The organism is Roseovarius sp. MBR-154 (genome assembly GCF_053628595.1).
Genome location: NZ_JBRJGR010000003.1, coordinates 283,053 through 328,768, shown reverse-complemented (window position 1 = coordinate 328,768; position 45,716 = coordinate 283,053). Strand labels below are relative to the sequence as shown.

Sequence of the window (45,716 nt, the reverse complement as noted above, 5' to 3'; positions counted from 1 at the left end):
TTTTCTTCCGCTTCCCCTCCCAAGACATCCGCCCCAGTCCGTTCCGCGCCCCAACCGCGCCTCAGCGCCGCCGGTGAAGGGGCTTTTACGGTTAGAGGCTCAGACCCGCAACCCCTTTTTTTGGCTTTTGTCATCTTTTTTACATGAACCCTGATTTTTACGGAATATTAAAGGGTTACGGGAAAGTTCGACAAGATTTCGACGCGCGGGCGCAAGAATATTGCCACGCCCCATTATGCCGATTTCCTACATCTGGGGTTATCCACAGACTTACCCCCAAGACCCGGCAAAACCGACCGTCAGACGCCACTTCAAACGCGGCTCCGCTGCCCGGTCGGGCGCCATCTCAGCCCCAGCAGCCCCAGAATCACCGCAAGGTAGATCAATGGCTCGATCTGAAAGCCTTTGCTGAGCCAGATGAAATGCACCGCGCCCAGCACCGCCACCGCGTAAGTCAGCCTGTGCAAGCGCCGCCACCGTGGCCCGAGGCGGCGCAGCGACAGGTCGTTGGAGGTCACCGCCAGCGGAATCATCAGCAGGAACGCGGTGAATCCCACCGTCACATAGGGCCGCTTGACGATATCGGCCCAGATCTGCGCCGGGATCTGCACGTCCAGCACCAGCCAGACCAGCAGATGCAGCCCCACATAGGTAAATGCCAGCAGGCCAAACGCCCGACGAAACCGGATCAGGTTTAGCCCGAGGAACCGGCGCAGCGGGCTGATGCAGAGGCCGAGAATCACCAGCTGCAACGCGACCTCGCCCAGTTCTCGCTCCAGCGCCTTGATCGGTTCGGCCCCAAGGCCGCCGGTCAGGCCAAGCCATAACGTCCAGACCGCCGGTATCAGCGCCGCCAGCCAGACCGACCAGACCGGCACCCGCCGCGCCACCACATTGACCTGATCGACCGCCGCACTCATCCGCAACAGGCATCGCCCGCCTGAATCGGGGGGCATGGCGTGTCACCATAGGAACAATAGACGCAGCAATCCCCGGCACGGGGCCGCAAGACCCTGTGACAGGCCGCGCATTCCAGAAAGAACTGGCAGGCATCGGTCGGCATGGTCAGGGACTCGGCATGCCCACATTCGGGGCAGGTCAGCGTCGATGTCAGCGTGATGTCTTTTTCAGCCATAGGTCCGCTCCGGTAGTGATGAAAGACCGCACCGGCACAGCGCGGTCATGGCCGTGGAATTGCCGCCACCCCATGCCGTGGTCCGTGCCGACATCAGAAATTCGCCTTCAGGTCCATCCCGTCGTAAAGCGCGGCCACCTCTTCGCCGTAGCCATTGAACATCTGCGTCGGGATGCGCGGCGAGAAGAGCCCCCCGCCGATGCGCCGCTCGGTGGCCTGTGACCAGCGCGGGTGATCGACCTCGGGGTTCACGTTGGAATAGAACCCGTATTCGCGCGGGTTGGACTTGTTCCAGCTGGTCGGCGGCTCCGCGTCTGTCAGCGTGATCCGCACCACCGACTTGATCGACTTGAACCCGTATTTCCATGGCACGATCAGCCGCAGCGGCGCGCCATTCTGGTTGGGAATGTCGCGGCCGTAGATGCCCGTGGCCATGATCGTCAGCGGGTGCATCGCCTCATCCAGCCGCAGCCCCTCGACATAGGGCCAGTCCAGAACGGGGTAGGCCACGCCACGCATCTCCTCGGGGCGCAGCACGGTCTCGAAACCCACGTATTTCGCGCCCGGTTTCACACCGGCGAGGTTCAACAGATCCGCCAACTCGAACCCGTTCCACGGCACCACCATCGACCACGCCTCGACACAGCGGAACCGGTAGAGCCGCTCCTCGACCGTCATCTTCGCCATGATCTCGTCAAAGGCGTAATCGCCGGGCTTGTCGACCAGCCCGTCGATGCGCACGCTCCACGGCTCGATGGTCAGCGCATCGGCATAGCGCGCCGGGTCGCCCTTGTCGGTGCCGAACTCGTAATAGTTGTTGTAGCTGGTGATATCCTCCCAGCTATTGGGCTCCAGCGCATCGCCTTGCGCCTGCGCGCCCCCGGCCCCGCCGATGAGGCCAAGCCCCGCCGCGCCTGCGATCATCTGGCGGCGGTTGAGATAGACGCTCTCGGGTGTCACGTCACGCTCATTGAGCGTATTTGTCCAGCGGTTGGCCATGTCGTCCTCCTGATCTGTCCTGCACCATATAGAGACGGACAGGCATCCTGCCAGCCGCAGGTTTCAGATCAGCCGATCACAAACCCGCGCCCGGATTGTAACTCGGCCGGATCTTGTTGAACGGGATCGAGGTGCCATCGGCCTGCACCAGCCGCACATGTCGCCGCCGCATCTGGCGCGGTTCGGCCACGCCCACGGAATGGGCGATCATCTCGACCTCCTTGATCACCGATTGCGCGTAATTCGCGACCTTGAGGTACTTGTCCTCGACCACAAGGCCGCGTTGCAGATACGGGTCATGGGTGGTGATGCCGGTGGGGCAGGTGTTGCGATTGCATTTCAGCGCCTGGATACAGCCCAACGAGAACATGAAGCCGCGCGCGGACGTCACGAAATCCGCCCCCGCACAGAGCGCCCATGCCACGTCACCGGGGTTGATCAGCTTGCCGCTCGCGATCATGCGGATTCGCTCCTTGAGCCCGTAGCGGTCACGCAAATCCACCATCCGCGGCAGCGCATCGCGGATCGGCATGCCGACCAGATCCATCAGCGGCATGGGCGCGGCCCCGGTGCCGCCCTCGCCTCCGTCGATAGCGATGAAATCGGGCGCGCAATCGGTGCCGCGTGTGACGATCAGTTCAAACATCTCCTCCCACGCCTCGGACGATCCGATGACGGTCTTGAAGCCGACAGGCCGCCCCGTCACCTCGCGAATATGGGCGATCATGTCGAGCAACTCTGCAAAATCGTTGATCTCGGCATGCCGGTTGGGCGAGATGCTGTCCTTGCCTAATTCGATACCGCGAATCTCGGCAATCTCGGCGCTGACCTTCTCGCCGGGCAGGATGCCGCCCTTGCCCGGCTTGGCCCCCTGCGCCAGCTTCAACTCGAACATCTTGATGCAGGGATTGTCCGACACCTCGCGCAGCCGGTCATCGCTGAGGCGGCCTTGCGCATCGCGCACGCCATACTTGGCCGTGCCGATCTGATAGACCAGATCACAGCTCCCCTTGAAGTGGAACGGGCTCACCCCGCCCTCGCCGGTATTGAGCCAGATGCCCGCCTTGGCCGCGCCCCGGCTCAGCGCCTCGACCGCCGGGCGCGAAATCGCGCCATAGCTCATGCCGGAAATGTTGAAGATCGACTTGGCCTTGTAGGGAATGGCCGCTGTCGGCCCGATCTCCATCGGCGCTGTCACCGCGAACTGATCGTCAAGCGGCGGAAAGGCGGCAGGCACAAAGATCGGCGTGCCGGGCACCCCGAGATTTCGGGTCGAGCCGAACGCAATCGTGTTGCCCTTGCCCTTGGTGGCGTGGCTCACCCAATCCCGCTGCGCGCGGTTGAACGGCATCTCCTCGCGGTCCATGGCAAAGAAATACTGCCGAAAGAATTCGCCCAGCTTGGTGAACAGCCCGCGAAACCGCCCGATCACCGGATAGTTGCGCCGGATCGCGTCGCCGGGCTGCGTCTTGTCGAGGATGTAGAACAGCACCGCGACCAGAACGACCGCCCCCAGAAGCAATACGAACAAAAGCGCCAGAACCTCGAGGATCTGCGTCACATACCCCATCTTGAAATCTCCAATGATCCAATATCCCGCCTGCGGGATGCCGTGTTGCAAACTGCGCCTTTCACAGGGGTCAGGCAAGCGGTGAAATCATCCGCCACGAGGCTGTGACAAGGCGTTATCACGCCTTTCGGGCCATTCGCCCGAACGGTGCGGAATGGCGGGAAAACCCGTTTGAAACGCCCGTGAAACGCAGGCGATATTCCGCTGTATCACAAAATCGTGATTGGATGTTACAGCACGTCGCAGCTTAGCGGGCCGCCCGGTTTCGTCAAACCGCATCGGCGGGAATCCCCTGTGAACCAATCGCGAATTCGGCCCGTAAGCCCTCGCATGATGCCGCACTGGCATCGTCTGAAACCGATGCTCTAAAAGGAGACCAACTTGATGTTTCGCAGAACCTATCTCGCCCTGACCGCAGCCACGCTGATGGCAGGCCCCGCCTTCGCCGACGACCATTCCAAGGACATCGTCGACATCGCCGCAGGCAATGACAGCTTCTCCACACTCGTCGCGGCTGTACAGGCCGCAGGCCTTGTCGAGACGCTCAAGGGCGAAGGCCCGTTCACCGTCTTTGCACCGACAAACGAGGCCTTTGACGCCTTGCCCGCAGGCACGGTCGAAGACCTGCTCAAGCCCGAGAACAAGGACAAGCTGACCGCGATCCTCACCTATCACGTGGTGCCGGGCAAGGTCATGTCGGGCGACCTCAGCGACGGGATGACTGCCGCGACCGTTGAGGGCAGCGAGGTCACCATCGGCACCGAGGGCGGTGTCACGGTCGATGGCGCCAACGTGGTGCAGGCCGATATCGAGGCCAGCAACGGTGTCATTCACGTCATCGACGGGGTGATCATGCCCAAGTAAGCCTGCGATGCACTCACACCGGGGGGCGGCTCACAGGGGCCGCCCCTTTTGGTTTCGGCAAATCCACCGCATCGCGCACCATCAGCCGCGACAGGATCACGTCCAACTCGCGCGCGACCTGCGCGGGCGCCGACAGATTTCGCAGGTGGCGCATCCGGTCGCGCGCCTCATGCCAATCGGCCGTCGCATAGAGGCCCTGCGCCCGCGCGAAGGCCTCGGCAATCGTGGCAGGCTGATGATCCGCGACCAGAAACGGATAATCCCGGCCCAGGTAGAACTCCGCATCATCGGTGTCGCACGTCACCATCACATTGGCCCCGAAGGCGGCGGCGGTGAACCCCTTGGTAAAGGGTTTCGCAAGATCGCGCGCCAGCGTCTGCGCATGATCCGGCGGGCGAATCGCGTAATGCAGGTTGAACCCGCACAGCCGGTCGAACCCGGCCTCGATCCCGCCCTCACCGCCCGGGTCGATCCGCGTGACATGCGCCGCGATGACATCGGGAAGGTAGACGTTGCGCGGATGGCCCAGATAGGCGGCCCGCAGGTCACCCGGGTCCACCATCTGCCGCCCGACAAGGCGCGGATCATAATGATGCGTCAGATGCGCGACACCCGCGCGCCCGTCCCCTGCATCCCGGCGCACCAGAACCCGGTTCAATATCGCCTCGCCCTTGCGCGAGGCCGCGATATGCAGATCGGCGTGGGGCGAAAAACAATCCCGCGCCCGCGCATCCACATAGTCGATGGCAAGACCCCGCGTCCGGCCGCGCAGCATTTCCATCCCCGCCTCGCCCAGAATCGCCCCCGTGCCCTTGAGCAGGATCACGATCCGTCCCGACAGGCTCTCGGCAAAGGCATGGGCCCCGGCCTCGGTCTCCAGGTCGGGCAGCGCCCGCACCGCAAATGTGTACCGGTCCCCCAGATGCCGCCGCCCGATATCGGCCAGCTGATCGCAGCGCATGATCTTGGAGCCGGCACGCCACAGACGCCTGCGACAGATGAAGACGACCTCTTGCGTCACATGCCTGCCCGCCCCGCTCTGCCCGGTGCCCTAGACGCCGACGTCGATCATCGCGCGGGCGAGGATCGGCACGGTATCGGAATTGAGCCCGGCAATGTTGATCCGGCTGTCACCGATCATGTAGATCGCATGATCCTCGCGCAGCCGCTCGACCTGCTCGGGCGTCGCCCCCAGCCGCGAGAACATGCCGCGATGCTGCGCGATGAACCCGAACCGGTCAGACCCCGACAGCCGCTGCAACTCGCCTGCCAGCTGCTCGCGCAGTTTCAGCATGCCCAGCCGCACATCCTCAAGCTCCGCCTGCCAGTCGGCGCGCAGGTCCGGGTCGGTCAGGACCATGCTGACGAGGCGTGCGCCATGATCGGGCGGAAAGGAATAGTTCTGCCGGTTGAGATAGGCGAGGTTGCCCTGAGTGATCTTGCCAAGCGCCGCGTCCTGCGCCACCGCCATCAGGATACCGGTGCGCTCGCGGTAGATGCCGAAATTCTTCGAACAGCTTGCCGCGATCAGCGTCTCGGGACAGTTTGCCGCAACGAACCGCACCGCTGCCGCGTCCGCCTCCAGCCCGTCGCCAAAGCCCTGATAGGCGATGTCGATCATCGGCAGCGCGCCCTTGGCGTTCAAGAGTTCCACCACCGCCGCCCATTCGGTCATGTTGAGATTGGCGCCCGTCGGGTTGTGGCAGCAGCCATGCAGCAGCACCACATCACCTTCGCGCACGCCCTCCAGATCCGTGAGCATGGCGGCGAAATCGACGGCGCAGGTGGCACTGTCAAAATACCGATAGTTTACCGCCTCGATACCGAGATGCGCGAGGATGCTCAGATGGTTGGGCCAGGTCGGGTCAGAGACGAAGACGCGCGCCGTCGGGTTTACCATCCGGACCAGCTCGAACGCCTGCCGCACCGCCCCCGTGCCGCCGGGCGTCGCGATGGTCGACACCTGATCCCGCGCCACCGCATCGCCCAGAACCAGCCCCACCATGGCATCCGTAAACGCCGGGTCCCCGGCCAGCGCGGTATAGGCTTTCGTGCTCTCGATTTCCCAAAGCTGCTTCTCTGCGGCCTTGACCGCGCGCATGATCGGGGTCACGCCTTCGGGCGTCTTATAGACCCCGACGCCAAGGTCGATCTTGGTCTCGCGCGGGTCCTCGCGATAGGCTTGACCCAGTGCCAGGATCTTGTCTGCCGGTTTTTCCTTGAGTTGCTCGAACATCATGCCTCTCCAGTGGCGACGGGCAGCGTCGGGAACGCGCCCCATTCGGTCCATGACCCGTCATAGAGCGCGTGATCGGTCTTGCCGATCCGCTCCAGCGCCAGATTGATCACCGCCGCGGTCACGCCAGAGCCGCAGGAGGTGATGACCGGCTTGGTCATATCGACCCCGGCAGCGGCAAGGATTGCGCGCAACTCATCAGGGTCCTTCATCGTCATGTCCTCGTTCAAGAGCGAGGTATAGGGCACGTTCTTCGAGCCCGGAATATGCCCGCTGCGCAGCCCCTCGCGCGGTTCCGGCGCCTCGCCGCGATAGCGTGCGGCAGAGCGGGCGTCGAGAATTTCATAATCCCCCAGCTTGGCGGCGGCCGAGACCTGCGTGACGTCCTTGACCATGTGGTTCTGACGCCGCACCGTCATGTGCCGGTCGCGGATCACCGGCGGCATGTCCTCGATGGCGCGCCCCTCGGCCTGCCATTTCGGAAACCCGCCATCCAGAACGGCGATATTGTCCTGCCCCATCAGCCGGAACAGCCACCAGACCCGCGCGGCGGAAAACAGCCCTTTGGCGTCATAAACCACCACCTGATGTCCGTCGCCCACGCCCATGGCGCGCAGCTTCGACATGAATTTCTCGACCGGCGGAGCCATATGCGGCAACTCCGAGCGCGCATCGCTGATCTCGTCGATATCGAAAAACCGTGCGCCGGGGATATGAGCCGCCTCGTATTCGGCACGCCCGTCACGCCCCTCGGCGGCCATGAACATGGTGCCGTCAAGAATGCGCAGGTCGGGGTCCTTCATATGGGCCGCCAGCCAATCGGTGGAAACAAGGGTCTTCGGATCATCAGTGGCCATATGCGCCCCTCGGGTTCAGACCCTGTCTGACTACAGTCTGACGGCACAGAGGGCAAGACCGGCCACCGTCGCAGGCGGCCCGGCGCAACACTTACCTGAACAGCATTTTGCGGATCATCCCGAGGGCCAGCATCACCGCGCCCCCGCCCACGGCCCCCGCGACGATCACAACCGTCAGAACACCCGTATCACCGCCCCCGGCCAGCCCCGCCAGATCGCCCGCCCCGGCCATCGCCATCAGCTGCGCGGCACTCCCGCCGCCCAGCACACCGGTCAGCGAATTGCCAATGGTGCCAAGGCTCATGGGCCTGAGCAGACCGCCCGCGATATTGCCGCCCACGGCCCCGGCAATGAGGCTCAGGATCAGTTCCATGTCAGGCTCCTCCGATGACCCGGCGACCGGGGCGCGTCCCCGCTCACAGCCCCTCTTTCAGCAATCTCTGCTTCTGCCGGTTCCAGTCGCGCTTGGCATCAGTCGCCCGCTTGTCGTGGTTCTTCTTGCCCTTGGCGATCCCGATCTTCAGCTTGGCGATGCCGCGATGATTGAAATACAGCACCAGCGGCACCAGTGTCATGCCCTTGCGCTGCGTCTCGCTCCAGAGCTTGGACAGCTCCTTTTTAGACGCCAGCAACTTGCGCCGCCGCTTTTCGTCATGGCCGAAGGTCTTGGCCTGCTCGTAGGGCGCGATATAGGAATTCACCAGCCACAGCTCGCCATTCTCCACCATCGCATAGCTCTCGGCGATATTGGCGCTGTTGACGCGCAGCGATTTCACCTCTGACCCTTCCAGAATGATCCCGCATTCCAGATCGTCCTCGATGGCGTAATCATAGCGTGCCCGCCGGTTCTCGGCGATCACCTTGTAGTTCGGATTTTCCTTTGCCTTGGCCATTCGGCCCTCCTATCGCCGCGCGCATCCACTGTCCAGCGGACCCATCGGTCAGGCCAGCGGATCAGGGGCGATGTTGCCACCACAGACCAGCACCGCGACCCGCTCGCCCGGCTCGGGGACATAGGCACCGCACAAGAGCGCGGCAAGGGCGGTGGCCCCCGCAGGCTCCACCAATTGCCGCATGTCGCGCCACAACAGCGCCTGCGCGTCGGTGATCGCGGCATCCGGCACCAGCACGCTAGGGATATCCTGTCCCTGCGCCAGACCGTAACAGATCTCCCCGATTCGCCGCGCGCCCAGCGCATTGGCCGCGACCCCCGACACCTCGACATCGACCGGCGCACCCGCCGCCAGCGCGGCATGCAACGCGCAAGAGGTTTCCGGCTCCACCGCCACAATCTTGCGCCGCCCCTCCAGCCAGCCCAGCGCCCCGGCAATCAGACCGCCACCGCCCACCGCAATCAGCACCGTATCGGCGGAGAGCCCCTGATCCTCCCATTCCGCCGTCACCGTACCCTGCCCCGCAACCGTCGCCTCGGCGTCATAGGGGTGCACCTGCATGGCTCCCGTCGCGGCCTGCCATTCGGCGGCACGTTCGGCGGCCTCAGCATAGGCACCGGGCACCACGGTCAGATCCGCCCCCTGCGCCCGAATGAGCGCGATCTTGGCCGGACCCGCGATTTCGGGCACATAGATGCGCGCCGGGTGCCCCAGGGCCGCCGCCGCATAGGCCACCGCCGCACCGTGATTGCCGCCCGACGCCGCAACGATCCCCGCCTCCGGCACCTCGGCCTGCAACAGCGTATTGAACGCCCCGCGCGCCTTGAAACTTCCGGTATGCTGCATCTGTTCCAGCTTGAGCGCGACCTCTCGGCCCGCAACTTCCAGCCCCGTGACCGGCGTGCGCCGCACATGTCCCGCAATCCGCGCCCCCGCCTCCGAAATCCGTGCCTGCCATGCCATCGCTCACACCTCTTTGCCTTTTCTTGCCCGATCAAAGCCTATACGCCTGATATAAAAGACCCAAGCAAGGATCGCATGTGATGAAAGACGACCGCCTCAGCCAGTTCCGCGATGCCGATGCGGACCGGTCCACCGCCGAGCAGGTGCCCGATACCGCCCAGACCCGCGCCCCCGCCTATCGCCTCGCCTTCGCCGATGACGATTTCCTCTGCCGGGATGAGCTGCGTCCCGTCCGCCTGCAACTCGAACTCCTGAAACCCGAGTTGATCCTCAACGAGCGCGGCATTCAAAGCACCGTCGTGCTTTTCGGCGGCTCGCGCATTCCCGAACCCTCGCAGAAGGACACCGCGCGCACCAAGACGCTCGCCGATCTTTCGCGCTATTACGACGAGGCGCGCAAATTCGCCCGATTGATGACCGAGAAATCCATGAGCACCTATGGCCGCGACTTCGTGATCGCCACCGGCGGCGGGCCGGGTGTGATGGAGGCGGGCAATCGCGGCGCGGCGGATGCCGGTGGCGCCTCGATCGGGCTCAACATCGTGTTGCCGCACGAACAGGCGCCGAACGAATATGTCACCCCCGGCCTGTGCTTCAACTTCCATTATTTCGCGATCCGCAAGATGCATTTCCTGATGCGCGCCCGCGCCATCTGCGTCTTTCCCGGCGGGTTCGGCACGCTCGACGAGATGTTCGAGGCACTCACCCTCATCCAGACCGACCGGATGACCAAGGTGCCGTTCCTGCTCTTCGGCGAGGCGTTTTGGCGCAAGATCATCAATTGGGAGGCGCTCTCGGAGGCCGGCACGATCAGCGCCGAGGATCTCGAGCTTTTTCGTTTTGTCGAAACAGCAGACGAAGCGATGGAAATCATCGCGAACTGGCCCGAGGCATGACCGAGGCGCGCGATCATGTCGGCGCGCACGGTTGAGCGACTGCTGCTATGGGCAATCGCGCTGCTGCTCGTGGCGAGCGTGATCCTAGCCATTGGCGCGCCGGAGTTCTTCGTACAGGTCTTCGCCGCCGAAGACGGGCCGGTCGAGACTGCCACGGCGCTTTTTCTGCTGGTGGCGGGGCTGGTGCTGGCGCGGCGCAGCCGAGGGAGGTCCGGGCTTGGGGCCGCGCTGACAGGCGTCTACGCGCTCCTGTTCCTGTTCGCGGCGGGCGAGGAGATATCCTGGGGACAGCGCATTTTCGGCTGGAACAGCAATGATTTCTTTGACACGTACAACGCGCAGGGCGAAACCAACCTGCATAACCTGACGGTGGGCGGCCATAGCCTCGCGCGGACGCTGTTCGGCACTGGCCTGACCACAGTGCTCTTGCTCTATCTGGTTGTTTTTCCTATTCTTTACTCACGGACTGGCTGGATCAACCGCATCGCGGACACGCTCGCCGTCCCGGTGCCCGGGTTGCGGCATGCGGCGGTCGCGATCATGGCGAGCGTGATCGTGGCGGTGCTCGACACACCGCGCAATTGGGAGGTTTACGAGCTGGTGTTCGCGCTGCTTGCCGCTGCCATTTTCATCAATCCTGCCAATCATTTGGGCCGGAGACGGCAAAGATGATCGCGCGCCGGTCAAAACCGCACCATACCGACGGTCTGCTCTTCGGGGCTGCCTATACGGTGTTGATCTTCACGGTGATCTACCAAGTCACTGGGATGCATGAGGAATTTCGCAGGGGCTTTGCTGCCGAAGACGGACCACTGGAATGGGGCACGGTCGCGTGCCTCCTGGCCACTGCCCTTGTCCTGATGCGGAGCGCTATGTTTTTACGCCGCAAAAACAGGCCGGGCGCCGCACTTGCCTACGGGGTCTACGCGCTTCTCTTCGTCTTTGCGGCGGGAGAGGAGATATCATGGGGGCAGCGCCTCTTCGGATGGGAGCCGGGCGATTTTTTTCTTGAAGAAAATGCCCAACAGGAAACCAATCTGCATAACCTCGTGCTGGGCGATGTCGCGCTCGTGAAAACCGTGTTCGGCCCTGTCCTGACGGCGGTGATCCTCTTCTACCTCCTTGCCTTACCTATGATCCATGAACGATCCAGCCGCGTGCAACAGCTCGCGACCCGGCTTGCCATTCCCTTGGCAGACCGGCGGCACATGATCCTTGCGCTGGTGGCGACGCTGGTCATCGCGGAGGTGCAATTGCCGCTGAAATGGGAAAGCTACGAGTTTGTGTACAGTCTGCTGATGGTGTCGATCGTCCTGCATCCGCGGAACGCCGGTCAAGTGGAGTGAGCGCCGCCAATTCAGCCCACCACGCGCACACGGTCACGGGCGGCGCGCAAACGGTCCTGCCGGTCGCCATGCAGCGCCGAGACGAGCCCCCCCTGCCCGGCCTCTCGGGTAATCCCGAGCGCGGCGAGCGCGGCGTCGATATTGATGGCATTCTGCTCCAGCCGGGGCCGGTTCGAGCGGTTGTGGTGCACCCCGTCGGGCGGTTCCCTGACGTCGAGCCCCAGAACATCCGCGACGGAGGGCACCGCGCCCGGCGCCTCGATATTGACCGCGACGAAATCGTCGCGCCCCGCGAAATGCTCCAGCACCCAGGCGAAATAGTCGGCCCGCCGATACGCCTCGTTGACAAAGTTGCGCACGCTGAACACCCGCTGGTGATGCGTGGCGATGCTGTCCAGATACGCGCGCAGTGGCCGGAAATTCAGGATGAACCGGGCATTGGGGTAGGTGCGATCATAGGCGGCCACCGGGCGGACCTGTCCGAAATCGGAAAACGCGTCATATCTGCCGGTGGGCCAGTCGCGCGCAGCGTGAAAGCTGCGCAGGCCATTGGCCTGAAAGAGCCGGTGCAGGCTGGTGGTGCCGCAGCGCGGATGGCCGATGACGAAATACCTGACCGCCTGCCGGTCGCCCTTGGCCGTCAGCATGAAATGCAGCCGCATCCGGGCGCGGATCACACCGAGGGCGATGTCGTTGAGATCCTTGGTACGCCGCCCCGCACCCATCAGATGATCTCGTCCTCGTCATAGAGCGGCACCGCGTCGATATGGGCGCTGATGCCTTCGGCGGCAGCCTCGGCACGGGGCGTTTCGGCGACGTGAAACAGCGCATCGCCCTCATAGACCACCGGCATGTTGGTGCGCCCGATGATGATGCCGCTCGCTTCGGCCACGACCTCGTTCTCGATATCGCCAAAGGCATTGGCGACCGCCCCCAGCACAGTGCCCGGCTGCACCGCATCACCAACCGCGAGATAGCCGCGAAACAGCCCACCGCGCGGCGCCCGATGCCAGGTCGAACTGCGCGCGCGGATCGGTTGACCCTTGGCGCGCGGCACGCCCTTGGCACCGACCATCTTGAGATGCCGCATCACGCGCAGAATGCCCGACACGCCCGCCCGCGCGGCAAATTCGTCAAACCGCAAACCCTCGCCGCCCTCGTAAAGCAGCACGTCGACACCCGCCTCCTCTGCCGCCATCCGCAGCGAGCCCTCGCGCAGCTTCGACTCCATCATCACCGGCGCGCCGAACGCGCGCCCCAATTCCTCCAGCCGGTCATTGCCGGGCGTGAGGCGAAGCTGCGGCAGATTGGTGCGATGAATGGCCGCCGAATGCAGGTCGATGCCCACATCGGCGCGCATCACCACCTCATGCATGAAGATATGCGCCAGTTGCGACGCCATCGACCCCTCGCTCAGCCCAGGAAAAACCCGGTTCAGATCGCGCCGATCCGGCAGATAGCGCGAATGGTTGAGAAACCCGAACGTGTTGACGATCGGCACCGCCAGCAGCGTCCCGGCCATGGAATTGAGCGGCGCGGCACGCAGCAAACGGCGTACGACCTCCACCCCGATCACCTCATCGCCGTGAATCGCCGCCGAGACGAACATCACCGGCCCCGCGCGTTTACCATGCACCACCTCGACCGAGAGATGAACCGGCGTGTGATTGGACAGCGTGCTGACCGGTATATCGACGCGGGCGCGGGTGCCCGGCGCCACGGTGGCACTGCCGATCTCGAAGGGTTTACGCTTTGCCATGCCATCCTCTCGTCCGTCTTGCTGGTGCAGGCTTAGGCAATCCACGCGGTGCTGTCCATGCCACGCCCCGCTTGATCCCCGACCCTGCGCCCGGCTATGGCAGATGGAACCCGAGCGAAAGCGCCGCATGCCCTCTGCCCCGCCCCCCGTCTGCCCTGTCTGCCGCGCGCCCGATCCCGCGCCCTTCGGCATGTTCGACTGCTTGGGATACTGGCGCTGCGATCGCTGTCAGGCGCGCGGCCTGAACTCCGCGCATTACCCTGATGCCGCGACCGAGCGCGCGGAATATGACAAGCACGAAAACGACCTGCACGATCCAGGCTATCGCGGCTTTCTCGACCGGCTCGCCGCCCCGCTGCGGGCGCGGCTCACCCCCGGCGCGCGCGGCCTAGATTACGGCTGCGGCCCCGGCCCGGCATTGGCGCATATGCTGCGCGAGGCCGGGCATGACATGGCGGTTTATGATCCGTTTTATGCGCCCACCACGGGCGTGCTCAACGCGCACTATGATTTCATCACCTGCACCGAAGTGGCCGAGCATTTCCGCACCCCCGCCGAGGAATTCGACCAGCTTGGCGCGATGCTGCGCCCCGGCGGCTGGCTTGCGCTCATGACCACCTTCCAGACCGAGGACGCGCGCTTTGCCAACTGGCACTACCGCATGGACCCGACTCACGTGGTCTTCTACCGCGCCGCGACGCTCGCTCATATCGCCGCCTCCCGCGGCTGGACCTGCGAGATCCCGCGCAAGGACGTGGCACTGATGCAGGTGCCGGGGCCATGACCAGCGCGCTGCACGACGCACGGCTGGCGGCGGTGGTCGCGGCAGTCGCAGAGACGGGCGCGCGCACGGTGCTCGATCTCGGCTGCGGCTCGGGCGATCTGATCCTGCGGCTGTCACCCCTGGCCGCGATCAGCCGGATCACCGGGCTCGACCTCGACCTGCCAGCCCTGCGCATATTGCAGGGACGGCTGGACGATCTGCCCGAGGCAGCACAGCACAAGGTACAGATCGCCCATGCCTCGATGACCGCCCGGCATGCCGCCCTGCGCGGCTATGATTGCGCCTGTCTGGTCGAGACGATCGAGCATCTGCCGCTCGCGGATCTCAATCGACTGGAGCGGGCCCTCTTCGGCGACATGCGCCCCCGCCACATCATCGTGACCACCCCCAATGCCGAATATAACCCGGTTCTGGGCGTGCCTACGCACCGCTTTCGCCATCCCGGCCATCACTTCGAATGGACGCGCGACCGGTTCGGCCAATGGGCCGACGGCGTGGCCGCGCGCAACAGGTATGACGTCACGCGCCGCGATGTCGGCGGCGTGCATCCCACCTTTGGCGGCGCAAGCCAGATGGCGCTCTTCACGCGTAGCGGGTGATAAAATTGCGCAGGATACGCTCGGGCGCATGCACCTCCGCCGCGCGGCACATGGCGATCAGCTCATCGGCGGTCTCAGGCGGGAAATAACCCTTGTGACGATAGATGCGGATGCGCGTCTCGAACCCAGCGGCATCGGCCTCGGGGTGGAACTGCGTCGCGTAGACATTCGCGCCATGCCGTACCATCTGGTAGGGGCAGGTCTGCGAGGCGACAAGATGCACGCAGCCCTCTGGCAGGTCCTGCAACGCCTCCTTGTGACCCACGAAAGCGGCAAAGCGACCGGGGATACCCTCCAGCAGCGGATCGTCAGCAGCACCGGGCGCGACGGTGCAATCGGCGGTGCCCACCGGCTCGCCATACGCGCGCTTGGCTACATCGCCACCCAGATGTTTGCCCAGGATGCCGATCCCGTAGCAGCAACCCAGAAACGGGATATCCTCACCGGTTATGCGCGGCATCAGCGACAGCACGGCCGCCTCGATCCGCGCCTCCTGCGGGGTCTTGTCGTCCGGCGCATCGCTGACGCAGCCGGGGCCGCCGCCGACAACCACCCCGGCGTAATCGGCCAGCCGCAGGTCGTCGGGCAGGTCCTGCTGATCCAGCCGGATACGGTGGGTCTGCGCCGCCTCCAGCCCGCTCTTGCGCAGGATCGCGGCATACTCGTCATCAGCCGCCTCGGTTTCGGGGCGCAGTTGCAGGATGAGAAAGGGCTTGGTCACGGGGCGTCTCCTCGGGCTTACCACTGGTTGCCCCGGGGCGCGCGCCCCGTCAAGCCGCGACCTTGACGCCGACGCCCCCCGGGATAGGGTGCGCGCAAGACGGAAAGGACCACACCATGCCCGGGACACCGCGCACACGGCCTCACACGGCATGACCCGCTCGCTCAGCCTTGCGGCCTATCTCGCCTATGCACGGCGCGCCGGCCCTCCCCCCACACCTCCCGAGACGGACCGACCCGACGGCGCGGTGATCTGGGCACATGCGGTCGATGCGGCGCGCGCCGACACGCTCGTCCACCTGGCCAAGCGCCTGACCCAAACCCGGCCCGGGCTGCACATGGTCCTGACCGCCACGGTGCCCGAACCCCGCCGCAGACGTGTCGGCGGCACGGTGATCTGGCAAACCCTGCCTGAGGACAACGTGCCCGCCGCAGAGGCGTTTCTGGATCACTGGCGGCCCGATATCTGCCTCTGGACCGGCGGCGATCTGAAACCCGCGCTGATGGTCTGTGCGGCGCGCAAGGACATTCCGCTCTATCTGGTGGATGCTGACGAGACGCTGCTGGAGCGTCCGGTCTGGCGCTGGTTTCCAGATCTGCCGCGCGCCGTGCTGCGCAGTTTCACCGAAATCCTCGCACGCAGCGAGGCCGCTGCCCGGCAGGTCCGCCGCCTTGGCGCGCCCGAGCGGATCGTGAGCGTCACCGGCCCGTTCCAGGAAGGCGCGCTGACCCTGCCCGTCAATACCTCGGATCGTGAGGAAATGGCCGCGCTGCTGCTCGGGCGTCCGGTCTGGCTGGCGGCGATGGTGCAGATGGATGAGCTCGACACTGTGCTGGGCGCGCATCGCGAGGCAAGCCGCGCAGCACATCGTTGCCTTCTGGTGATCGTACCCGACGACCCCGATGACAGCGCAACCATGTGCGAGCGTCTGACGGCGGAAAGCTGGCGCTATGTCACCTGGTCCGAGGGCGAGATGCCCAGCGAGGCGACGCAGATCGTGCTCGCCGACACGCGCGGCGAAATGGGGCTCTGGTATCGCCTCGCGCCGATCACCTTCATGGGCTCCTCGCTGGTCTCGGGCCAATACGGCCGCGACCCGAACGAGCCTGCGGCGCATGGCTCGGCCATCCTATACGGGCCCAACGTGGCGCGCTACCTGCACCGCTATTCGCGCTACGCCGAGGCCGGAGCGGCGCGGATCGTGCGCGACACCGAGACGCTCTCGGGCGCGGTGCAACGGCTGATGCCGCCCGATCAATCCGCCACCATGGCGCATGCCGCCTGGGATGTGGCCTCCAGGGGGGCGGCGGTGACCGACCGGATCGTCGACATGCTGCTCGACCGGCTGGACCGGCAGGACGCGGCGCGATGAGGGCACCCGGCTTCTGGTTCACGCCACCTGACCGCCCCGATCCGCGCGCGCGGCTGCTGGCCCCTCTGGGCCGGGCCTATGGCCGGATCACCACGCAGCGCGCAGACCGCCCGCCGGACTGGCGCGCGCCGGTGCCGGTGGTCTGTGTCGGCAATCTCAACGCGGGCGGCACCGGCAAGACGCCGACCGTGCAGGCGCTGGTCATGCTGTTACAGGAGCGCGGACACAGACCGGTGATCCTGTCGCGGGGCTACGGTGGTCGGCTACGCGGGCCGGTGGCGGTGGACCCGGCACAACATACCGCCACGGATGTTGGTGATGAGCCACTGCTGGCCGCCGCCTTTTCCCCGACATGGATCGCCCGCGACCGCACGGCAGGGGCACGGGCCATCATGGCACAGGCACGGGCAAGCGGCGAACATGTCGACTGCATTGTAATGGATGACGGACACCAGAACTCCTGCCTTTTCAAAGATCTGTCGATAGTTGTGGTCGATGCGGTCAAGGGCTTTGGCAACGGACGCTGCATGCCTGCGGGGCCTTTGCGCGAACCCGTCGCGACCGGGCTGCGCCGCGCCGACCTGCTGCTCTCGATTGGCCCGGGCGCGGCCCAGGACGTGTTTCAGTCGACTTGGGGACATATGATCCAGCCCGCCCACATACGCGGACGCGTGGAGCCCTTGCAGACCGGCATGGACTGGCGCGGTGCACGGCTTCTGGGTTTTGCCGGGATCGGCCACCCCGAGAAATTCTTCGCCACTCTGCAAAGCCTCGGGGCCGATCTGGTGCGCGGCGAGGCTCTGGAGGATCACCAACCGCTGACCGTCTCGCTGATGGCGCGGCTTGCGCGCGAGGCACAGCTACGCGGCGCGCAGCTGGTCACCACCGAAAAGGATGCCGTGCGCCTGCCGCCCGAGTTCCGGCGCCAGGTGCTGAGCCTGCCTGTGCGATTGCGGCTCCTCGACAGGGCCCCGCTCGACGCGGTGCTCGGCCGCGTCGGGCTGTAACAGGCCGACTTACTCGGCCAGCTTTTCCTCGATGATGGCCTTGAGATCGTCATAGGCCATGTTGGAATATTTCTGTTCGTTGATGATCAGCGTCGGGGTAGAGTTCACGTCATGCGCCTCGGCGTTCTCCTGATACCACGCGACCAGCGCCTTGGCCTTGGCCTCGTCATTCAGGCAGGCGTCGAGCGCGTCGGGCTCGATCCCCGCGACCTTGCCGATGCGGCGCAGGTTGTCGGCGATCTCGGCGGGCTGGCCGTCGGTCCACTCGCGCTGTTGTTCATAGAGCATGTCGGAAATGCCAAAGAATTTCTCTTCCCCGCCGCAGCGCGCCACCATCGAGGCCCAGAGGCCGAAACGGTCGAAATACACATCACGGTAGATGAAATGCACCTTGTCGGTGTCGATATAGTCGGCCTTCAACTCCTTGAGCGGACCCTTGTGGAAATTGGCGCAATGCGGACAGGTAAACGACGCATATTCGATGATCGTCACCTTGGCATCTTCGGGGCCCATCGTCATTTCGGTGATCTGCGAGGCGTCCGTATCCTGCGCCTGTACGGGGCCTGCGAGCACGGCTAGGGCAAGCGCCCCGGTTGCGATCAGTTGTTTCATCGTTTCACCTTTGTCTGTTCGAAAAGTTCAGCGTTGCGATCTGGTTAATACGTTGCGCGCCAGAGATTCCAGCGCGGCACGCAAACCGTCATCGGTGACCGGGGCTGCCAACTCACTGGCAGCGCGGGCGGTTTCCGGGGCCGGTGCAACCGGGGTCCTGGGCTTGGGTCGGTGATTGAAATCGACCTGCCCGTCGGCAAAGCCCGTAGGGGCTGTCTGGGTGATGCGGATGCGTGAGATGGCATTGTAGCCGTAGACGGCGTTGACACGCTCGCGCAGCGTTTCCTTCTGCATGTCCAGCATCGGGGCCTGGGCACCGGTGGTCAGCAGGGTCAGCGTCGCGCCCATGCCCTGCCGCCCGTAAGACACCTCGACCGGCCGGGCAATATCGGCGATATCCTCGCCTGCGATCTCGGCCCAATGGGTCAGCAGGCGCGACTGCGCAAAGCCGCGCGTTTCCGAGGCGCGGCGGATGCTGGGCTGCACCAGCGTCGAGGTGCGCTTGAACCCGTATGTCGTCTGCTTTCGGCTGGCCATGCTTGGCACCCTCCTCATTGGCGCTAATCTATGCCATGTGGGCCGGGATGCCAGACCTGATTGAGCGATGGGAAATAAACTATGCGTTATGCCGCCGATCCGCATGACCTGCTGCACTGGTATGACGCCCATGCGCGCGACTTGCCCTGGCGTGTGTCGCCCGCTGCCCGCGCGGCAGGGGTGCGGCCCGATCCCTATCGCGTCTGGCTCAGCGAGGTGATGCTGCAACAGACCACGGTTGCTGCCGTGAAGGCCTACTTCGAGCGGTTCACCACGCTCTGGCCCACCGTGACCGATCTGGCGGCGGCCCCGGATGCGCAGGTGATGGGCGAATGGGCCGGGCTCGGATATTACGCCCGCGCCCGCAACCTGCTGAAATGCGCGCGCGTGGTGGCGGCTGAGCATGGCGGCACCTTCCCCGACACGCGCGCCGGGCTGATGGCCTTGCCGGGCATTGGCCCCTACACGGCGGCGGCCATCGCCGCGATTGCCTTTGACCGCTCCGAGGTGGTGGTCGATGGCAATGTCGAGCGGGTGATGACCCGACTGCACGACATCCACACCCCCCTGCCCAAGGCCAAGCCCGAGTTGACCGAGGCGGCGGCGGCGCTGACCCCCGAATCGCGCCCCGGCGATTACGCGCAGGCGGTGATGGATCTCGGCGCCACGATCTGCACGCCCAAATCGCCGGCCTGCGGCATCTGCCCATGGATGCAGGCCTGCGCCGCGCGCCGCGCGGGCACGGCGGCGGACCTGCCCCGCAAGACCCCGAAAAAGCCCAAGCCGACCCGGCTGGGCTATGCCTATGTCGCCCGCCGCAGCGATGGCGCCTGGCTGCTTGAGGAACGCCCCGACAGCGGCCTTCTGGGCGGCATGCTGGGCTGGCCCGGCAGTGACTGGGGCGATGCGCCGGAGCCCGCACCGCCGATGAACGCCGACTGGCACATGATCGACGCCGAGGCGTGGCACACCTTCACCCATTTTCACCTGCGACTGAGAATTCTCGTGGCAGAGGTCCCGCACGACACCCCGCCCGAACGCGGCACCTTCCACCCGCAGCACAGCTTTCGCCCCGCGCATCTGCCCACCGTGATGCGCAAGGTATTCGATCTTGCACAGGGCGCGCTTGTGGATACAATCTGAACCAATCGGTCTAGCCGAAGAGAGGAGTGTGTCATGATCCCCGCCCCGCAGGTCGCCAGGCTCAGCCGGGCCATGCCGTTCTGGATGTCGCTGCTGCTCATACCGGTGGCCATTCTCGGGGCACTTCACGGCGGCTGGACGGTGATCCTGCTGCCCGTGATGACGTGGTATTTCTTCTCGATCCTTGATGCCTTCCTCGGCCTCTACACCGAGAACGCCGATCTCGACACGTCCGAGGATCAGCTCACCTGGTACAAGGCGATCACGCTGATCTGGGCGCCGCTGCAATTCGGCCTGCTCTACTGGATGATCTGGTATGTCACCGGGCCCGGCGACGCGTATCTGTCGGCGCTGGAAACCATCGTGCTGTTTTTCGGCGTCGGCGTGATCACCGGCACTGTCGGGATCAATTACAGCCACGAACTGATGCACCAAAAGGACCGGGGCGAGCGGTTTCTCGGCGATCTGCTTTTGGCGATGGTGCTCTATTCGCATTTCCGTTCGGAACATCTGCAGGTGCATCACCGCCATGTCGGCACCCCGCGCGACCCGGTGACGGCGCGCTATAACGAGGGGTTCCACCGCTTCTTTCCGCGCGTGCTCAGGGGCAGTTTCCTCTCCGCCTTCCGCGCCGAGCGCGACATGCTCGCGCGCAAGGGACGGCCCTGGCACGATCCGAAAAACCCGTTCTTTCGCTATTGGGCCTTGCAGGGGTTCATGGCTCTACTGGCCGTTCTGCTCGGCGGCTGGAACGGTCTCGCGCTCTTTGTCTGGCAGGCCTTCGTCGCCATCTGGCAGCTGGAACTGGTCAACTATATCGAGCATTACGGCCTGACCCGCAAACATCTGGGCGACGGCAAATATGAACACGTCCAGCCGCGCCACAGCTGGAACGCCGCGCACAAGGCGTCGAACTGGCTGCTGATCAACCTGCAACGCCATTCCGACCATCACTACAAGCCCAACCGCCGCTTTCCGCTGCTGCAGACCTATACTGACGCCGACGCCCCGCAACTGCCCTATGGCTATCCGCTGATGACCATGGCGGCGATGGTGCCGCCCGTGTGGCGCCGGGTGATGAACCCCCGCGTGCGCCGCTGGCGGCAGATGTATTACCCCGAGATAACCGACTGGCGGCCCTATAACCGGGCACGAAACCCGTTGCCGCGCTAGCCTGGGTGCTGTCTCAGCCTGCCCGCAACGCGCCCGCGCCCCGGCAGGGACCGGCCAGAGCCGCCAGCCCCAGGATCACGCCGGAGACCGTCGCGATCATGCCCGCGGCGCTCACCGCGTTGTCATAACCCAGCCACAACGGGCCATAGCCCGCCAGCACATAGCCCAGAACCGCCGAGAGCACGGCAAAGCCCACGCTCCACGCCACCTGTGCGCCCATCCGGTTGGTCATCATCCGCGCCGCGGCCGGCGGGCAGATGAACATCGCGATCACGATGATCGAACCAACCGCATCGAACGCCGCCACCGCCGCAATCGCCGCCACCACGATCAGAGACAGGCTAAGCGCCTGCACCGGCAGCCCCATGCTGCGTGCGAATCCCTCGTCGAAGGTGGCAATCACCAGCGCCCGCCACAACACGGCGGTAAAGACCACCACGCCCAGCATCACCGCCGCCATGCGCGGCAGTTCCGGCGGCAGCGCGCGCAGGGCCTCGCGGTCCCAAAGCGCCGCCCAGCCATAGCCGTCAAGCCAGATCAGGCTTTCGAGATTGCCGTAAAGCGCATGCTGCACGTCCAGATGCACGCCCGAGGTGGCGCTTTGCTCCAGCAGCAGCACGCCGCCCGCGAACATCGCGGTAAAGACCACGCCCATCGCCGCCCCCGGCTCGATCCGGCCCAGGCGGCGGATCAGTTCGATCAGCACCACCGCGACCAGCGCCGCAGCACCCGCACCCAGCATCATCGGCAGCGCCGCCACGACACCGGTCAGCAAAAAGGCCACGACAATGCCCGGCAGCACCACGTGGCTGATCGCGTCACCAATCAGGGCCTGTCGGCGCAACAACAGGAAATTTCCCGGCAGCGCGCAGGCCACCGCCGCCGCGATCCCGATCAGCAGCGGGGTCAGCGAGAGCATGACGAAATCCGCACCCATCACACCGCACCCTCCGGCCGCAACCCCTGATCGAGCGCCGCAATCTGATCCGCGGTCAACACCTCCTCCAGCGGGGTCAGGCCATCGTAGCGCGCCGCCGCCGCCTCGAATTCCGGATCACTGCGCAGGATCTGCCAGCGGCGCTCATCCAGCCGCGCGCGCGCGGCCATCGCCCGGCCTGCCTCGGTGGCGACGCCATCGGCGCGCAGCAGCCCGGCGCGGCGCATCAGGCGCAGGGTCAGCGGCTCGTAGACCGGCTGCCCGGTGGCCAGCGCCAAGAGCCCCTGCCGCAGATGCACCCGACGCTGAAACCGCAAATGCCGCAGCGCCGCCGCCAGCACACCGCGCCCCGGTGCCAGCAGCAGCGACAGCACGAAAAGCACGAAGGCGGCGAGCACGATGATCGGCCCGGTGGGCAGCGCGGGCGCGGTGGCCGAAATCGCCGCACCGGCATAGCCCGACAGCCCGCCGATCAGCCCGGCGATGGCCACCACCGCGCCCACGCGCTCGGACCAGAAGCGCGCGGCGACGGGCGGAATGATCAGCAGCGCCACGATCAGCACCAGTCCCACCACCTTGAGCCCCACCACCGTGATGCCCAGCGCCAGCCCCATCATCGCCAGTTCCACCGCGCGCAGGCTGATCCCCTGCCCCATGGCATAGCCCGGATCGAACGCCACCAGCGTCATCGGTCGGCGCAACAGTACCACCAGCACCAGCACCAGCACGCCGCCCCCCGCGATCAGCATCGCCTCGTTCCACAACATCCCCGCCGTGGCCCCCAGCAGAAAGGTCTCCAGCCCCGCCTGACGGCCCGCATCCATCACCTGCACCACCGTCAGCAGCACGACGCCGAAGCCAAAAAAGACCGACAATACCGCCCCGATGGCCGCATCCTCGGCCAACCGCGTGCGGGTGGTGAGCCATGTCACCACCAGCAGCCCGAGACCCGCCGATAGCGCCGATCCCAGCATCAACCCCGGCAGAAAACGCCCGTCGCTTCCCATGGCCACCATCGCCATGAAGCCAAGGACGACGCCGGGCAGCGTGGCATGGCTGATCGCGTCGCTGACCAGCGCGCGTTTCGAGAGGTAAAGGAACGTGCCCGTAGCCCCCGCCGCCATGCCCAGCATCGCGGCGCCAAGGGTGACTAGCGTGGCGTTATAGCCAAGTTGCAGCGTCAGCGCCTGCCAGAGCATGCCCTCACCCCGCCGCCGCCCCGCCCATCTGGGCAAGCGCCAAGCGCCCGCCATAGGCGGTTTGCAGGTTCTCGGGCGTAAAGACCTCGGCCACCGGTCCCTCGGCAATCGCCGTGGTGTTGATCAGGAAGACCCGGTCGAAATAGTCGGGCACCGTGGCCAGATCGTGATGCACGGCAACCACGGTCGCGCCCTCGGCCTTGAGATCTTTGAGCACGGTGATGATCGCCTTTTCGGTGGCGGCATCGACCCCGGCAAAGGGCTCATCCAGCAGGTAGAGATCGGCTCCCTGCGCCAGCGCGCGGGCAAGGAACACCCGCTGTTGCTGACCGCCCGAAAGCTGACCGATCTGGCGGGCGGCAAAACCTTCCATCCCGACGCGCTCCAGACACTCCATCGCCCGCGCCCGGTGCTGACCCCGGATGCGGCGCAAGAGGCCCAGATCGCGGTAGAGCCCCATCAGCACCACGTCGAGCACCCGCGCCGGGAAATCCCAGTCGACGCTGGCGCGTTGCGGCACATAGGCGATCCGCGCGCGCATCTCCGACAGCGGACGACCGTGACAGCGCACCTGTCCCGACAGCGGCGTGATAATACCAAGTGCGGCCTTGAGCAGCGTCGATTTGCCCGCCCCGTTGGGGCCGACAATCGCCGTCATCTGACCGGCTTGAAAACCGACATCGACGGAAAACACCGCTGGCTTCTCACCATAGAAAACCGTCAGCCCCCGGATCGAGAGCGGCAGATCATCGTTCTGTTCCGGGGGTGACCCGACAAGTTCCAGTGCCATGCTCAACTCCCCGCCGCCAGACGGCCCAGACGGCCTCGCGCGGGCGCGCTTCCGCCAAGGGCGCGCGCGATGGTGGTCATGTTGTGGTCGATCATGCCCAGATAAGTGCCCTCGTAGCTGCCCGGCACACCCATCGCGTCCGAGAAAAGCTCCCCGCCGACGCGCACCTCGTGGCCCTGCGCCGCGGCCCCTTCGATCAGCGCGCGCACATTGCGATCGGACACGGTGCTTTCGACGAACACGGCCTTGATGTCGCGCGCCACCAGCAGATCGACAAGATCGCGGATACGCGCCAGACCGGCCTCGCTCTCGGTGGAGATGCCCTGAATGCCCTCGACCTCGTACCCATAGGCGCGCCCGAAATAGCCGAAGGCATCATGCGCGGTGACCAGCACGCGGGCGGGGTCGGGCACCGAGGCCAGAACGCCCTCGGCGTAAGACCCAAGCGCCGTGATTTCATCCTTGTAGGCCTGCGCGTTGGCCTCGAAGAGGGCGCTGTCTTTGGGGCGCAGATCGCTCAGCGCCTTTGCCACCCGATCCACCACCGGCAGCCACAGATCGGGCACCATCCAGACATGCGGATCAAAGCGGCCCTCGTAATCCTCGTGGCCGATACGGGCCTCTTCCGGCACCGCTTCACCCACGGCAACGACCGGTTGCCGCTTTGCCAGCTTGAGCAGGAACTCCTCCATCTGCGCCTCGAGATAGAGCCCGTGCCACAATACCACGTCGGCGCGGGTGAGCGCCGCGATATCGCTGCGCGTCTGCCGGTAGGAATGCGGGTCGATCCCCGGGCCCATGAGCCCGCGCACCTCAACCAGATCACCGCCCACGATACGCGCGGCATCAGCAATCATGCCGGTGGTCGCCACGACCGACACCTTGCCCGCCTGCGCCCGCGCACCCCCGGCCCAGAGTGCGGCCCCGGCGGCGAGGCTCAGAACATGACGACGATGCAACGACATTCGGCTCCTCCATTTGCTGAAACTGCAATTGAATATGAGAGTGACTCGCAGAATAGTCAAGGAGATTGCAAATCATTATCAATACCAACACGGGAACGTGACGCGACCCTGTGAAAGCTTGTTCGGCCTGACCTGACTAAACTCTCGACGCAGGCGCGCGGGCTGGTCTAGTCTCGCACTGTCACTTGGCGGGGTTCTGGGGAGAAACGGATACATGCTGACCTTGATCATCAGGCGTCTGGCCCTCGGTCTGGTCACCGTGTGGCTTGTGTCCGTGATCATCTTCCTGGGGGTCGAGGCGTTGCCGGGGGATGCCTGCACCGCCATTCTCGAACGCGATGCCCATGGCGAGGCGCTGGAAAAGTGCCGCGAGATCATGGGGCTGACCACACCGGCCTTCACCCGTTACATGGAGTGGTCGGCGGGCCTTCTGACCGGCGATCTCGGTGTTTCGGCCAACGGGCAGGAGCGGATCGCCGAACTGGTCGGCTACCGGCTGCGCAACTCGCTGCTGCTGGCGGCGGGCGCGCTGGGCGTCGGTATTCCGCTCTCGATCCTGCTGGGTGTGGTCGCGGGGCTCTGGCGTGACCGCTGGCCGGATATCCTGTTTTCGACCGGTGCGATCCTGGCCATGACGATCCCGGAATTCGTCGCGGCCACGATCCTCATCCTGATCTTCGCCATCTGGCTCGGATGGGTGCCCGCCATCGTGCTGACCCCGGCCGATGCGCCGCCGCTCGAGTTTTTCCCCGAGTTCATCCTCGCCTCGACCGTACTGACCATGCTGATGATCGCCCATATCATGCGCATGGTGCGCACCTCGATGATCGAGGTCATGGCGGGCGATTACGTTCAGATGGCGACGCTCAAGGGCGTGCCGCATTGGCGCATCGTGTTTCGGCACGCGCTGCCCAATGCCCTGCTGCCCGCGATCAACGTGATCGCACTCACCGTCGCGTGGCTTCTGGGCGGGGTGGTGGTTGTGGAGGTGGTGTTCAACTATCCCGGCCTCGGGCGGCTTCTGGTCGATGCCATTTCCGACCGCGATCTGCCGGTGGTGCAGGCGATCACGATGATCGTGGCGATCACCTATGTCGGCGTGAACTTGCTGGCAGATATCCTGAGCCTCGCGCTCAACCCGCGCCTGCGCAGCCATCAGGCACGGCGCGCATGAGCACTGCTCCCCCTGCCCCGCGCGGCCTGCGCGGCGTTGGGGTGCTGCGCCCCATGATGGCGCGGCCCTCGGGCGCGATCGGGCTGACGCTGGTGGCGTTTCATCTTCTGATGGCGGTGCTCAGCCCGTGGATCGTGCCGTACGACTACAAGGCGATGGATGCGACAATGACGCTGGCGGGGCCGTCGCCTGCGCATTGGCTCGGCACCGATCATCTGGGGCGCGACGTGCTGACGCGGGTGATGCTGGGCGGGCGCGAGGCGCTGCTGGTCACCGGTACGGCGACACCTGTCGCGCTGATCTGGGGCGGGCTTCTGGGGGTTTACCTCGGCCTCAAGGGTGGCTGGCGCGACGAGGTGGCAATGCGTCTGGTGGATGCGTTTCTGGCCCTGCCGGGCATCCTGCCGCTCTTGGTGCTGATCACCGTCTTCGGCAGCGGCGGCGAGGTGCTGATGCCGACGCTGGCGTTTTTCTTCGGCATCCCGGTGATCCGCGTGGCGCGGGCGGCAGCGCATGAGGTCGTGGCGCGCGATTTCATCTCGGCGGCGCGGGCCCGCGGGCACCGCCCGCTCGACATCGTGCGGCGCGAACTGTTGCCCAACGTCACCGATACCTTGCTGGTCGAGGGGGCGATGCGCTGGTCGTGGATGCTGCTCGGGTTCTCTGCGCTGTCCTTTCTCGGCTTCGGCGTCTCGCCGCCGAAACCCGACTGGGGGCTGATGATCTCGGATGCGCGGGTCTACATGTCGCTGGCCCCTCTGGGGGTGATCGCGCCGGTCATCGCCCTCTCGACCCTGATCATCGGGATCAATCTCAGCGCCGATGCGCTGGCCAAGACGCTCGGGCTCGACCACAGCCGCAAGGCGGTGATCTGAGATGGCAGCGACACCTCTTATCGACATCCGCAAGCTCTGCGTTGGGTTTCGCGGGCGCGCGGGCACGATGCTGCCGGTGCTGCACGAGGTCGATCTGACGGTGTGCCGGGGCGAGAGCATCGGCATCGTCGGCGAGAGCGGCTCGGGCAAGAGCACGCTGGCACTGGCAGCGATGGGCTATCTCAAGCATGGGCTGCAAAAGATATCGGGCAAGGTCATCTATGATGGGGCCGAGATGTTCGGGCGCAGCCCGGCGGACCTGGCGCGGATCAGAGGTGGCCAGTTGGGGCTGATCCCGCAGAATTCCGGGCAGGCGCTGACCCCGACGATGCGCATCGGCACGCAGATCCGCGAGGCCCTGCACCTGCATTGCGCCCAGTCCGAGGGCGAGCATCCTACCCGCGCGCGCGACCTGCTGGCGCAGGTGCGCCTGCCCGACCCCGAGGCGATCCTTCGCCGCTACCCGCATGAGCTGTCGGGCGGGCAGCAACAACGGGTGGCGATTGCCATGGCCCTCGCGGGCGAACCCGATGCGCTGCTACTCGACGAGCACACGACCGGCCTCGATGTCACCACGCAGGCGCACATCCTCGAATTGCTGCGCGATCTGGCCCGCGCGCGCAACATGGCGATGGTCTATGTCAGTCATGATCTGGGCGTGATCGCGCGGGTCTGCGACCGGGTACAGGTGCTTTATGCCGGCGAAACGGTGCTTGAGGGGCCGACACGCGCGGTGTTGCGCGCGCCATCGCACCCTTATGCGCGCGGGTTGCTAGCCTCCATCCCCCGCTTGGGCGAGCAGACCCTGCCACGCGCCCTCGATGGCCGACCGCCCGGACCGGGCGAGGCGCGCGAAGGCTGCGCCTTCGCCCCGCGCTGCGCGCTGGCCACCGAGGACTGCCGCGCCGCCACCCCACCAATGATCGCAGGGGAGGCAGGCCAGATGAGCCGCTGTCTTTACCCCGAGCGGGTAGATGAAATCATCGGCGAGCAGGCGGGCACCTCGCCGCATGGTTGCGCCGAGGACAGCCCCTGCGCGCTCGATCTGGCGGGGGTGTCGATTCGCTACGACCAGCCCGGACTGTTCGACCGGCTGCGCGGCATGGTGCGCCCACCCGCTACGGTGGACGCCATCGACCTGCATCTGCGGCAGGGCGAGACAATCGGTCTTGTGGGCGAGTCGGGCAGCGGCAAGTCGACCATCCTCAAGGCGATTGCCGGGCTGTTGCCGCCCGCCTCGGGCCAGATCACGCTTGGCGATGGCACCCCCCTGCCCGCGGCCGTCGAGGCTCGCCGCCCCGATCAGCTGCGCCGCATCCAGATGATTTTCCAGAATCCCGATGACAGCCTCAACCCGCGCCAGTCGGTGGCAGAGATCCTGGCGCAACCGCTTCGGCTGTATTTCGGGTTGACGGATACGGCGCTGCGCGCGCGGGCGGTGGAATTACTCGACACAGTGCGCCTCGGCGCGCCTTACCTCGACCGCCGCCCGGGTCAACTCTCGGGCGGCGAGAAACAGCGCGTGGCGGTTGCGCGCGCCTTTGCCGCCGGACCCGAGATCGTGCTGTGCGACGAGATCACCTCGGCGCTCGATGTCTCGGTTCAGGCGGCCGTGCTCGATCTGCTCAACGATCTCAAAGCGGCGCACAAGACCGCCTTCGTGTTTGTGAGCCACGACTTGACGGTGGTGCGGGCGCTCTCGGACCGGGTGGCGGTGCTCTATCAGGGACGGCTCTGCGAGTTTGGCCCGGCAGCGGCGGTTTACGGCGCGCCGTCGCATCCTTACACGGCGGTGCTGCTCAACGCTGTTCTGACCCCCGACCCCGATCATGCGCCACATCTGATGACCGAGGATGTGGCGGAACTGTCCCCGCCCGCACGTGGCTGCCCGTTCCAGCGGCGCTGCCCGGTGAAACACGGGACGATCTGTGACACCGATGCCCCACCGACGCGAGAGGCAGATGACGGACATGTCATCCGCTGCCACATCCCATTGGACGAGTTGCGCGGACATCAGGCGGATTGAACAATGTTGCACCCGCCTGCTGCGCTGCCAGTAGTATGCACGGCTTGGGCTCACGATTGGGAATGGTCTGGAACGGATCCTGGGCGTTGTGCCCCTGCGCAGAATCAAGCGCAATGCCCGCCGCGCATCGACCGCTCCAAGCCATTCGTACCCACTTCCCCAACGCGCAGTAACGCACAGGAAGATCTCGATCCCGGCACACGTCGGCGGCTTGCGCAGCGGCAGAATCAAACGTTCCGCTTGAAAGCCTTCCCGTAAAAAAAGCCCGACCAATTGGCCGGGCTTTTCCGTGTTACCGTAGCGTGGCGATCACTCCTCGCGGCTCTCCGGCGTCTCGACGAAATTGTCGAACTCGTCGCCACCCACCACGTCGTCATCGATCACCGGCGCGGCCAGTGCTGCCGCCGCTGCGGCCTCTTCCTGGCGGGCCTCGATCACGATGCTGTCGCGTGCCGTTGCGATGCGGCGCATTTCCTGCGTGGCACGACCCGTGCCCGCCGGGATCAGGCGACCGACGATGACATTCTCCTTGAGACCGACCAGCTTGTCACGCTTGCCCTGAACCGACGCCTCGGTCAGCACGCGGGTGGTCTCCTGGAACGACGCCGCCGAGATGAAGCTGCGGGTCTGCAGCGACGCCTTGGTGATGCCGAGCAGGATCGGCTCGCCCTGTGCCGGACGTCCGCCCTTGGCTATCGCCTTCTCGCAGGCCTCGTCGAACTCGACCTTGTCCACATGCTCGCCCTTGAGCAGCGTGGTATCGCCCGAGTCCTGGATTTCCCACTTCTGGAGCATCTGCCTTACGATGACCTCGATATGCTTGTCGTTGATCTTCACGCCTTGCAGACGGTAGACCTCCTGCACCTCGTCGATCATGTAGTTGGCCAGTGCCTCGACCCCCATGATGGCGAGAATGTCATGCGGCGCGGGATTGCCGTCCATGATGTAATCGCCCTTCTGGACATAATCGCCCTCCTGCACCGGGATGTGCTTACCCTTCGGCACCATGTACTCCACCGGCTGCAGCGTGTCGTCGGCGGGTTCGATGGTGATGCGACGCTTGTTCTTGTAGTCGCGGCCAAAGCGGACATAGCCGTCGAGCTCGGCGATGATGGCGTGATCCTTGGGACGGCGTGCCTCGAAGAGCTCGGCCACACGCGGCAAACCGCCGGTGATGTCCTTGGTCTTGCCGCCCTCGCGCGGGATGCGTGCAACCACGTCGCCGGCCTGCACCTGCTGACCCTCCTCGATCGACAGGATCGCATCGACGGACATCGGATAGGTCACCGGGTTGCCAACGTCGTTGCGCATCGGCTCGCCGTCCTCGCCGACAATGAAGACCTCGGGCTTGAGTTCGTTGCCGCGCGGCGCGGCGCGCCAGTCGGTGACGATCTTCTGGGTCATGCCGGTGGCCTCGTCGGTCACGTCGCGGACCGAGACGCCCGAGGTGAGATCGACGAATTTCGCCATGCCGGATTTCTCTGCGAGGATCGGCAGGGTGTAGGGATCCCACTCGAACAGCTTCTGACCGCGCGTGACCTTGTCGCCCTCCTTGACGAAGAGCTTGGTGCCGTAGCCCACCTTGTGGCTGGCCAGTTCGACCCCCTTGTCACCGATGATCCGGATCTTCATGTTCCGGCCCATCACCAGGGTCTCGCCACTGGAGTTGTCCAGGGTCTGGGGCTGTTCATATTCGATCACCCCCTCCTGGCTTGCCTCGAGGAAGGATTGCTGCCCCCCCTGCGCCACGCCGCCGATGTGGAAGGTCCGCATCGTCAGCTGCGTGCCCGGCTCGCCGATCGACTGCGCGGCGATGATCCCGACAGCCTCGCCGATATTGACCATGGTGCCACGCGCGAGATCACGGCCATAGCACATGGCACAGACCCCGTCCTCGGCCTCGCAGGTCAGCGGCGAGCGCAGGCGCACGGTCTGCACTGCAGCCTCTTCCAGCGAATCGGCCATGCGCTCGTCGATCAGTTCGCCCTTGGCGGCGATCACCCGGTCGCTCAGCGGATCAACGATATCCTCGGCCACGACACGACCCAGGCAGCGCTCGGCCAGCGAGGCCACAATCTCGCCGTCGTTGACCGCCGCCTCGACGGTGACCGCGCGCTCGGTGCCGCAATCGTGCTCGCGCACGATGCAGTCCTGCGCCACGTCCACCAGGCGGCGGGTCAGATAGCCCGAGTTCGCCGTCTTCAACGCAGTATCCGAGAGGCCCTTGCGCGCCCCGTGGGTCGAGTTGAAGTATTCAAGAACGGTCAGACCTTCCTTGAAGTTCGAGATGATCGGTGTCTCGATGATGTCGCCGTTCGGCTTGGCCATCAGGCCGCGCATGCCGCCCAGCTGTTTCATCTGCGTAACCGAACCACGCGCGCCGGAATGGGCCATCATGTAGACGCTGTTGGGCTCCATCACCGCACCGGTCTCGTCGCGGCGCTCGGCAGAGATCGAACCCATCATCGCCTCGGTGACCTCGTCGTTGCATTTCGACCAGGCATCGACGACCTTGTTGTATTTCTCACCCTGGGTGATCAGGCCGTCCATGTATTGCTGCTCGAAACCTTTGACGTTGGAGCGGGTCTCTTCGACGATGGTCCACTTGCTGTCGGGGATCACCATGTCGTCCTTGCCGAAGGAAATCCCGGCCTTGAACGCCTCGCGGAAGCCAAGGGTCATGATCTGGTCGCAGAAGATGACCGATTCCTTCTGACCGCAATAGCGGTAGACGGTGTCGATCACCTGCTGCACCTCTTTCTTGCGCAACAGGCGGTTCACGAGGTGGAACGGGGCCTTGGCGTTCTGCGGCAGGAGCGCGCCAAGCCGGGCACGGCCGGGCGTAGTTTCCACCCGCACCATGACCTCGTCGCCATGCTCGTCGATCTGCGGCACGCGCACGGTGATCCGCGCGTGCAGATGTACCTCGCCCGCGTCGAGCGCGTGCTGCACCTCGTCGAGCGAGGCGAAGATCATGCCCTCGCCCTTCATGCCTTCGCGCATCAGCGTGACATAGTAGAGGCCAAGGATCATGTCCTGCGACGGCACGATGATCGGCGCGCCATTGGCAGGGCTGAGGACGTTGTTGGTCGACATCATCAGCACCCGTGCTTCGAGCTGCGCCTCGAGCGAGAGCGGCACGTGCACAGCCATCTGGTCGCCATCGAAATCGGCATTGAAGGCGGCACAGACCAGCGGGTGAAGCTGGATCGCCTTGCCTTCGATCAGCACCGGTTCGAACGCCTGAATGCCCAGACGGTGCAGCGTTGGCGCACGGTTCAGCATCACGGGATGCTCGCGGATCACCTCGTCGAGAATGTCCCACACCTCCGGGCGCTCTTTCTCGACCAGTTTCTTGGCCTGTTTCACGGTGCTGCTCAGGCCCTTGGCCTCGAGCCGCGAGTAGATGAACGGCTTGAAGAGCTCGAGCGCCATCTTCTTGGGCAACCCGCACTGATGCAGTTTCAGTTCCGGGCCAGTCACGATGACCGAACGGCCCGAGAAATCGACCCGCTTGCCCAGAAGGTTCTGGCGGAAGCGGCCCTGCTTGCCCTTGAGCATGTCCGAGAGCGACTTGAGCGGGCGCTTGTTGGCACCGGTGATGACCCGGCCGCGACGACCGTTGTCAAAGAGCGCATCGACCGATTCCTGCAACATCCGCTTTTCGTTGCGCACGATGATATCGGGCGCGCGCAGCTCGATCAGCCGTTTGAGACGGTTGTTGCGGTTGATCACCCGGCGATAGAGATCGTTGAGATCCGAGGTGGCGAAGCGGCCACCATCGAGCGGCACCAGCGGGCGCAGTTCCGGCGGGATGACCGGCAGCACCGTCATCACCATCCATTCCGGGCGGTTGCCGGATTCGAGAAAGGATTCAACGACCTTGAGGCGCTTGATGATCTTCTTGGGCTTCAACTCGCCGGTGGCTTCCTTGAGATCGGCGCGCAGCGTTTCGGCCTCGTTTTCGAGGTCGATATTGGCCAGCATCTCGCGGATCGCCTCGGCGCCGATATTGGCCGTAAAGGCGTCCATGCCATATGCGTCCTGCGCATCCATGAACTCTTCTTCGGTCAGCATCTGGCCATAGGTCAGATCGGTGAGACCGGGCTCGATCACCACGTAATTCTCGAAATAAAGCACCCGTTCCAGATCACGCAGCGTCATGTCGAGCATCAGGCCGATGCGGCTTGGCAGCGATTTCAGGAACCAGATATGGGCGCAAGGTGCCGCCAGTTCGATATGGCCCATGCGCTCACGCCGGACCTTTTGCAGCGTCACCTCGACACCGCATTTCTCGCAGACGACGCCGCGATATTTCATCCGCTTGTACTTGCCGCAGAGGCATTCGTAATCCTTGATCGGGCCAAAGATACGCGCACAAAAAAGGCCGTCACGCTCGGGCTTGAACGTGCGGTAGTTGATGGTCTCGGGCTTCTTGATTTCGCCATAGGACCAAGAGAGGATCCGCTCGGGGCTGGCTAGAGAGACCTTGATTTCGTCGAACACCTTGGCCGGGGCCACCGGGTTGAACGGATTGTTTGTGAGTTCCTGGTTCATTGTCTGATCCTTGAAGGCTGGCAGAGGGGGGAGAGAGGGGCCCGGATTTTTCGCCGAAAAATCCGGGGTGCAGAATTTTCCGCGAAAATTCTGCCCTTACTCATCTTCCTCCGCATCCAGGAGTTCCATGTTAAGGCCGAGGCCGCGCACTTCCTTGACGAGCACGTTGAACGATTCCGGTACGCCGGCCTCGAAATTGTCCTCGCCCTTGACGATGCTCTCATAGACCTTGGTCCGGCCCGCCACGTCATCCGACTTGACGGTAAGCATCTCCTGCAGGGTGTAGGCGGCGCCATAGGCTTCGAGCGCCCAAACCTCCATTTCACCAAAGCGCTGACCACCGAACTGCGCCTTGCCGCCGAGCGGCTGCTGCGTGACGAGGCTGTACGGCCCGGTCGAGCGCGCGTGGATCTTGTCGTCCACCAGGTGGTGCAGCTTGAGCAGATACTTGATCCCCACGGTCACCGGACGCGAGAACTGCTCGCCCGTGCGCCCGTCAAACAGCACCGACTGGCCGCTCTGGTCAAAGCCTGCACGCTTGAGCGCATCGTTCACATCGCCCTCTTTCGCGCCATCAAAGACCGGGGTGGCGATCGGCACGCCGTTGGTGACGGTACCGGCCGATTCGATCAGCGTCTGCTCGTCCATGCCTTCGATGCCCTCTTCGTAGACATCGTCACCATAGGCGATACGCATCGCCTCACGCACCGGGGTCAGGTCGCCGGAGCGGCGATATTCCTTGAGCGCCTCGTCGATCTTGAGGCCCAGACCGCGCGCGGCCCAGCCCATGTGGGTTTCGAGAATCTGACCCACGTTCATGCGCGACGGGACGCCGAGTGGGTTGAGGCACAGATCGACCGGGGTGCCGTCCGCGAGGAAGGGCATGTCCTCGATCGGGATCACCTTGGAGATCACGCCCTTGTTGCCGTGACGCCCGGCCATCTTGTCGCCCGGCTGAAGCTTGCGCTTCACCGCGATGAAGACCTTGACCATCTTCATCACACCCGGCGGCAGGTCGTCGCCGCGGCGGACCTTCTCGACCTTGTCCTCAAAGCGGGCATCGAGCGTGCGCTTCTGCGCCTCGTATTGCTCGTGCAGCGCCTCCACGATCTTGGCGTCGGCCTCGTCCTTGAGGGCCAGCTGCCACCACTGGCCCTTGGTCAGGGTGCTCAGCAACTCCTCGGTGATGTCCGAGTTGGCCTTGACGCCCTTGGGCCCCTTGACCGCGACCTTGCCGAGGATGAGCGTTTTCAGACGCGCATAGATGTTGCGGTCGAGAATCGCCAATTCGTCATCGCGGTCACGTGCCAGACGCTCGACCTCTTCGCGCTCGATCTGCAGCGCGCGCTCATCCTTTTCCACACCGTGGCGGTTGAACACGCGCACCTCGACCACCGTGCCGAAATCGCCCGGCTTGACGCGCAAGCTTGTGTCGCGCACATCGCTTGCCTTCTCACCAAAGATCGCGCGGAGAAGTTTTTCCTCCGGCGTCATCGGACTTTCGCCCTTCGGGGTGATCTTGCCCACCAGGATATCGCCCGGCTCCACATCGGCACCGATATAGACGATGCCCGCCTCGTCGAGGTTGCGCAGCGCCTCTTCACCGACATTGGGAATGTCGCGGGTGATCTCTTCCGGCCCCAGCTTGGTATCGCGGGCGGCGACCTCGAATTCCTCGATATGGATCGAGGTAAAGACGTCATCGCGCACGATCCGCTCCGAGATCAGGATCGAGTCCTCGTAGTTGTAGCCGTTCCACGGCATGAAGGCGGTGATCACGTTCTTGCCAAGCGCCAGTTCGCCCATGTCGGTGCAGGGGCCATCGGCGATGACCTCGCCCTTCTGGACAGTGTCGCCGACCTTGACCAGCGGCTGCTGGTTGATGCAGCTGTTCTGGTTCGAGCGCTGGAACTTGCGCATGCGGTAGATGTCCACGCCCGGATCACCGATCTCCAGATCCTCGGTGGCTCGGATCACGATCCGTTGCGCATCGACCTGGTCGATCACGCCGGCGCGTTTGGCCATGATGGCGGCACCCGAGTCGCGGGCCACGACGCCCTCGATTCCGGTGCCCACCAGCGGGGCCTCGGCGCGCAGCGTCGGCACCGCCTGCCGCTGCATGTTCGAGCCCATCAGGGCGCGGTTGGCGTCGTCGTTTTCCAGGAACGGAATGAGCGAGGCCGCAACCGAGACCAGCTGTTTCGGGCTGACGTCGATCAGATCCACATGCTCGCGCGGGGCCAGCATGTATTCGCCCGACTGACGGGTCGAGACCAGGTCGTTGACGAAGCGGCCGGCGTCATCGAGATTGGCGTTGGCCTGTGCCACGGTGTGGCGCATTTCCTCGGTGGCGGACATGTACTGCACGTCATCCGTCACCTGCCCGTCCACGACCTTGCGATAGGGGGTTTCGATAAAGCCGTACTTGTTCACCCGTGCGAAGGTGGCGAGCGAGTTGATCAGGCCGATATTCGGACCTTCGGGCGTCTCGATGGGGCACATCCGGCCGTAATGGGTGGGATGCACGTCGCGCACCTCGAAGCCCGCACGCTCACGCGTCAGACCGCCCGGCCCGAGCGCCGAAAGGCGGCGCTTGTGCGTCACTTCCGACAGCGGGTTTGTCTGGTCCATGAACTGCGAAAGTTGCGAAGAGCCGAAGAATTCACGCACCGCCGCTGCCGCCGGTTTGGCGTTGATCAGATCCTGCGGCATGACCGTGTCGATCTCGACGGAGGACATGCGTTCCTTGATCGCGCGTTCCATCCGCAGAAGGCCGACGCGATACTGGTTCTCCATCAACTCGCCGACAGAGCGCACCCGGCGATTGCCGAGATGGTCGATATCGTCGATATCGCCCTTGCCGTCACGCAGCTCCACCAATGCCTTGACGCAGGCCACGATATCCTCGCGGTCGAGCGTGCGCTGCGTGTCGGGCTTGTCGAGGTTGAGGCGCATGTTCATCTTGACCCGGCCCACGGCCGAGAGGTCATAGCGTTCGGAGTCAAAAAACAGCGTCTCGAAGAGCGCCGCCGAGGCCTCTTCGGTGGGCGGCTCGCCCGGACGCATGACGCGGTAGATATCCATGAGCGCGGTCTCGCGGTTCATGTTCTTGTCTGCCGACATGGTGTTGCGGATATAGGGGCCCACATTGATACCGTCGATATCCAGGACCGGAATGTCGGTGATCCCGGCATCGAGCAGATCCTGCAAGGTGCCGCCGGTGATCTCGCCGGCCTTGTCATATTCCAGCGTCAGCTCATCGCCCGCCTCGACATGGATCGCGCCGGTTTCCTCGTCGATGATGTCACGCGCCACGAACTTGCCGACAATATGCTCGAACGGCACTAGAAGCTCGGTGACCTTGCCTTCGTCGATCAGTTGCTTGACCGCACGGGGCGTGATCTTCTTGCTCGCCTCAAAGACCACTTCGCCGGTCTTGGCGTCAATGAGGTCATATGTCGGTCGCGTGCCGCGCACCCGCTCGGGGAAGAACTTGGTGACCCAGCCCTTTTTCTTCTTAAGCTTGAAATCGACGGTGTCGTAATAGGCATTCATGATGCCTTCCTGATCGAGTCCGAGCGCATAGAGCAGCGTCGTCACCGGCAGTTTGCGACGACGGTCGATGCGGGCGAACACGATGTCCTTGGCGTCGAATTCGAAATCGAGCCAGGAGCCACGATAGGGGATGATGCGGCAGGTGAACAGCAGCTTGCCCGAGGAATGGGTCTTGCCCTTGTCGTGGTCGAAGAACACGCCCGGAGAGCGGTGCATCTGGGAGACGACCACACGCTCGGTGCCGTTGACGATGAAGGTGCCGTTATGGGTCATGAGCGGCATGTCGCCCATGAACACGTCCTGCTCCTTGATGTCCTTCACGGATTTCGCGCCGGTATCCTCATCGACATCGAACACGATCAGCCGCAGCTTGACCTTGAGCGGCGCGGCATAGGTCATGTCGCGCTGCATGCACTCCTCGACGTCATATTTCGGCTTTTCCAGATCGTAGCTGACGAATTCCAGCACGCTGGTCTCATTGAAATCCTTGATCGGGAAAACCGACTGGAACACGCCCTTGATCCCCTCGCCGTCAAGCGGCTGGGGCTCGTCGCCGGATTTCAGGAACAGGTCATACGAGGATTTCTGAACCTCGATAAGGTTCGGCATCTCCAGCACTTCGCGGATCTTGCCATAATATTTGCGCAAACGTTTCTGGCCAAGGTAGGATTGAGCCATGGTCGATGTCACCTTTCATTTCTCACCGGTCGCGCGCGCTGTCGGGGCTCAGCGCCGCGGCCATCCGAGACGGCTTGGTTTGATCAATTCCCGGCCATCGTCCCAATGACGGCCTCCCGATCCTGTAAACCTCGCCTTAGAAAGGCCCCGATGCGTGCAGGGCCTCTCTGAGACAGGTTTGGCCGGGCCCGGAATCCGGACCCAGCCTTAAATTCACTCCGGGGCGACCCGGCGCAAATTACTTGAGTTCGACTTCGGCGCCAGCTGCTTCGAGCTTGCCCTTGATCTCTTCGGCTTCGTCTTTGGAGACCTGCTCCTTGACGGCCTTGCCTCCGGCCTCGACGAGGTCCTTGGCTTCCTTCAGACCCAGACCGGTGATCGCGCGAACTTCCTTGATCACGTTGATCTTCGATGCGCCTGCGGATTTCAGGATCACGTCGAATTCGGTCTGCTCTTCGGCAGCTTCGCCAGCACCCTCTGCGGGACCGGCCATCATCACCGCGCCGCCTGAGGCGGGCTCGATGCCGTACTCGTCCTTGAGGATGGTTTTCAGCTCTTGTGCTTCGAGAAGCGTCAGACCAACGATCTCTTCAGCCAGTTTTTTCAGATCAGCCATTTTTCAGCTCTTTCCGTTCTCTAGATGTGTTCCAACGTCGGGAAGTAAACCCTACGCGAATGTTACAGTTTGCCTTACGCGGCTTCGGCCTTCTCTTCGATGGTCGAAAGGATGCTCGCGATGTTCGAAGCAGGTGCGCCAATGGCCCCCGCGATGTTCGAAGCAGGTGCGCCGATCATGCCTGCAATCGTCGCGATGAGTTCATCGCGCGACGGCAGTTTCGACGTAGCTTCAACACCGGCACGGTCCAGAGCCGTCTCACCCATTGCCCCGCCAAGGATTTCAAACTTCTTGTTGTCCTTGGCGAAATCCTCGGCCACCTTGGCTGCTGCCACGGGGTCCTCGGAGAAGGTGAGCACGGTCATGCCCGAGAGGTAGTCTGCGATGCTTGCGCACGGCTTGCCCTCAAGGGCGATCTTGGCGAGCCTGTTCTTTGCAACACGAACCGATGCCTCTGCCGCACGGGCGCGGGCACGCAGATCCTGCATTTCGGCAACTGTAAGACCCGTGTAGTGGGCAACCACCACAACGCCAGAGCTTTCGAAGATCTGGCCGAGTTCCTCGACCACTTTCTCTTTCTGGGCTCTATCCACAGTTTCACTCCAAATTTGGGGGTCTCCCCCCGGCTCAGTTGTGCCCCCCCTTGCGGGGCGGCGTTCGGGTCCAATGTCAGGGTCCCGAGGCCAAGATCACCCGAGGGCGCTAGCCCCGACTGGAAATCTCATCTCGTTCCCCATCTCAGGAAGGAATTATTCACCGCGACTGCGCTGAACCCTCCGTCTCGGACAGGACAGGGCCGGTTTGCGGCCCTGCCATTCGCCCCGCACCAAAGCACGGGGGCAAATTCTTATTCTACAACGGCGCTGTTCACGTCGATGGACACGCCGGGCCCCATGGTGGAGGTCAGCGAGATCTTCTTGACATAGGTGCCTTTCGCGCCCGTCGGCTTTGCCTTCTGCACGGCAGACACGAAGGCGCGCACGTTCTCGGCCAGCTTCTCGGCATCGAACGACGCCTTGCCGACACCGGCATGCACGACACCGGCCTTCTCGGCCTTGAACTGCACCTGGCCGCCCTTGGCATCCTTGACCGCCTGCGCCACATCCATGGTCACGGTTCCGACCTTGGGGTTGGGCATCAGGTTGCGCGGGCCCAGCACCTTGCCCAGACGGCCCACGACGGGCATCATGTCGGGCGTGGCGATGCAGCGATCGAACTCGATCTTGCCACCCTGCACGGTTTCCATAAGATCTTCTGCGCCGACGATATCCGCGCCTGCGGCCTCGGCCTCTTCGGCCTTGGCGCCACGGGCGAAGACGGCGACGCGCACGGTCTTGCCGGTGCCGTTCGGCAGGCCGACAACGCCGCGCACCATTTGGTCGGCATGGCGCGGGTCGACACCGAGATTCATCGAGATTTCGATTGTTTCATCGAATTTCGCGACCGCGTTGTTCTTGATCAGGGCAACCGCGTCCTCGACGGTCATGTTGTCCTTGCCGGCGACGGCTTCACGCAGGGCACGGGTCCGTTTTCCAAGCTTTGCCATCTTACTTCACCTCAATGCCCATGGACCGCGCGGAGCCAAGGACGATCTTCATCGCGGCCTCGACGTCGTTGGCGTTCAGGTCTTTCCACTTCGCTTCGGCGATCTCGCGCACCTGCTTGGTGCTCACGGTGCCGGCGGTGGCGCGGCCCGGTGTCTTGGAACCGGACTGAAGCTTGGCAGCCTTCTTGAGGTAATACGACGCGGGCGGCGTCTTGATCGCCATGTCGAAGGATTTATCCTGATAATAGGAAATCACGGTCGGGCACGGGGCGCCCGGCTCCATATCCGCTGTCTTCGCGTTGAACTGCTTGCAGAATTCCATGATGTTGATGCCGCGCTGACCCAATGCAGGGCCGACGGGCGGGCTGGGATTGGCTTGCCCGGCTTTCACCTGCAGCTTGAGCTTGCCGATTAGTTTCTTGGCCATATGGCCTCTCCTTTGCTTCCAACACCGTCGGGGCGCGCCCCTTCGGCTCTCTTGTTGTGTGGTCCGGTCCGATGGCCGCGGCCACCTCGCCTCCCACGGCTCACATCATCAGGCCTGTTTGGTGACCTGGGTGAATTCCAGTTCGACCGGGGTCTCCCGGCCAAAGATCGACACCGACACCTTGAGGCGCTGGTTGTCCTCGTCGACATATTCGACCATGCCGTCGAAATCCTCGAACGGGCCCTCGTTGACCTTGACCTTCTCGCCGATCTCGAAATGGATCAGGGTGCGCGGGCTTTCCTCGCCTTCCTGCACGCGTCCGAGAATCGACTGCACCTCGGCGTCGCGCATCGGCATCGGACGCCCCTGCGGGCCGAGAAAGCCGGTGACGCGGTTGATCGAGTTGATCAGGTGATAGCCCTTGTCGGACATCTCCATGTGCACAAGCACATAGCCCGGCATGAAGCGACGCTCGGCGGTCACTTTCTTGCCCCGGCGAATCTCGATCACCTCTTCGGTGGGCACCAGCACCTCGTCGATCTCGTCCTCGAGACCGTTGTCGGTGACGGATTGTCTGATCTGCTCGGCGATCTTCTTCTCGAAGTTCGAGAGAACACTAACCGAGTACCACCGCTTTGCCATCGTCGACCTACGCCTTTGTTTTCACCGGATTGAGGACCGGATTTCTGTATTCTTCCAAGCGGTTGCACCCGCACGCTCTGAAACGAAAAGCGGCGCGCAACCCGAATCGCCGCGCGCCATGTCCAGAAGTGTTGCGTCAACTACCTTTGATCGTTCGGGAATTCAAGGCTTGGCAACCAATTAATGACCGCCTCAGCCAAACAGCCCCAAAATCCCCTGCAACCCGCTGCGGATCCCGAGATCGACCAACGCAAAGAAAATCGCGGTGATCGTGGCCATGATGAACACCATCACGGTGGTCAACATCACCTCGCGGCGGGTCGGCCAGACGACCTTGGCCACTTCTGATCGGACCTGCTGAATGAACTGAAGCGGGTTCGTGCGTGCCATCTGCGCTGTCTTCCATGATTTCGCTGCTTCGGGCGACATACGCGGGCTTGGCGGTGAATTCAAGGGCCGAAGCCCGCGCGTGACGCGGGCTTCAGTGTGACTCCTTGGCGATGCGCTCGAACGGGTCAGGGTGATCGGCAAAGGGATCCGGGGCCTCTTTGTGCCGACGCCACCCGGCCAGCATGCCGCGCAGGCGCGCAACGCCCGCAAATGACAGGCCGAGATCCCCGAAGCCCTGCAACCTCTCCCGCAGGCTGGTAAAACGCTCCGTACCGAAGAGCGCGCCGCCGATCAGTGTGAGGCAGAAGAGTGCGAAGGCAGCGATCAGCACAACTCTGGGCCAGAGCAGCACTGCGGCGAAGGCGAGCGCCCAGCCGAGATGCTGCGTCTTGGGCCGGAACGCCCTGATCCGTGCGAGCGCACCGGCGCCCTGCTTGGGGTTGCGGGCCTGCGCGCGACGTTTGCGCCCTTTGCGAGGTGCGACGGTTTCCATCGCGACAGGCGGCGCGAGATCTGGCAACGCATCGGATCCGCGGCGGCGGCGATCCTCGGCCATGATCTCGCTGATCGTGGTGATGGCATTGCGCACCGCAATTTCAGTCGATGCCGCATCCGGCGGTGCGTGCCCTTCATATTCGGTATCGGGATGTGGCGGGTAAGGGACCGGTCCCACGGTCCGAGGCAAATCGTGTTTCATCACAGCAATACTCTTGTTTCCACGCCCCCACGCGGATCGACGGCCCCAATTTTGGTTGCGAACGCCGATTAATGGTCCTGATCGGGCGCAAATGTGGCGAAACCATGGCAAACCAGTGGCTGAAACAAGGCGCGTCCGATTTTCACCATATTTGAGCTATATTTTACCCGCATTCTAAGAATATCGCGCCGAACGACTCAACCGCAGAATGTATTCCCCTGAGCCGATCGCACGGCCGATTCGCTGCAAGACCCCGAAGGGCCTGTCCATGCAATCGCCGTGTTGATAGGAAATGTGGCAGGGGCAGCAGGGTTCGAACCCGCGACCTACGGTTTTGGAGACCGTCGCTCTACCAGCTGAGCTATACCCCTAAGATGCGTGCCTGTTATTGTTTTTCGCCAGGGCCGTCAAGCGGTCAGGGCGCAATTATCAGGCGTGGTGCTGTCCCCGATCCAGGAGATCGACCGCGCACCTTTGCAGAACGGTTCCGAAGGGCCGTGTCACGCCCCCCGTCACGCCCTCGTCTCGCGAACGTCGAGCGCGTCGCCGACGAAGTTGATCGCCAGCACCACCAGCATGATCGCAAGCCCCGGAAACACCCCGAGCCACCAAGCCTGGCCGATGAAACTGCGGCCATCGGCAAGGATCAGGCCCCATGTCGGCGTGTCGGGCCGCACGCCAAGGCCGAGGAACGACAGCGACGCCTCGCCGAGGATGGCATGGGACACGCTGACCGTGGCCTGCACGATAATCCATGCCCGCGCGTTCGCCCGGATGTGGCGAAACATGATCCGCAGATCGAAAGGGCCCCGCACCCACGCGGTATCGACGAATTGTTCTTCCTTGAGCGTCAGCACCGTAGTGCGCGCAACCCGCGCGAGATCGTCGACAAAGGCCAGCGCGATGGCAACGATGACTCTCAAAAGGCCGGTATCGCAGACCGCGACCAGATAGATCGCGATGATGAAATTCGGAAACGCCCATTACAGGACGATATCGCGCATGATGATCATGTCGGCCCAGCCGCCGCAATAGCCGACCACCATGTCTGTTCGAATCGTGGCATGATGGGGCCGACGGCGATCCCGTCGACCGCCTTGGGCCGTTGCAGCCCGTCTAGGTGATTGGGACGCCGTCGGTTGGTCTGACCAGCCTGAACAGTTGCCTGTGCCTTACGAGCACGAAGACATGGACAGGATTTCAGCATGACACAGAACTACATCGGCGTCGATCTCTCGAAGGACTGGCACGACATTTTCGACCCGCGCACGGGGCATGCCCGCGTGCCCAATACCGCGCCTGCTCGCTGTCGGCATCGGCCAGCATGGCGGCCACCGGATCGCCAGGCACCAGCCGGATCATGAAGAACACCAGCGCGGCCACGGCCAGCATCACCAGCGCGGAACCGACCAGCCGTCGGAGAATATAGGAGCCCATGGCAATACCGAGCCGACCGCGAGGAGCCCGCCCGCCTTTCTTTGTTTACTTGAGCGAAATGCGGTCGAGTTCGTGCAAACCGGGGATGCGCGCCCGTTCCGGCACCTCGACCGGGGCGTTATGCACCAGCACATCCACCGGGTGATAGAGAACGCCGCAGGCCATCTTGCTTGTCGGAACTGATCGCGTTCGCCTGGCGTACCAACTCGCGCCGCTCGTCGGGATCGACCGCCACGGATTGCGCGTCGATCAGCCGGTCGGCCTCGGCCTCCCTGAAGAAGCCAAAGGGTTTCTCCGCCTTGTCGCGATCCGGCCCGTTGAACTTCGACGTGGTCTGCATCCAGTCCACCAGCCCGTCATCGGGGTCGTAATCCCCGCCCGAGTCGCCGGGACGCAGGTCGCTCTCCATCTTGTTGAACTCCTCGATACCGATCGAGAAATCCTTGGGATCGACAGTCACGGTAATGTCCAGCACCTGCCGCAGGATATTGGCGACAACCTGCCCCGCGCGCTTGGTGTTGGGCGTGGTTTGCATGGTGAACTCGTGAACGCCAGCGACGACAGCGACTTGCCCGATCCCGACTCGCCAACGATGGCCAGCGTCTCGCCCGCCTCGACCTCATCGGACAGGCTCTCGAGCAGCGTCGCCTCGACGCCGTGCTTGCGCAGCTTGATGGTCAGATTCTCGAACTCCAGAAGTGTCATCTTGGCTCTCGCGTTATTTGGGCCACCACATGCCAAGCGTCGGCGAGACGCGCGCACATATCAACCTTGCGGTTCGAATCGCGGATTTCATTCATTGAATTCCTTTTGTTTTTCAGACGTCTTTACGTGATCGTGACTGTTCGCGATGCAGATCGGCGCATGTGCTGGACGCTCCGCCGCGACTCCACTAAGGCTTGTGATCATGCAGGTTGCACCCCGCCCCCTGATGGCGTCGGGCCGCGCGACACGACACCAGACGGAGACAGCCACCCCATGCAGATGCGTCACGATTCCATCTATGCCTCGCGCCGCTCGCCGGTCCTTGCCGAAAATGTCGTGGCGACATCGCAGCCGCTGGCGGCACAGGCCGGACTTGCGATGCTGGCACGTGGTGGCAATGCCGTCGATGCGGCGCTCGCGGCGGCGATCACCCTGACCGTGGTCGAGCCCACGGGCAACGGCGTGGGCTCGGACGCGTTCTGCATCCTGTGGGACGGCAATGAGTTGCACGGACTCAACGCCTCGGGTGCCGCCCCGATGGCCTGGACGCCAGAGCGGTTCGCGGGCGCACAGGAAATGCCGTTCCGTGGCTGGGACAGCGTGACCGTACCGGGGGCCGTGAGTGCCTGGGCGGACCTGTCGCGACGCTTCGGCAAGCTCGATTTCGCGGCCCTGTTCGAACCTGCGATCGGCTATGCGGCGCGTGGTTTTCCGGTCTCGCCGGTGATCGCGCGGCTCTGGCGGCTCGGGGCGGTCGACCTCTCCGATCAGCCGGGCTTTGCCGAGACCTTTCTGCGCGACGGCAAGCCGCCCGCCGCAGGCGAGCGCTTTGTCAACGCCGCCTTGGCCGACAGCCTGCGCGAGATTGCCGCGACCGGTGGCCGGGCGTTTTACGAGGGCGCCTTGGCCGAAAAGATCGTCGCAGCGGCGCGGGCGCATGGCGGCGGCGTGACAATGGACGATCTCGCCCGCCACCGCCCGGAGTGGTGCGATACCCTGTCGATGGAGTTCGACGATGTCACCCTGCACGAGAT

General features: G+C 64.2%; 45 protein-coding genes, 1 tRNA gene and 1 pseudogene (1 of these 47 only partly in view). 15 read left to right on the top strand and 32 right to left on the bottom strand.

What is annotated here, in order from left to right:
* Positions 1-311: 311 nt before the first annotated feature.
* The 4 genes from msrQ to ACSSV4_RS06495 form a co-directional block, all read right to left on the bottom strand.
* Complete coding sequence (msrQ, locus tag ACSSV4_RS06510; RefSeq protein WP_454274206.1) at positions 312-920, bottom strand: protein-methionine-sulfoxide reductase heme-binding subunit MsrQ; 609 nt, start codon at positions 918-920, stop codon at positions 312-314.
* Complete coding sequence (locus ACSSV4_RS06505) at positions 917-1,135, bottom strand: GDCCVxC domain-containing (seleno)protein (protein WP_454274205.1); 219 nt, start codon at positions 1,133-1,135, stop codon at positions 917-919. The genes msrQ and ACSSV4_RS06505 overlap by 4 nt, the downstream gene beginning before the upstream one ends.
* A 93-nt stretch (positions 1,136-1,228) precedes the next feature.
* The gene (gene msrP / locus ACSSV4_RS06500; RefSeq protein ID WP_454274204.1) at positions 1,229-2,134 is read right to left on the bottom strand and encodes a protein-methionine-sulfoxide reductase catalytic subunit MsrP; all 906 of its coding nucleotides are present in this window, start codon (positions 2,132-2,134) and stop codon (positions 1,229-1,231) included.
* 76 nt (positions 2,135-2,210) lie between these two features.
* The gene (locus ACSSV4_RS06495; protein ID WP_454274203.1) at positions 2,211-3,704 is read right to left on the bottom strand and encodes an FMN-binding glutamate synthase family protein; all 1,494 of its coding nucleotides are present in this window, start codon (positions 3,702-3,704) and stop codon (positions 2,211-2,213) included.
* A 384-nt stretch (positions 3,705-4,088) separates the two neighbouring features.
* Between ACSSV4_RS06495 and ACSSV4_RS06490 the strand changes: the two genes are divergently transcribed.
* Complete coding sequence (locus ACSSV4_RS06490; protein WP_454274201.1) at positions 4,089-4,568, top strand: fasciclin domain-containing protein; 480 nt, start codon at positions 4,089-4,091, stop codon at positions 4,566-4,568.
* Positions 4,569-4,581: 13 nt separating this feature from the next.
* On the opposite strand, the gene ACSSV4_RS06485 is transcribed toward ACSSV4_RS06490, so the two are convergent.
* The 6 genes from ACSSV4_RS06485 to ACSSV4_RS06460 all read right to left on the bottom strand — a co-directional run bounded on the left by ACSSV4_RS06485 (position 4,582) and on the right by ACSSV4_RS06460 (position 9,517).
* A complete protein-coding gene (locus tag ACSSV4_RS06485) occupies positions 4,582-5,529 on the bottom strand; it encodes a hypothetical protein (RefSeq protein WP_454274200.1) in 948 nt (315 codons plus the stop codon).
* Positions 5,530-5,619: 90 nt separating this feature from the next.
* Entirely contained in the window at positions 5,620-6,804 is a 1,185-nt protein-coding gene (locus ACSSV4_RS06480; protein WP_454274198.1) for an amino acid aminotransferase, read from the bottom strand.
* A complete protein-coding gene (sseA, locus tag ACSSV4_RS06475) occupies positions 6,804-7,661 on the bottom strand; it encodes a 3-mercaptopyruvate sulfurtransferase (protein ID WP_454274196.1) in 858 nt (285 codons plus the stop codon). The genes ACSSV4_RS06480 and sseA overlap by 1 nt, the downstream gene beginning before the upstream one ends.
* Before the next feature lie 91 nt (positions 7,662-7,752).
* A complete protein-coding gene (locus ACSSV4_RS06470) occupies positions 7,753-8,034 on the bottom strand; it encodes a hypothetical protein (RefSeq protein WP_454274195.1) in 282 nt (93 codons plus the stop codon).
* A gap of 43 nt (positions 8,035-8,077) precedes the next feature.
* Complete coding sequence (gene smpB, locus ACSSV4_RS06465; RefSeq protein WP_050663977.1) at positions 8,078-8,554, bottom strand: SsrA-binding protein SmpB; 477 nt, start codon at positions 8,552-8,554, stop codon at positions 8,078-8,080.
* A 48-nt stretch (positions 8,555-8,602) separates the two neighbouring features.
* Positions 8,603-9,517, bottom strand: coding sequence for a serine/threonine dehydratase (locus ACSSV4_RS06460; RefSeq protein ID WP_454274193.1), 915 nt, complete (start codon positions 9,515-9,517; stop codon positions 8,603-8,605).
* A gap of 80 nt (positions 9,518-9,597) precedes the next feature.
* On the opposite strand from ACSSV4_RS06460, the gene ACSSV4_RS06455 reads away from it, so the two are divergent.
* Genes ACSSV4_RS06455 through ACSSV4_RS06445 form a run of 3 tightly spaced genes read left to right on the top strand, consistent with a single transcriptional unit; the run spans position 9,598 to position 11,759 of the window.
* A complete protein-coding gene (locus tag ACSSV4_RS06455) occupies positions 9,598-10,413 on the top strand; it encodes an LOG family protein (RefSeq protein ID WP_454274191.1) in 816 nt (271 codons plus the stop codon).
* A gap of 15 nt (positions 10,414-10,428) precedes the next feature.
* Positions 10,429-11,085: a hypothetical protein gene (locus ACSSV4_RS06450; protein ID WP_454274190.1), complete on the top strand. Its 657-nt coding sequence runs from the start codon at positions 10,429-10,431 to the stop codon at positions 11,083-11,085.
* Entirely contained in the window at positions 11,082-11,759 is a 678-nt protein-coding gene (locus tag ACSSV4_RS06445; protein WP_454274189.1) for a hypothetical protein, read from the top strand. Before ACSSV4_RS06450 ends, ACSSV4_RS06445 begins: the two co-directional genes overlap by 4 nt.
* A gap of 11 nt (positions 11,760-11,770) precedes the next feature.
* On the opposite strand, the gene ACSSV4_RS06440 is transcribed toward ACSSV4_RS06445, so the two are convergent.
* Entirely contained in the window at positions 11,771-12,484 is a 714-nt protein-coding gene (locus ACSSV4_RS06440; RefSeq protein ID WP_454274188.1) for a hypothetical protein, read from the bottom strand.
* Positions 12,484-13,518 (bottom strand): succinylglutamate desuccinylase/aspartoacylase family protein, encoded by a 1,035-nt coding sequence (locus ACSSV4_RS06435; protein ID WP_454274187.1) that lies wholly within the window; start codon positions 13,516-13,518, stop codon positions 12,484-12,486. Before ACSSV4_RS06435 ends, ACSSV4_RS06440 begins: the two co-directional genes overlap by 1 nt.
* 103 nt (positions 13,519-13,621) lie before the next feature.
* Between ACSSV4_RS06435 and ACSSV4_RS06430 the strand changes: the two genes are divergently transcribed.
* Complete coding sequence (locus ACSSV4_RS06430) at positions 13,622-14,302, top strand: class I SAM-dependent methyltransferase (RefSeq protein WP_454274186.1); 681 nt, start codon at positions 13,622-13,624, stop codon at positions 14,300-14,302.
* Entirely contained in the window at positions 14,299-14,901 is a 603-nt protein-coding gene (locus tag ACSSV4_RS06425) for a methyltransferase domain-containing protein (protein WP_454274185.1), read from the top strand. Before ACSSV4_RS06430 ends, ACSSV4_RS06425 begins: the two co-directional genes overlap by 4 nt.
* Here the strand turns inward: ACSSV4_RS06425 and ACSSV4_RS06420 are convergent.
* Positions 14,885-15,622, bottom strand: coding sequence for a glutamine amidotransferase (locus tag ACSSV4_RS06420; protein ID WP_454274184.1), 738 nt, complete (start codon positions 15,620-15,622; stop codon positions 14,885-14,887). The two genes, ACSSV4_RS06425 and ACSSV4_RS06420, sit on opposite strands and share 17 nt — an antisense overlap.
* 151 nt (positions 15,623-15,773) lie before the next feature.
* On the opposite strand from ACSSV4_RS06420, the gene ACSSV4_RS06415 reads away from it, so the two are divergent.
* Together ACSSV4_RS06415 and lpxK are read left to right on the top strand one after the other, a co-directional pair.
* Positions 15,774-16,994: a 3-deoxy-D-manno-octulosonic acid transferase gene (locus ACSSV4_RS06415; RefSeq protein WP_454274183.1), complete on the top strand. Its 1,221-nt coding sequence runs from the start codon at positions 15,774-15,776 to the stop codon at positions 16,992-16,994.
* A complete protein-coding gene (gene lpxK / locus ACSSV4_RS06410; protein ID WP_454274181.1) occupies positions 16,991-18,001 on the top strand; it encodes a tetraacyldisaccharide 4'-kinase in 1,011 nt (336 codons plus the stop codon). Before ACSSV4_RS06415 ends, lpxK begins: the two co-directional genes overlap by 4 nt.
* Before the next feature lie 9 nt (positions 18,002-18,010).
* On the opposite strand, the gene ACSSV4_RS06405 is transcribed toward lpxK, so the two are convergent.
* Both ACSSV4_RS06405 and ACSSV4_RS06400 read right to left on the bottom strand, forming a co-directional pair.
* On the bottom strand, positions 18,011-18,613 hold the full coding sequence (locus tag ACSSV4_RS06405) for a DsbA family protein (RefSeq protein WP_454274180.1): 603 nt from the start codon (positions 18,611-18,613) through the stop codon (positions 18,011-18,013).
* Between the two features lie 27 nt (positions 18,614-18,640).
* Positions 18,641-19,150 carry a DUF721 domain-containing protein gene (locus ACSSV4_RS06400; protein ID WP_454274178.1) on the bottom strand — a complete coding sequence of 170 codons (510 nt, stop codon included), beginning with the start codon at positions 19,148-19,150 and terminating at the stop codon, positions 18,641-18,643.
* Between the two features lie 81 nt (positions 19,151-19,231).
* On the opposite strand from ACSSV4_RS06400, the gene mutY reads away from it, so the two are divergent.
* Both mutY and ACSSV4_RS06390 read left to right on the top strand, forming a co-directional pair.
* A complete protein-coding gene (gene mutY / locus ACSSV4_RS06395; RefSeq protein WP_454274177.1) occupies positions 19,232-20,293 on the top strand; it encodes an A/G-specific adenine glycosylase in 1,062 nt (353 codons plus the stop codon).
* A gap of 33 nt (positions 20,294-20,326) precedes the next feature.
* Positions 20,327-21,466 (top strand): alkane 1-monooxygenase, encoded by a 1,140-nt coding sequence (locus ACSSV4_RS06390; protein WP_454274176.1) that lies wholly within the window; start codon positions 20,327-20,329, stop codon positions 21,464-21,466.
* A gap of 13 nt (positions 21,467-21,479) precedes the next feature.
* On the opposite strand, the gene ACSSV4_RS06385 is transcribed toward ACSSV4_RS06390, so the two are convergent.
* Genes ACSSV4_RS06385 through ACSSV4_RS06370 form a run of 4 tightly spaced genes read right to left on the bottom strand, consistent with a single transcriptional unit; the run spans position 21,480 to position 25,357 of the window.
* On the bottom strand, positions 21,480-22,403 hold the full coding sequence (locus ACSSV4_RS06385) for a metal ABC transporter permease (RefSeq protein WP_454274175.1): 924 nt from the start codon (positions 22,401-22,403) through the stop codon (positions 21,480-21,482).
* Complete coding sequence (locus ACSSV4_RS06380) at positions 22,403-23,602, bottom strand: metal ABC transporter permease (protein WP_454274174.1); 1,200 nt, start codon at positions 23,600-23,602, stop codon at positions 22,403-22,405. Before ACSSV4_RS06380 ends, ACSSV4_RS06385 begins: the two co-directional genes overlap by 1 nt.
* 4 nt (positions 23,603-23,606) lie before the next feature.
* Positions 23,607-24,392 (bottom strand): metal ABC transporter ATP-binding protein, encoded by a 786-nt coding sequence (locus tag ACSSV4_RS06375; RefSeq protein ID WP_454274172.1) that lies wholly within the window; start codon positions 24,390-24,392, stop codon positions 23,607-23,609.
* Between the two features lie 2 nt (positions 24,393-24,394).
* Positions 24,395-25,357, bottom strand: coding sequence for a metal ABC transporter solute-binding protein, Zn/Mn family (locus ACSSV4_RS06370; RefSeq protein WP_454274171.1), 963 nt, complete (start codon positions 25,355-25,357; stop codon positions 24,395-24,397).
* A gap of 214 nt (positions 25,358-25,571) precedes the next feature.
* Between ACSSV4_RS06370 and ACSSV4_RS06365 the strand changes: the two genes are divergently transcribed.
* From ACSSV4_RS06365 to ACSSV4_RS06355, 3 genes are read left to right on the top strand one after another with little or no spacing between them, the layout of a single operon-like run.
* The gene (locus ACSSV4_RS06365) at positions 25,572-26,531 is read left to right on the top strand and encodes an ABC transporter permease (protein WP_454274170.1); all 960 of its coding nucleotides are present in this window, start codon (positions 25,572-25,574) and stop codon (positions 26,529-26,531) included.
* Positions 26,528-27,406: an ABC transporter permease gene (locus ACSSV4_RS06360; protein ID WP_454274168.1), complete on the top strand. Its 879-nt coding sequence runs from the start codon at positions 26,528-26,530 to the stop codon at positions 27,404-27,406. The genes ACSSV4_RS06365 and ACSSV4_RS06360 overlap by 4 nt, the downstream gene beginning before the upstream one ends.
* 1 nt (position 27,407) lies before the next feature.
* Positions 27,408-29,432 (top strand): dipeptide ABC transporter ATP-binding protein, encoded by a 2,025-nt coding sequence (locus tag ACSSV4_RS06355; RefSeq protein ID WP_454274166.1) that lies wholly within the window; start codon positions 27,408-27,410, stop codon positions 29,430-29,432.
* Between the two features lie 309 nt (positions 29,433-29,741).
* Here ACSSV4_RS06355 and rpoC read toward each other — a convergent pair whose 3' ends face one another.
* The 11 genes and pseudogenes from rpoC to ACSSV4_RS06300 all read right to left on the bottom strand — a co-directional run.
* Positions 29,742-33,989: a DNA-directed RNA polymerase subunit beta' gene (gene rpoC / locus ACSSV4_RS06350; RefSeq protein ID WP_454274165.1), complete on the bottom strand. Its 4,248-nt coding sequence runs from the start codon at positions 33,987-33,989 to the stop codon at positions 29,742-29,744.
* A 96-nt stretch (positions 33,990-34,085) separates the two neighbouring features.
* Positions 34,086-38,222, bottom strand: coding sequence for a DNA-directed RNA polymerase subunit beta (gene rpoB / locus ACSSV4_RS06345; RefSeq protein ID WP_454274163.1), 4,137 nt, complete (start codon positions 38,220-38,222; stop codon positions 34,086-34,088).
* Between the two features lie 238 nt (positions 38,223-38,460).
* Entirely contained in the window at positions 38,461-38,838 is a 378-nt protein-coding gene (gene rplL, locus ACSSV4_RS06340) for a 50S ribosomal protein L7/L12 (protein WP_454274162.1), read from the bottom strand.
* Positions 38,839-38,912: 74 nt separating this feature from the next.
* On the bottom strand, positions 38,913-39,431 hold the full coding sequence (gene rplJ, locus ACSSV4_RS06335) for a 50S ribosomal protein L10 (RefSeq protein WP_454274160.1): 519 nt from the start codon (positions 39,429-39,431) through the stop codon (positions 38,913-38,915).
* A gap of 254 nt (positions 39,432-39,685) precedes the next feature.
* Positions 39,686-40,384, bottom strand: coding sequence for a 50S ribosomal protein L1 (gene rplA, locus ACSSV4_RS06330; RefSeq protein ID WP_454274158.1), 699 nt, complete (start codon positions 40,382-40,384; stop codon positions 39,686-39,688).
* A gap of 1 nt (position 40,385) precedes the next feature.
* Positions 40,386-40,811, bottom strand: coding sequence for a 50S ribosomal protein L11 (gene rplK / locus ACSSV4_RS06325; protein ID WP_454274157.1), 426 nt, complete (start codon positions 40,809-40,811; stop codon positions 40,386-40,388).
* A gap of 108 nt (positions 40,812-40,919) precedes the next feature.
* The gene (gene nusG / locus ACSSV4_RS06320) at positions 40,920-41,453 is read right to left on the bottom strand and encodes a transcription termination/antitermination protein NusG (RefSeq protein WP_454274156.1); all 534 of its coding nucleotides are present in this window, start codon (positions 41,451-41,453) and stop codon (positions 40,920-40,922) included.
* A 192-nt stretch (positions 41,454-41,645) separates the two neighbouring features.
* Positions 41,646-41,843: a preprotein translocase subunit SecE gene (gene secE / locus ACSSV4_RS06315; protein ID WP_454274155.1), complete on the bottom strand. Its 198-nt coding sequence runs from the start codon at positions 41,841-41,843 to the stop codon at positions 41,646-41,648.
* A 91-nt stretch (positions 41,844-41,934) separates the two neighbouring features.
* Entirely contained in the window at positions 41,935-42,516 is a 582-nt protein-coding gene (locus ACSSV4_RS06310; RefSeq protein ID WP_454274153.1) for a hypothetical protein, read from the bottom strand.
* 319 nt (positions 42,517-42,835) lie between these two features.
* Positions 42,836-42,911: transfer RNA gene (locus ACSSV4_RS06305), tRNA-Trp, on the bottom strand.
* 141 nt (positions 42,912-43,052) lie between these two features.
* Positions 43,053-43,511 (bottom strand): annotated as a pseudogene (locus ACSSV4_RS06300) (ABC transporter permease); the annotation flags it as partial.
* Positions 43,512-43,745: 234 nt separating this feature from the next.
* Between ACSSV4_RS06300 and ACSSV4_RS06295 the strand changes: the two are divergent.
* The gene (locus ACSSV4_RS06295; RefSeq protein ID WP_454274152.1) at positions 43,746-43,904 is read left to right on the top strand and encodes a hypothetical protein; all 159 of its coding nucleotides are present in this window, start codon (positions 43,746-43,748) and stop codon (positions 43,902-43,904) included.
* Between the two features lie 191 nt (positions 43,905-44,095).
* Here ACSSV4_RS06295 and ACSSV4_RS06290 read toward each other — a convergent pair whose 3' ends face one another.
* Positions 44,096-44,512: a hypothetical protein gene (locus ACSSV4_RS06290; RefSeq protein WP_454274150.1), complete on the bottom strand. Its 417-nt coding sequence runs from the start codon at positions 44,510-44,512 to the stop codon at positions 44,096-44,098.
* Positions 44,434-44,682, bottom strand: a complete 249-nt coding sequence (locus ACSSV4_RS06285) for a hypothetical protein (RefSeq protein ID WP_454274149.1) — start codon at positions 44,680-44,682, stop codon at positions 44,434-44,436. Before ACSSV4_RS06285 ends, ACSSV4_RS06290 begins: the two co-directional genes overlap by 79 nt.
* 273 nt (positions 44,683-44,955) lie before the next feature.
* Here ACSSV4_RS06285 and ACSSV4_RS06280 point away from each other — a divergent pair, with 273 nt between their 5' ends.
* Positions 44,956-45,716 carry the beginning of a gamma-glutamyltransferase family protein gene (locus ACSSV4_RS06280; protein WP_454274148.1) on the top strand. It continues 835 nt past the right edge of the window, so only the first 761 of its 1,596 coding nucleotides appear in the window; its start codon is at positions 44,956-44,958; the stop codon falls past the right edge of the window.

What these genes read in the sequence shown, in the direction of transcription:
- ACSSV4_RS06455 (WP_454274191.1), top strand. Translation starts at nt 9,598, where the DNA reads ATGAAAGACGACCGCCTCAGCCAGTTCCGCGATGCCGATGCGGACCGG.
- ACSSV4_RS06285 (WP_454274149.1), bottom strand. Translation starts at nt 44,682, where the DNA reads ATGACACTTCTGGAGTTCGAGAATCTGACCATCAAGCTGCGCAAGCAC.
- nusG (WP_454274156.1), bottom strand. Translation starts at nt 41,453, where the DNA reads ATGGCAAAGCGGTGGTACTCGGTTAGTGTTCTCTCGAACTTCGAGAAG.
- ACSSV4_RS06505 (WP_454274205.1), bottom strand. Translation starts at nt 1,135, where the DNA reads ATGGCTGAAAAAGACATCACGCTGACATCGACGCTGACCTGCCCCGAA.
- ACSSV4_RS06485 (WP_454274200.1), bottom strand. Translation starts at nt 5,529, where the DNA reads ATGCGCTGCGATCAGCTGGCCGATATCGGGCGGCGGCATCTGGGGGAC.
- sseA (WP_454274196.1), bottom strand. Translation starts at nt 7,661, where the DNA reads ATGGCCACTGATGATCCGAAGACCCTTGTTTCCACCGATTGGCTGGCG.
- ACSSV4_RS06355 (WP_454274166.1), top strand. Translation starts at nt 27,408, where the DNA reads ATGGCAGCGACACCTCTTATCGACATCCGCAAGCTCTGCGTTGGGTTT.
- msrP (WP_454274204.1), bottom strand. Translation starts at nt 2,134, where the DNA reads ATGGCCAACCGCTGGACAAATACGCTCAATGAGCGTGACGTGACACCC.
- ACSSV4_RS06380 (WP_454274174.1), bottom strand. Translation starts at nt 23,602, where the DNA reads ATGCTCTGGCAGGCGCTGACGCTGCAACTTGGCTATAACGCCACGCTA.
- ACSSV4_RS06370 (WP_454274171.1), bottom strand. Translation starts at nt 25,357, where the DNA reads ATGTCGTTGCATCGTCGTCATGTTCTGAGCCTCGCCGCCGGGGCCGCA.
- rplK (WP_454274157.1), bottom strand. Translation starts at nt 40,811, where the DNA reads ATGGCCAAGAAACTAATCGGCAAGCTCAAGCTGCAGGTGAAAGCCGGG.
- ACSSV4_RS06480 (WP_454274198.1), bottom strand. Translation starts at nt 6,804, where the DNA reads ATGTTCGAGCAACTCAAGGAAAAACCGGCAGACAAGATCCTGGCACTG.
- ACSSV4_RS06470 (WP_454274195.1), bottom strand. Translation starts at nt 8,034, where the DNA reads ATGGAACTGATCCTGAGCCTCATTGCCGGGGCCGTGGGCGGCAATATC.
- ACSSV4_RS06295 (WP_454274152.1), top strand. Translation starts at nt 43,746, where the DNA reads ATGACACAGAACTACATCGGCGTCGATCTCTCGAAGGACTGGCACGAC.
- ACSSV4_RS06375 (WP_454274172.1), bottom strand. Translation starts at nt 24,392, where the DNA reads ATGGCACTGGAACTTGTCGGGTCACCCCCGGAACAGAACGATGATCTG.
- ACSSV4_RS06290 (WP_454274150.1), bottom strand. Translation starts at nt 44,512, where the DNA reads ATGCAAACCACGCCCAACACCAAGCGCGCGGGGCAGGTTGTCGCCAAT.
- ACSSV4_RS06460 (WP_454274193.1), bottom strand. Translation starts at nt 9,517, where the DNA reads ATGGCATGGCAGGCACGGATTTCGGAGGCGGGGGCGCGGATTGCGGGA.
- ACSSV4_RS06430 (WP_454274186.1), top strand. Translation starts at nt 13,622, where the DNA reads ATGGAACCCGAGCGAAAGCGCCGCATGCCCTCTGCCCCGCCCCCCGTC.
- mutY (WP_454274177.1), top strand. Translation starts at nt 19,232, where the DNA reads ATGCGTTATGCCGCCGATCCGCATGACCTGCTGCACTGGTATGACGCC.
- rplA (WP_454274158.1), bottom strand. Translation starts at nt 40,384, where the DNA reads ATGGCAAAGCTTGGAAAACGGACCCGTGCCCTGCGTGAAGCCGTCGCC.
- ACSSV4_RS06360 (WP_454274168.1), top strand. Translation starts at nt 26,528, where the DNA reads ATGAGCACTGCTCCCCCTGCCCCGCGCGGCCTGCGCGGCGTTGGGGTG.
- msrQ (WP_454274206.1), bottom strand. Translation starts at nt 920, where the DNA reads ATGAGTGCGGCGGTCGATCAGGTCAATGTGGTGGCGCGGCGGGTGCCG.
- ACSSV4_RS06490 (WP_454274201.1), top strand. Translation starts at nt 4,089, where the DNA reads ATGTTTCGCAGAACCTATCTCGCCCTGACCGCAGCCACGCTGATGGCA.
- ACSSV4_RS06450 (WP_454274190.1), top strand. Translation starts at nt 10,429, where the DNA reads ATGTCGGCGCGCACGGTTGAGCGACTGCTGCTATGGGCAATCGCGCTG.
- smpB (WP_050663977.1), bottom strand. Translation starts at nt 8,554, where the DNA reads ATGGCCAAGGCAAAGGAAAATCCGAACTACAAGGTGATCGCCGAGAAC.
- ACSSV4_RS06405 (WP_454274180.1), bottom strand. Translation starts at nt 18,613, where the DNA reads ATGAAACAACTGATCGCAACCGGGGCGCTTGCCCTAGCCGTGCTCGCA.
- ACSSV4_RS06390 (WP_454274176.1), top strand. Translation starts at nt 20,327, where the DNA reads ATGATCCCCGCCCCGCAGGTCGCCAGGCTCAGCCGGGCCATGCCGTTC.
- ACSSV4_RS06415 (WP_454274183.1), top strand. Translation starts at nt 15,774, where the DNA reads ATGACCCGCTCGCTCAGCCTTGCGGCCTATCTCGCCTATGCACGGCGC.
- ACSSV4_RS06425 (WP_454274185.1), top strand. Translation starts at nt 14,299, where the DNA reads ATGACCAGCGCGCTGCACGACGCACGGCTGGCGGCGGTGGTCGCGGCA.
- rpoB (WP_454274163.1), bottom strand. Translation starts at nt 38,222, where the DNA reads ATGGCTCAATCCTACCTTGGCCAGAAACGTTTGCGCAAATATTATGGC.
- ACSSV4_RS06400 (WP_454274178.1), bottom strand. Translation starts at nt 19,150, where the DNA reads ATGGCCAGCCGAAAGCAGACGACATACGGGTTCAAGCGCACCTCGACG.
- ACSSV4_RS06440 (WP_454274188.1), bottom strand. Translation starts at nt 12,484, where the DNA reads ATGGGTGCGGGGCGGCGTACCAAGGATCTCAACGACATCGCCCTCGGT.
- secE (WP_454274155.1), bottom strand. Translation starts at nt 41,843, where the DNA reads ATGGCACGCACGAACCCGCTTCAGTTCATTCAGCAGGTCCGATCAGAA.
- rplL (WP_454274162.1), bottom strand. Translation starts at nt 38,838, where the DNA reads ATGGCTGATCTGAAAAAACTGGCTGAAGAGATCGTTGGTCTGACGCTT.
- ACSSV4_RS06365 (WP_454274170.1), top strand. Translation starts at nt 25,572, where the DNA reads ATGCTGACCTTGATCATCAGGCGTCTGGCCCTCGGTCTGGTCACCGTG.
- ACSSV4_RS06495 (WP_454274203.1), bottom strand. Translation starts at nt 3,704, where the DNA reads ATGGGGTATGTGACGCAGATCCTCGAGGTTCTGGCGCTTTTGTTCGTA.
- lpxK (WP_454274181.1), top strand. Translation starts at nt 16,991, where the DNA reads ATGAGGGCACCCGGCTTCTGGTTCACGCCACCTGACCGCCCCGATCCG.
- rpoC (WP_454274165.1), bottom strand. Translation starts at nt 33,989, where the DNA reads ATGAACCAGGAACTCACAAACAATCCGTTCAACCCGGTGGCCCCGGCC.
- ACSSV4_RS06445 (WP_454274189.1), top strand. Translation starts at nt 11,082, where the DNA reads ATGATCGCGCGCCGGTCAAAACCGCACCATACCGACGGTCTGCTCTTC.
- ACSSV4_RS06385 (WP_454274175.1), bottom strand. Translation starts at nt 22,403, where the DNA reads ATGGGTGCGGATTTCGTCATGCTCTCGCTGACCCCGCTGCTGATCGGG.
- ACSSV4_RS06435 (WP_454274187.1), bottom strand. Translation starts at nt 13,518, where the DNA reads ATGGCAAAGCGTAAACCCTTCGAGATCGGCAGTGCCACCGTGGCGCCG.